Origin of the sequence: Bacillus cereus group sp. BfR-BA-01360 (genome assembly GCF_022663595.1) — a bacterium.
Classification (GTDB): domain Bacteria; phylum Bacillota; class Bacilli; order Bacillales; family Bacillaceae_G; genus Bacillus_A; species Bacillus_A cytotoxicus.
The window spans coordinates 115,343-173,013 of sequence record NZ_JAKUFV010000006.1 but is presented as its reverse complement, the minus strand read 5'-3'; the positions used below and the strand labels follow the sequence as shown (position 1 = coordinate 173,013).

Below are 57,671 nucleotides of genomic sequence, written 5' to 3'. Positions count from 1 at the left end.
ACAAGCGCTTGAAACAAAAGCAGAAACACAGTTTGTGAAACAAAGCTATCAGTTACAAGATAAAGATATTGAATCGCAAAAGATCATTGAAAAGCAAATGCACATTTTGATGAAACGCTTTGAAGTATTGCAATTACGTGTTGCAGAGCAAGATATTGCATTTTCTGTTATTCGTGAAGAACTTGAAGAGATTTATGAGCAATGTGAAACGTTAAAAGTCCTTCATGCAGAATATAAAGAGATGCTACAGGCAATGCGTAAGGAAGAATTTGAAGCACGTGAGAAATTACAAGAGATGCGCAATATGATTTTAGAGACAAAACGTCTTATGCAAAAGTCTAACTTGCCAGGTCTTCCAGAGAGTATTATGGAAGAGTTACAAAAGGGGCAAGAAGCAATGCAGGCTGTATATGGACACTTAGAATTAAAACCACTGAATATGCATGTAGTAAATAGCGAGTTAGAGGAAGCATATGCGATTGTAAATGATGTATCTGAACGAACACAAGATGTGATTGGTCAAGCATATTTAGTAGAAAAATTAATTCAATATGGTAATCGCTATCGTAGCCAAGATATGGATTTAGCCTATAGTTTAGACAACGCGGAGAGATTATTCCGTGAATATGAATATGATGCGGCTTTAGAACAAGCAGCTTCCGTTTTAGAACAACTGGAACCTGGTGTTGTTCAAAAAATTGCTGAGTTTGTAGATAATGAACAAACCTCTTGATGAAAAGAGGTTTGTTTTTTTATGTCTCAATGTGTAAATTAACAGATGATGTTGTTATAATGAATAGCGGAATAACACAAAGCTTTTCGTTTCAAGATACAAAGCAAACCTTTGTATATGTTTAGCGTAATTGCACAGATTTATGATATGATTATATGATGTGACAGCGCTGAAAGGGGAAGAACGATGATCTATTTTGACAATAGTGCGACGACAAAGCCATATCCAGAAGTCCTACAATCTTATGTAACAGTTGCAGGGAAATACTTTGGAAATCCTTCTTCTATTCATTCGCTTGGAGGAGAAGCTGAACATTTATTAACGCAATCAAGAACGCTTGTAGCACAGCTTCTGCATGTTAAGCCTTCAGAAATTATTTTCACATCGGGTGGAACGGAAGGAAATAACCTTGCGATTAAAGGAATAGCGATGAAGAATCGCTCTCGTGGCAAACATATTATTACAACAAATATTGAACACGCATCTGTGTTTGAAGCATATAAACAATTAGAGGAGCTTGGTTTTGAGGTAACATACTTACCTGTGAACGAGCATGGTGTTGTGTCTGTTCAAGATGTAAAACAAGCAATTCGTGATGAAACCATTTTAGTTTCTATGATTCACGTCAATAATGAAACGGGGGCAATTCAGCCGATTACTGAGGTCGGTGAATTGTTAACAAACTATCCGAAAATAAGATTTCATGTGGATCATGTACAAGGGATTGGAAAAGTACCGCTTGATTTTCATGCTTCTCATATTGATCTTTGTTCAATATCAGGACATAAATTTCATAGTGTAAAAGGAACAGGACTTTTATATGTACGTGATGGCGTTCGGTTAGACCCGCTTTTATCAGGTGGCCAGCAAGAGCTTCGCTATCGTTCAGGTACAGAGAACTTACCTGGTATTGTAGCTATGGTGAAGGCGCTGCGGATGACAATGGAACACATGAACGAAAAAATTACTCATTTACAAACGTTACAAGCAGAATTGATTCGTTTCTTTGAGAGCATGGAAGGTGTAACAATTAATACATCACTTCAGCATGCTGCCCCTCATATTTTAAATGTATCATTTGTTGGGTTAAAACCAGAGGTAGTTGTTCATGCTTTAGAGGAACATGAAGTATATGTATCAACGAAATCAGCTTGTTCTTCAAAAGCAAATGAGGTGAGCCGTGTATTAGTCTCAATGGGATTGCCATATGACGTAGCTGCGAGTGCGATCCGCATTAGTTTAGCACCGGAAAATACAATGGAAGAAGTAAAACAATTTGAAGACATTATAAAAGAGACATTGCCAAAATTATATGAAGTGATGAGGTAAAGAGAATATGATGAAATATGACCACATTTTAGTTCGTTATGGTGAAATGACGACAAAAGGAAAGAACCGTTCGAAGTTCGTTAGTACGTTAAAAGATAACGTGAAGTTTAAGTTGAAAAAATTCCCAAACATTAAAATTAATGCAACGCATGATCGCATGTATATTGAATTAAATGGTGAAGATCATGAGGCAATTGCAGAGAGCTTAAAAGATGTATTTGGCATCCATAAGTTTAATTTAGCAATGAAAGTACCATCAGAATTAGAAGAAATTAAAAAAGGTGCACTCGCTGCTTTCTTATTAATAAAAAAACCTGTAAAAACATTTAAAATTACAGTACATCGTTCGTATAAACATTTCCCAATGCAAACGATGGAATTACTGCCAGAAATCGGCGGATATGTTTTAGAAAATACGGAAGATATCATGGTGGATGTGCATAATCCAGATGTAAATATTCGTATAGAAATCCGTAGTGGCTATAGCTATATCATGTGTGATGAGCGTATGGGAGCAGGCGGTTTACCTGTTGGTGTTGGCGGCAAAGTGATGGTGCTTCTATCTGGCGGTATTGATAGCCCGGTGGCTGCTTACTTAACAATGAAACGCGGTGTATCTGTGGAGGCTGTGCATTTTCATAGTCCGCCGTTCACAAGTGAACGCGCAAAACAAAAAGTAATTGATTTGGCACAAGAGCTAACGAAATATTGTAAACGTGTAACGCTTCATCTTGTTCCATTTACAGAGGTGCAAAAGACTATTAATAAGGAAATTCCATCTAGTTATACGATGACAGTGATGCGCCGTATGATGATGCGTATTACGGAGCGCATTGCTGAAGAACGTAATGCGTTAGCAATTACAACTGGTGAAAGTCTTGGACAAGTAGCGAGTCAAACGTTAGATAGTATGCATACGATTAATGAAGTGACAAACTATCCAGTATTACGTCCTCTTATTACAATGGACAAATTAGAAATTATAAAAATTGCGAATGAAATTGGCACATATGATATTTCTATTCGTCCATATGAAGATTGCTGTACAGTATTTACACCAGCAAATCCAGCGACAAAACCAAAGCGTGAAAAGGCAAGTCGTTTTGAAGCAAAATATGATTTTACACCGTTACTTGAACAAGCTGTTGCAAATACAGAAACAATGGTGTTGCAAACAGTAGACAAGGCAGAAGAAGATCAATTTGAAGATCTTTTCTAAAACCATAAATTACCACCATTAGATGTGTATGAAGTCATATCGTTTATCACACTCTATACTCACAAGGAGGTGATACCATATGGCACGTAACACAAACAAACTAGCAGTTCCTGGTGCTGAATCAGCATTAGACCAAATGAAATATGAAATCGCTCAAGAGTTTGGTGTTCAACTTGGAGCAGATGCAACATCTCGCGCTAACGGTTCTGTTGGTGGCGAAATTACAAAACGTCTAGTTTCTTTAGCAGAACAACAATTAGGCGGTTTCCACAAATAATCTCATATATCATGGCTGAGAAGGAGCGGGTACATCCGCTCCTTCTTTTTTGATGGAAGAAAACAAAAGAATCCTTTCGACATCGATGAAAAATTTTTCAAAAGAAGAGGGTTCAAAATTTACAGAAAATTCTTTATTATAAAAGGGAGGCATAGTGACAAAGGAGGATATTGATGAAGAGAGAAGAATTATTAGCGCCACCGTCGTATAATTTAGTTACAGAGATAGAGAAATATATGAATGAAAAAGACAAGTTAGCATTAATTTGGCAGGATGAGAAGGGAGCAAGAAGAGAGGTTACATACTTTGAATTAATAAAAGGAGCAAATAAAATTGGAAACGCTTTTATAAAAAGTGGTTTGCAAAAAGGGGACAAGCTTCTTATTATGATGCCGCGTTTAATCGAAGCGTATATGACATATATAGGAGCAATTAAAGCAGGATTTGTTGTAATTCCAAGTTCTGAAATGCTTCGCAAAAAAGATATTGAATATCGTATTCAACATGGAGAAGTAAAAGCTATTATAAGTTATGAACCATATATTTCACAATTTGAAGGAATAGAGGGAATGGATTCTCTTCAAAAATTTGTGTTAAGTGAAAAAGAAGTAGATGGATGGGCGAATTTAAATACTGCATTAGAAACAGAAAGTGATGTATTAGATATTGTCAAGACGGATAAGGAAGATATGGTCTTTTTATCTTATACATCAGGAACGACAGGAAACCCAAAAGGTGTTGTTCATACACATGCTTGGGGGTATGCACATTTGCGGACGAGCGCTCCGAATTGGCTTGGAATTGAAGAGAATGATATTGTATGGGCAACGGCTAGTCCAGGATGGCAAAAGTGGATTTGGAGTCCGTTTTTAGCAACTCTCGGTTCAGGTGCAACTGGATTTGTATATCACGGTAAATTTGAGCCGAAAACATACTTACAGCTATTAGATGAGAACCAAGTAAATGTGCTTTGCTGTACGCCGACAGAATATCGTTTAATGGCCAAGGTGGAAAACTTGCAGCAATATAATTTAAAGGCATTGCACAGTGCTGTATCCGCAGGAGAGCCGTTAAATCGTGAGGTCATTGAAACGTTCCAAAAGCACTTTCAGGTTACTGTTAGAGATGGATATGGTCAAACAGAAAATACATTGCTCATTGGTGTTATGAAAGGGATGGAAATAAGACCGGGATCGATGGGAAAACCAACGCCGGGGAATCAAGTAGAAATTATCAATGAAGAAGGACACCCTGTATCTGTTGGAGAAGTGGGAGATATTGCTGTTCATATTGATACACCGGCACTCTTTAAACAATATTATAAAGATGATGAACGTACAGCAATGCAATTCCGTGGTGATTACTATATTACAGGGGATAAAGCGAAAAAAGATGAAGACGGCTATTTTTGGTTTGAAGGCCGCGGTGATGATATTATTATTAGTTCTGGCTACACAATTGGCCCATTTGAGGTGGAAGATGCACTTGTGAAGCATCCATATGTAAGAGAATGCGCAGTAGTAGCGAGCCCAGATGAGATTCGCGGAAGTGTCGTAAAGGCATTTATCGTATTAAGAGACAATGTACAGGAAAAAGAAGATACATTGATCCCTTTACTCCAAGAACATGTTAAAACATTAACAGCACCTTATAAATATCCTCGTAAGATTGAATTTGTAGACGAACTACCAAAAACGATTTCCGGAAAAATTAGACGTGTTGAACTTAGAAAACAGGAAATGGAATTGCGGTTAAAGTAAAAGATATATTGAATATAGAATGGTAAGTGTCAACAATCTTAGCGAATCAAAATGAATATTGGAACAGCACCATATGATGTGAAATGGTGCTTTTTTTCTACATTTTGATTTCGTATGCTAAAAGGATGAGGAGGTTAAAAGGATGGGGGAATTATGGTACGGCGGAAACATTTATACGATGGAAGAAGAGAATGAAAAAGTAGAAGCGGTTTATGTTGAAAACGGAAGGATTGTTGATATAGGAACAAAACAGGACTTAGAAATTCGTTATCCATTTGAACAGTTACACAATTTAGAAGGGCGAACAATGCTTCCAGGTCTTGTTGATAGTCACATGCATCTAATTGGACATGGTGAAAGACTCCTTCGATTAGATTTATCAAAGTGTACATCTTATGAGGAAGTATTGGCTCTTGTTACAGAAAGAGTAAAAGAGACACCAGTAGGTTCTTGGATTATTGGAGAAGGGTGGAATGAAAATAATTTTACAGATACAAAAAACGTTCATGCTCATGATTTAGATAGGATTTCAAAGGAGCATCCCACTTTGTTAAAACGCGTTTGTCGTCATGTTACTTGGATAAATTCATACATACTAAAAAAAGCCAATATAACGGCAGAAACAAAGGAGCCAAAAGGTGGGAAAATCGGTCGTGATTCTTCAGGTAGATTAACGGGGCTTTTATATGAACAAGCGCAAGAGTTGATCAAACATGTTCAGCCTGAAATAAATGAAACATACTTACAAAGGGCTTTGAAGGTGGCTATTCGTGATTGCTGGAAATATGGGCTAGTAGGGGGACATACGGAAGATTTAAATTATTATGGAGGCTTTAAAAAAACATATGACGCGTTTTCATATGTCATAAAAGAAATGCCTTTTAAAGCACATTTGCTCGTTCATCATGAAGTTGCCGATGAGCGAAAAGAATATGAGAATACGCACTACATTGAATTTGGTGCGATGAAAATCTTTTCTGATGGTTCTTTTGGCGGGAGAACGGCATTATTAAGCGAGCCGTATGAGGATGCAAAAGAGACCAATGGTGTCGCGATTTATTCGCGAAATGAGCTCGCCGATCTTGTGAAAAAAGCTCGCGACTTACAAATGCCAGTTGCGATTCATACTATTGGTGATTTGTCGCTAGAGTACGTCATTGAGGCACTAGAGTTATACCGTCCTGCAGAAGGATTACGTGATCGCATTATTCATTGTCAACTGGCAAGGGAGGATTTAATTGAACGGATGAAGAAGTTGCAGGTTATTATTGATATTCAGCCCGTGTTTGTTTCATCTGATTTTCCATCTGTTATTGAAAAATTGGGAGAGCGTCGTCTTCGCTATGCATATGCTTGGAAGACTTTACTTCATGCAGGCTTACATTGTAATGGAGGCTCAGATGCGCCAATAGAACAAGTAAATCCGTTTTTAGGTATATATAGTGCTGTAACGCGAAGAAGTTTTATTGATGGAGTATGCTATATGCCTAAAGAGAGATTAACGGTATTTGAAGCAGTGTCCTTATTTACAACGGGAAGTGCTTATGCAATTGGAAAAGAGAAAAGGTGCGGAAAAATTATGAGAGGATATGAAGCTGATTTTACGATTATAGACCGGGATATATTTCATATACCGGTAGAAGAACTAAAAGATATTCAAGCTATAACAGTTGTAATAGACGGGAAAATTGTGCATCAAAAATAAGATTAACACAAAAGAGTGCTAGAGCATTTGCTAGCACTCTTTTCATTACTTATAAAAACGTTCTCTGTACTTTTTCCCAGAAAGAGTTGTTTTTTAATTTCACTGTTTTAATCTGTTTATCGCTTAAACACACAACCGCTTTTTCGACTTGTTTAATACTCAGCGCTTCGTTATCCATTCCTATAACAGGATAATCGTTCCCCTCTGGTCGGAGCTTTAAAGTTAATGTACGTTCATGATTTAAAATAAATGGTGATCCGAGTGTACGATATGTGTTGTTATTTAAAGAGGCAAGTTCGCTTATTTGGAAACATGGGATAAGCGGATCAACAACAGCGCCCTGCAATGATTTATTATAAGCTGTGCTACCTGTCGGTGTAGAAATAACTAAGCCATCTCCCCGAAATGTTTCAAAATATAAGTCATCGACGTAGACATCGACGACGAATGTTTTAATAATGCTAGAGCGCAAAGAAAACTCATTTAAGCAATGAAAAGATGTATCTTGATCGACATCTATTTTAATTGTTGGATATTTACGTACTTCGATTTCATTTTTTGTAATCTCTTGAAGAGCTGATTCAACATGGTTAATATGGAAGTCGCAGTAGAAAGAAATTTCATCTTTCGCAGAAACACCTGCATATAGGCAATCTTCTCGAAAGCCAGTTTTACGAACAGCTTGTAAGAAGGTTCCATCATCTCCAACACTGACGATAGCATTTGCATTTTTTGGATGATCTAATATGGTAAAGCCGTTTTCCTCTAAAATATGATATATCGGCTTCATTTTTTCAATAAGAGCTGTTTTGTCATCACCATAAAAGAAAAATAAATTACGACGATCTGCCATTGCGTATCCCTCCATTGCAGTCTAATTATGTTTCGTGAGAAAAATCTTTCTGGACGATATGTTCAAATAGTATATTTCGATATAAAAAGCCAAAATCCCTTTTCGTTTTTAGAAAAATTTATATTTTCATTCTTCTTGAAAGCAGTTTAATGATGCATAAATTTGTCGATAATGGGTATGGAATGAAAGGATGGGTATAAATGAAGTGGCTTGCAATCGGGATTGGGATTTTTCTTATTTTTCTTTTCCTTTTATTATTGTCAAAGATATCTCTTAAAGTGACGTTTTTATATTCAGAGATGGAGAAGCAATGTTTATTTCAAGTGAAAATATGGAAGGTAAAATATACATTCGATGTATTAGAAAGAATAGAAAAGCAACAGAAAAAGACTGGTCAAAAAATTGAGAAGGCTGAAAGAGAAGGCGGTATAGAAAATAAAATTATGGCACAACTTGATAGCATCGGAGAACTGATAAAAAAGCTTCAACAAATCCATACTATCGTTAAAGATTTTTTAAAAAAGGTGAAAATCAATGGCTGGAAATGGCACTCTCAAATTGGAGCAGGCGATGCAGCTAGTACTGGAATTGTTACCGGTTATGCCTGGGGAACAAAAGGGATGATTGCCGGAGTCATTGGGCAATATATGCATATTGTCGATATACCAGACTTTGAAATTACACCTGTTTTTCAAGGGAAAGGATTTGCATCAAGGTGTGAACTGACAGCATCTTTTCATATGTATCGTGCTGTAATCACAGGAATAAAGTTGCTTATCTTTATGAGAAAGCAAAGATCTAGTGTGACAGAAAAATCTATTCAAGCATAGGGGGATATAGAATGGATCATCCAATTCAAAGTTTGATGACAACAGCAATGCAGCATTTAAAGCAAATGACAGATGTAAATACAATTATTGGTGACCCGATTAAAGCAGCGGACGGAAGTGTAATTCTTACCGTGTCGAAAGTAAGTTTTGGATTTGCTGCGGGTGGAAGTGAGTTTGGAAGGATTGAAAGTTCTGGCCGCCATCCATTTGGAGGAGGGAGCGGTGGAGGAGTCTCCATTAATCCTGTTGCCTTTCTTGTTATAAATGGAGGGGGCGTAAAAGTGTTACATTTAGATAAGCAAACGCATATTATTGACAAAGTAATTGAATTAGCGCCACAAGCTGTTGATAAAGTGAAGGAAATGATGGAGAAGCGAAAAGGCGATGAGCCAGAATTTGAAATTTAACAGTGAAAAAGAAGCTAGTCAATTGATTAGCTTCTTTATTTTTTTGTAAATGAAGCAATTTTGTTTGCATTCTGGCTAGGGACAAACTATCATTTACAGTGTACATATTTTATTTAAATAAAGGAGGAGTTTTAAGTGGCAAACGTAACTTTTAAAGGTAATCCAATGACTTTAGTTGGAACAGAAGTTAAAGTTGGCGATCAAGCACCAAACTTTCAACTATTAGCAAATGACTTATCTCCAGTAAGTTTAGAAACATATAAAGGTCAAGTGAAATTAATTAGCGTTGTCCCTTCAATTGACACAGGTGTATGCGATGCGCAAACACGCCGTTTTAATGAAGAGGCAGCTGATATTGAAAATACAAAAGTATTAACAATTAGCGTTGATTTACCATTCGCTCAAAAACGCTGGTGTGCAGCAAACGGTTTAGAAAACGTAGTAACACTTTCTGACCACCGTGACCTTTCATTTGGTGAAGCATATGGTGTTGTAATGAAAGAACTTCGTTTACTTGCTCGCGCGGTATTTGTAGTAGATAGCAACGACAAAGTTGTATACGTAGAATACGTAAGTGAAGGTACAAACCATCCAAACTATGAAGCGGCATTAGAAGCAGCAAAAGCAGCGAATTGATAAAAGGGAGGCGGCCTCTTTCTAAGAGGTCGTTTTTTCTCATATAGGATGAAATGGAAAAAGTATTCATATCGCTTTCAATTTGAAAAGGGAGCTCTAAAAAAGAGGTCGCTTTTTCTTTTTGCAAAAAATTAGATTGTGGTATGATATAAGTTATGTGTAATGGACTGAAGGAGGAATATATGTGAGTCAAACAGTAGAAACGTTATTTTCTATTTTCGATTCTTCTACCGTAATTTTACGTAAGGAATTGGATATGACATATTTAGAAGCGCTTGTAGAAACAGGGGATAACTTGTTTGAAGGAGCGATTTTGCAAGAAAATTTATCTGAATCAACAATGAAACGGTTAAATCGTGAATACAGTAAATTTAATGAAGAAACATATAAAAGTGAAGAAATTCGAAAAGCATTTCAGCTTGCGATCTTAAAAGGAATGAAAGAAGGTATACAAGCAAATCATGAGATGACGCCTGATGCAGTTGGAATATTTATGGGATACTTATTCCATAAATTTATGAAGGATCAGAAAGAAATAACTGTGCTAGATCCTGCAATTGGAACAGGAAATTTAATGACAACTATTTTTAATAGCGCTCAAGACGGAGTAGTAATGAGTGGATTTGGTGTAGAAGTAGACGATTTACTCATTAAGTTAGCCTTAGTAAATGCGAATTTGCAAAAAAAAGCAATTGAACTTTTCAATCAAGATGGACTTGCTTCACTTTATATTGATCCTGTTGATGCAGTTGTTTGTGATTTACCAGTAGGGTATTATCCGAACGAAGCTGGCTCAAGTGAATATAAGTTAAAAGCAGATGAAGGAATGTCTTATGCGCATCACTTATTTATTGAACAAAGTGTCAAGCATACGAAAGATGGAGGATACTTATTTTTCTTAGTGCCAAACTTTATTTTTGAAAGTGAGCAGGCGCCAAAGCTTCATGCGTTTATTAAAGAAACATGTTTTATTCAAGGGCTATTACAGCTACCTGTTTCCATGTTTAAAAACGAAAAAAATGCAAAAAGTATATTTGTTCTCCAAAAAAAAGGAGAAAAGATAGAAATGCCAAAACAGGCGCTATTAGTGGAATTACCTAAGTTTTCTAATGTGAAGGCGATGGAGGATATGATGAGCCAATTAAATAATTGGTTTGCAACTCATAAAGCATAAAACATGTAACAGATGTATTTATTTATGTAATACAGTTTTATAAGGTGGGTATGTAATTTAAATATACACAAGATTAAACTGAATTTTTTTGAAATCTGTAATATATATTTTTTCTTGGTGTTACAATTTTTTCACTTGAAATATATGGCGGACGATGTTTAAATTAAAATCGTGAGTATAAAATTCATCAAAATGAAACGTTTTCATTTTGATGAATTTAAAGAGATAAAATCGAGCGGTTTGTGGTTTTCCACATAACTACCAAGAGAAAAAGGGGCGAAAGATTAGATGTCAAAAATCATCGCGATTAATGCAGGAAGTTCTTCCTTGAAGTTTCAATTATTTGAAATGCCAAGTGAGAAAGTATTAACAAAAGGTTTAGTAGAACGTATTGGTTTAGAAGACAGTATTTTCACAATTACTGTAAATGGTGAGAAGCAAAAAGAAATTACAAATATTCCAGATCATGCAGTGGCAGTTAATATGCTTCTTAATAAATTAACTGAAAATGGAATCGTGAAATCTCTTGATGAGATTAGCGGTATCGGTCATCGTGTTGTACATGGCGGTGAAAAATTTGCTGACTCTGTATTAATTACAGATCAAGTATTAGCAGATATTGAAGACTTAAGCGAATTAGCACCACTTCATAATCCAGCAAACATTGTTGGTATTAAAGCGTTCCAAGAAGTACTTCCAAACGTACCAGCAGTAGCAGTATTCGATACAGCATTCCACCAAACAATGCCGGAATCTGCGTATCTTTACAGCTTACCATATGAGTACTATGAGAAATACGGTATCCGTAAATATGGTTTCCATGGAACTTCTCATAAATATGTAACAGAGCGTGCAGCTGAATTATTAGGCCGTCCACTTGAAAGCTTACGTCTTCTTTCTTGTCATTTAGGTAATGGTGCAAGTATCGCAGCTGTAGAAGGTGGAAAATCTATCGATACGTCAATGGGATTCACTCCACTTGCTGGTGTAACAATGGGGACGCGTTCTGGTAACATTGACCCTGCGCTAATTCCATACATCATGGAAAAAACGGGACAAAGTGTAGAAGAAGTAGTAAATGTATTAAACAAGAAAAGTGGTATGTTAGGTCTTACTGGATATTCTAGTGACTTACGTGACATTATTGCGAAAGAAGAAGAAGGCGACCACCGTGCAAAAGTAGCACTTGATGTGTTCGTAAGCCGTATTCACAAATACATTGGTTCTTACGCAGCTCGCATGAAAGGTGTTGACGCAATCATCTTCACAGCTGGTATAGGTGAAAATAGCGCCATCATTCGTGAGCGCGTATTAGAAGGTCTTGAGTACATGGGCGTATACTTTGATGCAAAACGCAACAACGTATTCGGTGAAGAAGCATTTATCAGCTTCCCACACTCTCCAGTAAAAATTATCGTAATTCCAACTGACGAAGAAGTTATGATCGCTCGTGACGTTGTTCGTCTTGGAAATGTTGGTTAATATATATCAGAAAGACGGAATCTTACATGATTCCGTCTTTTTTTGTGAGGAAATTGAAAATCTGTCTCTATGTATGAAATTCACATATGTGTACTTACCAAGTTTGCGAAGAAAAAGCAGAAATATGTTACAATAGAAAAAAATTGAGCGAGGTGATTGTTGCGATGCAATCGAAGCGAGAACAATCCATTTTACAAGAGATAAAAGAGTGGGAAAGACAATTGATAGAGCAAGAGGCGACTGATTTCCAAAAGATGTTTGATAAATGGATGTATGAAATAGTAGAAAAATTACCTAAAAAAAAGCGTGCAAACCTTTTTGCAAAAGTAGATGGCTGGCTATTTCATCTTCATGCATTTATTCAAAGCTCACAATCGCAATTAGATGCGCGCAATCGTATTTTAGGTACGGCTAGATTATTTGATGAATCCATTGAGAACTTAGATGACTTAAAAGTATTATCTATTGATCAATTAACATACATAGCAGAACAACAGACAGCGCGTCATCGACTATACTCTTTTGTACAAGGAGGAGCAACTGGTGTAGGTGGTTTATTCCTATTAACTGCGGATTTTCCTGTTATGATTGCGCTAAATGTAAAAGCTGTGCAGCTCATTGCAACTTCGTTTGGGCATGATGTGAATAAGCCGTATGAAATGATGCTTGCTTTAAAAGTATTTCACGCTGCATTATTGCCAACAAGATTACAGCAATATGCTTGGTCCAATTTACTGCAAGAATTAGAGCAAGAAGATTCTTACTTTTATGAAGGAGAAGAAGAGGTATTAAAACCAGCTTCAATAGAGGTTGTGCTTAAACAAATTTTGAAGACATTTTCAATTTATGCACTTCGTCGTAAATTATTTCAAGGTGTTCCTGTGCTAGGAATTGCAATTGGTTCCACTGTGAATTATCGTTTAACAAGAAATGTCACCGAATTTGCAAACAGATTTTATCAAGTGCGCTACTTATTAGAGAAAGAGAAACGTGTATGAAAAAAAAGCGAGAGGCCAAGGCCTTTCGCTTTTTAGTTTGTTGCATGTTTTTTGGACATAGGAATGGATACGGTTTTCTTTTCTGCTTTTGGATAGTAAATAAAGTCCAATGTTTTGGATTGAACAGCAATGGAAAGAATCGTAAATGCAATTTCCGTCCAGTTTAAATAATATAATGAAAGTGCAAGAACAATCGCGTCAAAGACGAAGAAAATTTGCCCAATTGTAAAGCGTGTTTTTTTGCTTAATACAATGGTTAAAATATCGTCTCCGCCGGTTGCACCGCCAAATCGTAATATAAAACCGAGACCAATACCAGCTAACGCACCACCAAGTACAGCGGCAATCCATAAATGATTTGATAAATCTACCGCAAATGGAGAGTAGTTCTCCATAAAAGAATAAAATACGCCGAATGAAATCGAACCCAGAAATGAATAGCCAACCATCTTTTTGCCTAAAAATGTAGCACATAATAAGATGACAGGAATATCCATTAATACAGTCGAAATCGACGGTGAAATATCAAAAAAGTTTTGGATAAATAATGCAATTCCAACAAATCCACCTTCTGTTAAGTGGTTTTGGAAATGAAAATGATATAGTGCTGCTGATAAAATAAATGAACCAATTAAAACCATAAAAATTTCTTTAATAATTTGTCGACTTTGGATGTTCCTCATCGTTATTCCTTCTTTCCGTAGTTAGTAGTCTTTTTTCGTTTTGTAAACTAACTACGAGCGCATAGTAGCTGTCAGTTAGTTTACATCAAACTAACTACGCTATATGTCGCTGAAGAAATAACGAATAATCCTCTCGTCCATCAATTCTCCCTACTTTCGTTTTAGTTTAAGCCTAAAAAACGACTAAACAAAACTTTGGTAGAATTTCCTATTTAGCAATCCTATTCTCTTTTTTGTTTTGTTTAGCAAGTAACAGTGTGACTTAAACAAAACGCTATGTGTAAGAAGAATCTTTTCTTTGCCAAATTATCCTTCGGGCAATCATAATTTCCCCACTCTCGTATTTTTTCGCTAGACTAAAGGATCTGAGCTGAAAAATACGCTACGTGTAAGATTCATCAATTCGATGCCACATGCTCCTTCGAGCGATCATGATATCAAAATCCTTTCTGTAAAGATTTTATACTATTATATCATACTTTCAAAAAATGTATGCGTAAGGAAACCGACAATAATTGGAGGGAATCTACAGATTTCATTGTTTTTTTGAGATGATGGTGTGACATTTCGATATTTTTGTAAGATAATGCAAGTTATTTCAACAAGGAGTTTCATAACTTATGAATCGGTTTATCATGTAGTATATGAAAAAAACGAGTGCATCGTGTGCTGCCTTTTGACAAAAAGAAAGGACATGTCCCAAATGTAAATCGGGACATGTCCTTTATGGATGAGTTTTTCCGTGAGATACATCTTGCGTAAGACGATACCAAAGCCATAAATCATTAATAATGGAAGCAAGGTCTGCAATTTCAGAATTAAGTCTACAGGAAATCTCGAAGTTTTCCTCGTTATTGAGACGATGTTGTTTTTGATTAATATGATATTCAAGTTCTTTTATGCGATCAGGTATTTTTCCGCGAATTTGTTCCCACTTTAATAGAATTGTGTGTTGCACCTTTTCTGGGATGTCTTCCCATTCCTCTTGTAAATGTGGTATTTCAATTCCTAGATGTTCATCATAAATAAAATATGGTTTCATATAGACACCCCACTTTCTGTTTCTATTGTATCGAAAAGGAGAAAGAAGTTCGATAGAATTGTGAGAATTTTTTTGAATATCTCTTGATTCATTTGAAAAAAGATGATAAAGTTTGGATTATTATAAGTAATAATGAATATTTATTCTTTTAGGGGGTATAAAATGGAGAAGAAAAAAGTTGTGTTAGCATATTCTGGAGGCCTTGATACTTCTGTTGCAATTAAATGGTTGCAAGAAAAAAATTATGATGTTATCGCTCTTTGTTTAGATTTAGGAGAAGGGAAAGATTTAGAGTTTGTAAAAGAAAAGGCACTTTCAGTAGGTGCGATTAAATCGTACATGATCGATGTGCAAGAAGAATTTATGAATGAATATGCATTGGTGGCTTTGCAAGGGCATACGTTATATGAAGGGAAATATCCTCTTGTTTCTGCATTATCTCGTCCGCTAATTGCGAAAAAACTAGTTGAGATTGCAGAACTAGAAGGTGCTAGTGCGGTTGCACACGGATGTACCGGTAAGGGGAATGACCAAGTTCGTTTTGAAGTATCGATTCAAGCATTAAACCCATATTTAGAAGTAATTGCGCCAGTGCGTGAATGGAAATGGTCACGTGAGGAAGAAATTGCGTATGCAAAAGAAAACGATGTACCCATTCCCATTAATTTAGATAGCCCATTTTCTATTGACCAAAACTTATGGGGACGCAGTAATGAGTGCGGAATTTTAGAAGATCCTTGGGCAGCGCCACCAGAAGATGCGTATGAAATGACTGTACCATTAGAAAATACACCAGATCAGCCAGAATTTGTAGAAATCGGATTTGAAGAAGGTGTACCAACAACATTAAATGGAACAACTTACTCACTTTCACAATTAATGAAAACGTTAAATTCACTTGCTGGAAAGCATGGAATTGGGCGTATCGATCATGTAGAAAACCGCCTTGTCGGTATTAAATCGCGTGAGGTGTATGAATGCCCAGCGGCGATGACATTACTTACAGCTCATAAAGAACTTGAAGATTTAACACTTGTAAAAGAAGTAGCTCACTTTAAACCGATGATGGAACAAAAACTAACAGAATTAATCTATAATGGCTTATGGTTCTCGCCTTTAAAACAAGCGCTTGTTGCTTTTTTACAAGAAACACAAAAAACAGTATCAGGTACAGTGCGTGTAAAATTATTTAAAGGGCACGCGATTGTAGAAGGACGTAAATCAGAATATTCCTTATATGATGAGAATTTAGCGACTTATACAGTGAATGATGAATTTAACCACGATGCAGCAGTTGGTTTTATTTCACTATTTGGTCTTCCAACAAAGGTATATAGTCAAGTAAATCAGAAGAAGGTGGAAGCGTGAGTAAGCTGTGGGGGGGACGCTTTACAGAAGAAGCAGAAGCATGGGTCGAGGAGTTTGGGGCATCCATCTCCTTTGACAAACAATTAGTGAAACAAGATATAGAAGGCAGTATTGCACATGTTATGATGCTTGCGAAACAAGGGATTGTAACAAACGATGAAGCAGAGAAAATAAAAGAGGGCCTTCAATATTTATTAGAAGAAGCGAAAGAGAACAAACTACACTTTTCGGTAGAAGCTGAAGATGTTCATTTGAATATTGAAAAGATGTTAATTGAACACATTGGCGAAGTAGGAGGAAAGCTTCATACAGGTCGCAGCCGTAATGATCAAGTCGCAACAGATATGCACTTGTATTTAAAAGAGAAAGTACAAGATATAATAAATGCTATAAAACAATTGCAGAAGGTTCTTGTCGATCAAGCAGAAGAGAATATTGAAACCATTATGCCAGGGTATACACATTTGCAGCGTGCACAACCGATTTCTTTTGCACACCATATACTCGCATACTTTTGGATGTTAGAACGTGATGTGAATCGCTATGAAGATTCTTTGAAACGTATAAATGTTTCCCCGCTTGGCGCAGGTGCTCTTGCAGGAACAACATTTCCAATTGATCGTGCATATAGCGCAAAGCTTCTCGATTTTGAAGGGATATATGAAAATAGTTTAGATGCGGTAAGTGATCGTGATTTTATACTAGAATTTTTGAGCAATTCATCTATGTTAATGATGCATATATCACGCTTTTGTGAAGAACTTATTTTATGGAGCAGTCAGGAGTTTCAATTTATTGAAATGAGCGATCGATATGCAACGGGAAGTAGCATTATGCCACAAAAGAAAAATCCGGATATGGCGGAACTGATCCGTGGTAAAACAGGAAGAGTGTATGGGAACTTATTCAGTTTATTAACAGTAATGAAAGGATTACCGCTAGCCTATAACAAAGATTTGCAAGAAGATAAAGAAGGAATGTTTGATACAGTTAAAACGGTAGAAGGCTGTCTTCATATTATGGCTGGTATGTTAGAAACGATGACTGTAAATAAAGAAAACATGGGGCAGGCTGTAACGCAGGATTTTTCTAATGCAACAGAAGTCGCTGATTACTTAGCAAACAAAGGACTCCCATTCCGCCAGGCGCATGAAATTGTTGGCAAGCTCGTTCTTCATTGCACGAAAAAAGGAATCTATTTATTAGATGTGCCGCTTGAAACATATAAAGAAATGAGCCCTTTATTTGAAGAAGATTTATATGAGGTTCTATCACCTTATGCAGCAGTAAAACGCCGTAATAGTGCAGGTGGGACAGGATTTGTTCAAATTGAACAGGCGTTGGAAAAAGCGAAGATATTAGTGGGAGAAGTTACTAGGAATTGAGTTGAAAGGTACACCAGTCTGTTAAAATCTGATGTGCTTTCTGTTTTGTTAGTATTTAAGTAAAATAACAATTTGGGGGAAGTTTATCCCGCTATTTTAGGGCAGCCCGATTGGTGAGGGCTCATAATCAGTGGGGGGGATGAAGAAAACCCTCACTGATTAAAGTTTCACTTAGTATGCATCGTTTTACTGTTAATTAACTTAATTGTAAATGTGGAAGTAACGTTTCTAATTCATTTACATTCATAGAGTAATAGACTTTTTTGAAGGGATTAAAATCCAAGGACCTTCATTCCTTTGCCGTGTTTTTCGTTGTATTCGGCATAAATGTCATGTATTTCAGTTGCAAATGGAGTATTTCTTCTGAGCTTGGCATAAGGAATAAGAGTGAAAGAGAATTGAATTGCTATTTTTAGCATTCTTGCAATTAAATATAAATGATAAAAATGCTCTCCAATAGACCATTTTTCATTCTGGGGGAGATACCATAGTTGTTCTTGAGATAGTGTGAATGGAGATAAGGAAGGAAGTGGTTTCTTTGGACATGTAATGTATGAAAATGTTTTGAGATGTTTTCCGATTGCATATTTTTATATCTTCCACAATTTTTTCCTCATTATAACATGTTTCGTGTGGATGTAAGTCAGCCTAGAGCAATCTGTTCTAGGCTGACAGTTTTATCAATTAATCGTACTTATGTCGATCTTCCGTAATTCGAATATACTCAATATCCATCAAATCTCGAAGTAATGCACCGTTACTTAGTTCCACACCATGTTTTTCTTTGAAATGTGTGCGAATCGTATCTAACATTTCGATTTCTTTCCCATTTACATCTAAAATAATACGTTCATAATCATCCATATTAGCCTCCTCCTTTCCTAAACACATATATTTTGTCCGCTTATTTCTAAAAAATGTATGTTAAAATAATGTTAGGAAATGAGAAAGGGATGGAAAATGAGTCGTATTTATTTGGTAGGGTTAATTTTATACACGCTAATTGTATTACACGTAGCATTCCCGAGTATATTTTCATTTGAGAATGTAGAAACAGTACACGTGGCGTTATTTACCTTTACTTTATTTTTGATAGATTGCTGTATTTCGATATGGCTTTTGAAAAGAAAACATGTACAAGATAAAAAAGAAATAGAACGGAAAAAGAGAAAACATTCATTTTGGATGACAACGTATTGTTTTTCTTTAGTAATTATTGCTGCTTTTTTTAGTGAGAATGTTCCGTTAGAAAGAGTAAATATCGGATTTGGAGCGATGATATTTGCATACTATTTTTTCATGCACTTCCTTCCTTATATGGAAGAAAAGCGAGGAGGAGAGGAAGATCCGCTTATAGAAGAAGCGAAAGAACAAGAGCATGAGAGAATAGAAGAAGATATGAAGAAACTTGGAGAACAAAAGTGGTATTTAAAATCTAAAATCATATATGTTCTTTGCTTTATTACGCCGCCAATCGGTTATTTGTATATGTTCTTCGTAAAAAATGACAGAAGATGCAAGGCGATCTTATTTAACGATAGCGACAATAATGATGGTGTTATGGTCTTTGAAATTCTTTCCCCCTTATGTACTTGCGGTTGTCATTGTTGTCGTGGTTTGTCTTGTATTTATAGTGAAATATGTGAAATAAGTTGTAGTTGTAGGTGTCTTCTCAGTAGGAGTTATAGATATAATTGATGCTGCCGATGGAATTACAGATGAGGTAGACAGTGATAGTGTAGCGCAAACATCAGCTCCAGAAGCAACGGATGTAGAGTATATAGCAGAGGGAAATCCGAATACTCATCATGTAACACCCCATGAAAGAGTTTTACCCGACAGGAGTACAACATGGGTAGATGGTGATGTAAATACACAAGATGGCTGGGAGCAGCATAATCCGGATTACAGAATTCCTAAAGTAGAAAAATAAATAGGGTAGATAAGAGGAAGCCTCTTATCTACCCTAATTTATTTTTATGAATTAAAGCTCACCTTGCTCTTCATCACCGCGAACAACCAGGACATCGCATTTTGCATAGCGAATAATATGTTCAGAGACGCTACCAATTAAGAAGCGCTCTACAGCATTTAAACCAGTGGCACCGCACATGATTAAGTCTACTTTATGTTTGGGAGCAATTTCTTTTGAAATTTTAGATTTTGGATTACCGAATTCTAGTACAGTTTCTACCTTTTCAAGACCTGCTTCTAGTGCCGTTTTTTTGTAGTCTTCTAATAAGTCTTCTGCAAAAAGATTAGCACGTTCAGCAATCGCACGGCTATATGCTTCCACTGCAGAGTAAGCTTTCACATCAACGATATGAGCAATTGTTAGTGTCGCATTGTTACGTTTCGCGACTTGAATTGCTTTTTTAAAAGCTTTTTCAGCCTCTTTAGAACCATCTACAGCAATTAAAATATTTGTATATGTATTAGTCATAGTAAATTCCTCCCAATTGATTTTATAACCCTTTACAACTTAATTATAAAACAAATTCTGGTAATATACGTAAAAAAACGTTACAGAATTTTGAAAAGTTTGTTTTGATTCTTTTTAGTTGTAATTGCAGCAAGAACTTGTTACATATGGAGTATAGTAATTTAAAAGGAGGCATGTTTGTGAGACACGCGCTCATTACAGCCGGTACAAAAGGTTTAGGAAAGCAAGTAACAGAGAAATTATTAGCGAATGGACATTCTGTAACAGTCACATACCATAGCGACAGAAGCGCTGTAGAGGAAATGAAAGAAAAGTATAATCATATAGAAGAACGTCTACAGTTTATACAAGCGGATGTCACGAAGAAAGAAGATTTACATAAAATAGTAGAAGAAGCGACAAAGCGTTTTGGTAAGATCGATTTTTTAATTAATAATGCGGGTCCTTATGTGTTTGAACGAAAAAAATTAGTGGATTATGAAGAACAGGAATGGAATGAGATGATTCAAGGAAATTTAACGGCGGTATTTCATCTGTTAAAACTCGTTGTTCCAATTATGAGAAGGAATCAATTTGGTCGCATTATTAATTATGGATTTCAAGGGGCCGATAGTGCACCGGGATGGATATATCGTTCAGCTTTTGCAGCAGCAAAAGTAGGGCTTGTTTCATTAACGAAGACAGTTGCTTATGAAGAAGCAGAATATGGTATTACAGCAAATATGGTTTGCCCAGGTGATATTATTGGTGAGATGAAAGAAGCAACAATTCAAGAAGCGCGCATATTGAAAGATAAGCGTACGCCAATTGGTAGATCAGGAACAGGTGAAGATATCGCACGTACCATCTCATTTTTATGCGAAGAAGATTCTGATATGATTACGGGTACAATTATTGAAATAACAGGGGCAGTTGATGTAATTCATCGATATCGACAAAAGTAAATAAAGTGAAACTTTAATCAGTGGAGGTTCTTCATCCCCACTGATTATGAGCTCTCACCAATCGGGCTGTTACGGGCAGCCCTACTCCCACCTATCTTCCTTGCTTCTTTCTGAATCTTGAGGTGGGAGTCTTACTGCCCTAAAATAGTGGGATAAAATCTATCGGAAAACTTGTGTTATTTTTTGTAAAATATTGAAGGATTATGTTAGAATATAGGGGCATAGAAAGCGTTTTAAAAAATGATTTAGGGGTCATTTCATAACTCAAGGGGGAATTAATAATGCGTATCGGTATTCCAACAGAAATTAAAAACAATGAAAACCGTGTGGCAATGACGCCAGCTGGTGCTGTACATCTTGTACAAAATGGTCATGAAGTTTTTGTTCAAAAAGGTGCAGGTTTAGGTTCTGGTTTTACAGATGAAGAATACGTACAAGCTGGAGCGAAACTTGTTGAAACTGCTGAAGAAGCATGGAATCAAGATATGGTTATGAAAGTTAAAGAACCGATTGAAAGCGAATATAAATATTTTAGAGAAGGTTTAATTTTATTCACATATTTACATCTAGCTCCAGAACCTGAGTTAACAAAGGCTTTAATTGATAATAAAGTGATATCAATTGCTTATGAAACAGTACAATTAGATAATCGTTCTTTACCATTACTTGCACCGATGAGTGAAGTAGCAGGTCGTATGGCTGCACAAATTGGAGCGCAGTTCCTTGAGAAAAATAAAGGCGGCAAAGGTATTTTACTTGCAGGCGTTCCAGGAGTAAAACGTGGGAAAGTAACAATTATCGGTGGCGGTCAAGCTGGTACAAACGCAGCGAAAATTGCGGTTGGACTAGGTGCGGATGTAACAATCATCGACTTAAGTGCAGAACGTCTTCGTCAATTAGATGACATTTTCGGAAATCAAGTAAAAACGTTAATGTCTAATCCTTACAATATTGCACAAGCTGTAAAAGAATCTGATCTTGTAATCGGTGCAGTATTAATTCCAGGTGCAAAAGCGCCAAAACTTGTAACAGAAGAAATGATTCAATCAATGGAACCAGGTTCTGTGGTTGTTGATATCGCGATTGACCAAGGTGGTATTTTCGAAACAACGGATCGCATTACAACTCATGATAACCCAACTTATGAAAAACATGGCGTTGTGCATTATGCAGTTGCAAACATGCCAGGTGCGGTTCCACGTACATCAACTCTTGCATTAACAAACGTAACAGTACCATATGCGGTACAAATTGCAAACAAAGGCTACAAACAAGCTTGCCTAAGCAATACTGCATTATTAAAAGGTATTAACACATTAGATGGCTATGTAACATTCGAAGCAGTTGCAGAAGCTCATGGCTTACAATACGCTGATGCGAAAGAGCTGCTTGAAAAAGCTCCTGCTTTATCATAATAAATATTGGGTGAGGCCCTTCTTGTGATAAGGAGGGCTTTTTGTTTAGAAATTCCTTGAAATGTTTTTTTCTTGCTAATACGATTCCTCTTATGATAGTTTGAAATGATGTATGTGAGCTAGTAAACTAGGTTTTCAGCATCCGATAGAATACGTTTGATATGTACGTAAGAAAACGGAGGAATAAAGATGAATGTCGAATGAACAAGATTCAAAGTGAAGCCAGGAAAAAGTCATCGTGTAGATGAATGGATGCAGCTTCTTAATGACAATATGAAAGAAGTGCTTTTGACACTAAACGACGAAAAAATGTATGTAGAGACAATTTTCCGGGAAATAAGAGATGGAGAAGAGTACTTATATTGGTATTCTGTACAAGGAGAAGGGGGGACTCTTGTCGAAAATTCTCATCATGAAATTGATAAAAAGCACTTAGCATTTTGGTATGCATGTATTGATGAAGAAGCACCAGCTGTCGATATGAAAACAGAAGTTATAATGATTCAAGATGTTGTCAAAGAAGCGATGAAAGAATAGAATGATAGTTTGTATATAAGCAGAAAAGCGCATCAACATAGATGGGCTTTTTTCGTTAAGATGCAATTGGTAAAAAAGATGAATGAAATAATTTACAAAAGATATACTAATATATAGGATATTGCAAGAGTCGTAATAGTTGAGAAATATTGATTACATTCCATTAATGTGAATAATCAGAAAATTTATGGTATAATATAGGAAAAGGGGGCTTATATGAGGCAAATACATGGAGCAATCTACATCTATATAACACTGTTTTTTATTGGAGTGTCTTATTACTTAGAGCATTCATACTCGCACCCAATTTTAACTTTTTTGAGCGGGACTTGTATGGTTATAGCGATTTTTGTACATCTTTTCTCAGTTTGGATTGTAAATTTTCAAGTGAATATTAGTAAGATGAAAGAAGGCACTTTTTGAGTGCCTTCTTTTTATCATTCTTAACTGCTGAATTTTGAGGTGAGGGTCTTATTGCCCGCAAATAGCGGGATAAAACTTTTAGGGGGGGGATGAAATGAGGGGAAAGAGCTCAATGGTTTGGGTATTTGTTTTTTTAAGTATTTTCCTTACAGTACTCACATCATGTGCATCTACATTTCCATCTAAACAAATCGCTACTGTAGAAGGGTATGTCATAGTGGGAAATGATAATGTATATTTCATCACGAATAAAAAATTTGAAACAAAAGCAGAGTTTCAAGAGTATATAGAAGAGCGACTACATGAGAAGTTTCCAACTGACACTGTTTTGAAATTTGTTGATAGCAGCACATATCAGCAGTTGAAATCAGGATATAAAATAAAAGTATGGTTTTCTCAAATACTTGAGAGCTATCCAGCCCAAATGATTGTTGAGAAGTTTGAGGTAGTAGATAAAAAGGTAGCATTCTCGCTACCTTTTTTTATTTCACAAACTGCAATTCTTTCGGGAATTTTGTTAAAATTTCTGTTCCGTCTTTTGTGATGTAAATATCATCTTCAATTCGAACTCCGCCTACATTTGGTACGTAAATTCCTGGTTCAATTGTGAAGACCATGCCTTCTTTTAATGGAGATTCGTTTCCTTCTTTTACATCTGGATATTCATGTACACTAATACCAAGGCCATGGCCGAGGCGATGCGGGAAGAAGTCTCCGTAGCCAGCGTCTGCAATAACAGAACGGGCAGCGCGGTCGATAGCACCGAGTGTAACGCCCGGTTTACATGCTTCAATTGCTTGTAGTTGTCCAGATAGTACGGTGTTATAAATACGCGTTTGTTCTTCAGAAATATCGCCGAATGCGACTGTGCGTGTAATATCAGAACAGTAACCATCAATAATTACACCTAGGTCGAATAGAACGAAGTCACCGCGCTTCATTTTGTTAGCGCCTGGTACACCGTGAGGTAGAGCTGAATTCGCTCCAGTTAAGACCATCGTGTCGAATGACATTTTATGTATACCTTTTTTCTTTAGTTCATGTTCGATAATGGCTAGTACTTCTAATTCACTACGATTTTCTTTAATGGCCTCTACACCAATACCGACAGCATAATCAGCCATATGAGCAGCTTCACGTAAAATAGAAAGTTCTTTTTCATCTTTAATTAAACGAAGCTCACGCACTTTTTCTTCTGCAGAGTGAAAAGTTGCATTTGGGAATAATTCTGTTAATGCTTCATAGCGTTCCACATTTAAGTGTTCTTTTTCAATTGCAACTGCATTTGCTTTGATACTGCGGTCTTTCAATATTTTTGCAATCATATCCCACGGTCTGTCAGTATCAGTAAATCCAATAATTTCGTGTGTCCATCCAGCGTTTCGTGCTTGATTTTCTTCCATTTTCGGACAAATTAAAATAGGTTCTTGTTCTTGGAATACAAATAGACCGAGTAGTCTTTCGTGCGGTTCGCAATGGAAGTTCGTCATGTAGAAAACGTTTGGTGTAGAAGTTAAGAAGGCTGCTTCTACGTCTTGTTCTTGTAGCCAGTGCATGAATTTTTCTAATCTAGTATTCATCGATCGACACCTCCGAGATTTCAGTTACATATATAACTTTACATCGGATGAAAGAGTTATGACAAGTAAATAGATGTTAGAAAAGACAGGAAATTGTGAAATCATGTAGAATAAAAGGTGTGAGTAAGGAGGAATGTAACAATGAAAATATCTTATCACGGGCATTCAGTTGTAAAGATTGAAACGAATGGAAAAGCGATTGTAATTGACCCATTTTTAACAGGAAATCCGAAAACAGATTTAAAAGCGGAAGATGTAAAGGTAGATGCGATTCTTTTATCGCACGGCCATGGAGATCATGTGGGTGATACAGTCGAAATTGCAAAGCGGAATGATGCGATTGTAGTAGCTCCTTTTGAACTAGCGACGTTTTTAGGATGGCAAGGTGTGAAGACGCATCCAATGCATATCGGTGGGGCGCATGAATTTGATTTTGGAAAAGTAAAGTTTACGCAAGCATTCCATGGTTCTAGCTACATCGATGAAGAGAATAAGACGATTACATATACAGGAATGCCAGCTGGGATTTTATTTACAGCAGAGGAGAAAACAATTTATCATGCAGGAGATACAGCATTATTTTCTGATATGAAATTAATTGGAGATCGTAATGATATTGAATTAGCATTTTTACCAATTGGTGATAACTTTACAATGGGACCAGAAGATGCCGCGTTAGCAGCGAAATGGATTGATGCGAAAACAGTTGTGCCGATGCATTATAATACGTTCCCGGTTATTGAACAAGACCCACATCGCTTTGTTGAAAAACTAACAAACTGTACAGGGAGAGTATTAGAAGTGGGAGAAAGTATTACACTATAGAAAAGAAACCCTTCATTTGATTGAACAAGTGAAGGGTTTCTTTATGTATGAAAAATAGGTGTAAGAATTCATTTGTTATATGGAAAATAGTACAGATATATAAAGAGAGTGTGTAACAGTTTTGAAAATATAGTATACTAAACATACAATACATGAAGAATTTAGGGAAAAGAAAGTATGGTGAAACCATTTGGCTACCAAACATAACCAAATTTTAGAGCATATTAATAACTTGCCAGTAGGGCATAAAATTTCTGTCCGTCAAATTGCGAAGGATTTAGGTGTCAGTGAAGGAACAGCATATCGCGCAATTAAAGATGCAGAAAATAAAGGGTATGTAAGTACGATTGAACGCGTGGGAACAATTCGAATTGAACAAAAGAAGAAAGAAAATATTGAAAAACTGACATATGCAGAAGTCGTTAACATTGTCGATGGCCAAGTGTTAGGTGGGAGAGAAGGATTACATAAGACATTAAATAAATTCGTAATTGGCGCAATGAAATTAGAAGCGATGATGCGCTATACAGAAGCTGGGAACTTATTGATTATTGGGAACCGTACAAATGCGCATCAGCTTGCACTAGAAAGAGGAGCTGCTGTATTAATTACAGGTGGGTTTGATACGGAAGATTATGTGAAGAAATTAGCAGATGAATTGAGGTTGCCGATTATTTCAAGTAGCTATGATACATTTACGGTGGCGACACTAATTAATCGCGCGATTTACGATCAGCTTATTAAAAAGGAAATCGTACTTGTTGAAGATATTTTAACACCAATTGAAGAAACGTTATATTTAAAGCCAGATGATAAAGTGGAGAGATGGCATGCTTATAATAAAGAAACGATGCATGGACGTTATCCAATCATCGATGACAATAAAAAAGTATTAGGAATCGTAACGTCAAAAGATATGATTGGGGTTGCAAAAGAAACACCGATTGAGAAGGTCATGACAAAGCAACCGATTACAGTGAATGGAAAAATGTCTGTTGCTGCGGCAGCACGTATGATGGTTTGGGAAGGAATTGAAATGCTTCCTGTGGTGGATGAAGGAAGCAAACTGCAGGGAATTATTAGTCGTCAAGATGTACTTCAGGCATTGCAAATGATTCAGCGTCAGCCACAAGTAGGAGACACAATTGATGATATCGTAACAAGTCAATTTGTAAATCAAAAAGAAACAAAACATGAACAAAATTATCAATTTTCAGTAACGCCACAAATGACGAATTCATTAGGAACGTTATCTTATGGTGTATTTACAACGATTGTAACAGAGGCGACCAATCGTGTGATTCGAGCGCAAAAGAAGAGTGATTTAATCGTTGAAAATTTAACGATTTACTTTGTAAAACCGGTCCAAATTGATCATATCGTATCAGTTCATCCAAAGGTATTAGAAATTGGTCGTAAATTTGGAAAAGTTGATGTCGAAGTACATCATGAAGGAAATGTTGTGGGGAAAGCACTGCTTATGGTGCAGTTAATTGATCGATAAATAGAATGAAAAAAGAAGCGTGCAGGACTTTCATAGCAAGAGTCGTATAAAAAATGTCGTTTGAAGCGGAATAATTGCACTTTCACATGCAAGGAAATCTATTGTATGTACATTCAGCTTTTGTTGTATAGATCGATTGTGAAATTGAAAAGAAATAAAAAAGCATCTGCTCAAATAGCCGATGCTTTTTTACATTACATTGTTTTATAGGCTTCTGCTTCTTTTACAGCTAGAGGTAAGAAATGCTTATATTGACGGAAGCCATTTAAAATACTTGCAATGCCAAATAAGAGAAATAATGCGCCGACAATGATTCGGGCAGTAGAAAGCTCTAGGAAAAATTGATTGAAACCAAATAAAGCAACAAATGAACCGAGTGCCATTGCCGACTTTCCGGAAAGCCAGCCTTTCTCCATTGGACGGTTTGTACGAAAATATTTTGTTTTATAGAAAAGATACAACATAAATGAGATGATAATACAAAAGACTAATACTGGCATAATACAATCCTCCATTATTTTGCATATTCTGTTTCTCCGCAGAATGACAAGTATAAGTGAAAAATCTAAACTTTCTGATTTATATTATAAAGGAATTGTTCGCATGTATGAAATATTTTCCGCTATAATGGAGAATAAAGTGAAAATAGGGTATATAAATATCGATTGATACAAAGGAGATTATACATATGCATGAACAAATTTTAGCGGCAATCCAAGAGTTTGATACAATTATTATTCATCGTCATGTGCGTCCAGATCCAGATGCACTAGGATCTCAATGTGGACTGGGCACAATGTTACAAGAATCGTTTCCAGAAAAAAATATTTATATGGTTGGTTACAATGAACCGTCTTTATCGTATTTACGAGTAATGGACGAGATTGAAGATAGTGTATATGAAAATGCACTTGTTATTGTTTGTGATACAGCCAATCAGGAACGTGTTTGTGATCAGCGCTATACAAAAGGGAAGATGTTAATTAAAATTGATCATCATCCAAATGAAGACCCGTACGGGGATATTACATGGGTGGATACAACAGCAAGCTCTACAAGTGAATTAATTTACGAGTTTTATTCTTATGGGAAAGAGAAAGGCTTAAAAATGACAGCGGAAGCAGCGCGTCTTATTTTCGCAGGAATTATTGGAGATACAGGACGTTTCTTATTTCCGAATACAACCGCAAAAACGTTCCGCTATGTCAGTGAACTTGTCGAAATGGGTGTTACATTTACTGAATTATATGATGAGATGTATAAAACGAAAGAGAAAATCGCTCGTTTAAACGGCTACATTTTACAAAATTTTACGATGACAGAAGAAGGTGCGGCCTACATTAAGTTAACGAAAGAAATATTACAACAATTTGATGTGCTTCCTTCAGAAGCATCTGGTGTTGTAGGAGCGCTTGGTAATATTGATGGATTGAAATCATGGGTTCTGTTTTTAGAAGAGGACGATGTTATTCGTGTTCGTCTTCGTTCAAAGGGACCTGTTATTAATACTTTAGCAATGCAATATAATGGTGGGGGACATCCGATGGCTTCTGGTGCGAAAGTATCTTCTTGGGAAGAAGCAGATCGTCTTTTTGAAGATTTACGTGTCATTTGCAAGTAAGTAGAGGGAATGCTATCGTTGTTGGAATTATTTCAATAGACTGAGGAGAAAAGTAGAGCGAAAAGGCTCTACTTTTCTTTTTCTATATGAACACTAATTTCAAGTACAGTATCAAAAGAAATCATGTCGACTTTAAAGCGATACATACGGTCATAATGTTTATAGGTTTTATTTTCAATTAATTTTTTGAGCAGTTCTTTATTTTTAGCGATACTTTGAATATTTTTCGTTAAAAGATGCTGGAGGTCGTTATGAATAGAAGTAGTCATGTTCTCAAGTGTAAGGTTGTCTAAGTCATATTTTTCCCCGTTGATAATTTTTATTTTAATTTCTTGAATTGTTAAGAGTCGTTTATTCTCCTTATTCAGTTTATCTTGATCTTCAAGAAGCACACGTAGTTTTTCTTCTTGTTTATTTATAATGTATTTTTGTTCTGCAATTTGACTAGCTTGTTCTTGCTGGAAGATGCCATATATGTAGAGGAAGATAAACCAGCTAATTACACCGCCAACAGCAGCACCAGCTAAAAATAAATACCATCGTTTGGCAGTAGAAGCGCTGGGAACTCTCATACATGCTCCTGTGTTAACCATTTAATAATAATAAGACCAGTTTGCATGCCACCTGTTGCAAAGAAGATAAGTAAAATTTGTTTCACAATATCTTTCATATCTCCCTCAAAAAAACTTCTCTCAAAGCTATAAAATGTATCAAAAGTACCACCAATTGCCGCTACCAGTGCCCAAATTCGTAAGTTTTGTGCGAATTGATTGATGTAGGTAAGGGCTGGTTTGCCAATAAGAAATGCTCCAATTCCTCCGATTAACGAGCCGCCGAGTAGGACCCCAAAGGCAATAAAGTAACTAATAATAAGAAGAGAGAAAAAAGTTTGTTCTCTTATGTCCATTGTCATTCCCCTTTCCTCATCATATATATGGACAAAGTGTGAGAAGTATGTTTTGATTTCCCCTTTCCTCATCACCTATAATGAAAGTAGTCAAATAGGTAAAGAGAGGGTACAACAGTGAAGTTTGTGCATTTACAATGTCAAACCGTTTATAGTTTGTTAAAAAGTGCTTGTAAAATTGATGAACTTGTGGCTAGAGCGAAAGAACTTGGGTTTTCAGCTCTTGCAATTACAGATGAAAACGTGATGTACGGAGTTATTCCATTTTATAAAGCATGTAAGAAGATGGGGATAAAGCCGATTATCGGATTAACAGCTTCCGTTTTTAATGAGGAAGAAGAACTCGCTTATCCACTTGTTTTATTGGCTGAAAATGAAGTAGGTTATCAAAATCTATTGAAAATTTCTAGCACCATTATGACAAAGTCTAAAGATGGAATTCCAAAAAAGTGGCTTGTCCATTATGCGAAAGGATTAACCGCAATTTCACCAGGGAAAGATGGAGAAATTGAACAATTATTATTGCAAGGAAAAGATGAGCGTGCAGAAGAAGTTGCCCGCACGTACCAAAATATGTTTGGCCATTTTTATATGAGTGTGCAGCATCATGCAATTCAAGATGAATTATTGTTGCAAGAAAAAATAGAAGAGTTTGTCAGAAATATGAACATTCCAATCGTGGCAACAAATGATGTTCATTATATTAATCAAAACGATGCACTTGTGCAAGAATGTTTATTATCTGTCCAGAGCGGTACAAAAATGACGGATCCGGATAGGCCAAGGTTGAAAACGGATCAGTACTATTTGAAATCATCCGCTGAAATGGAAGCCTTATTTTCTCATGTGGAAGAAGCACTTCGTAATACCATTCATATTGCAGAACGTTGCCATGTAGAAATTCCATTTCATGTGAATCAATTACCGAAATTTCCTGTTCCTACTAATGAAACGAGCGATGCTTATTTGCGCCGAATGTGCGAAGAGGGGCTATATAAACGCTATGGAACGCCAAAAGAGGTACATGTGAACCGTTTATATCATGAACTTGAAGTTATCTCTCGCATGGGGTTCAGTGATTATTTCCTCATCGTATGGGACTTTATGAAATATGCACACGAGAATAGGATTTTAACAGGGCCAGGACGTGGATCGGCAGCGGGTTCACTTGTCGCATATGTACTAGAGATTACAGATATTGACCCAATTGCATACAATTTATTATTTGAAAGATTTTTAAATCCAGAACGTGTTACACTTCCGGATATTGATATTGATTTTCCTGATGTAAGACGCGATGAAATGATTCGTTATGTAAAGGATAAATACGGCCAGCTTCGTGTTGCTCAAATTGTTACGTTCGGAACACTGGCTGCAAAAGCAGCAATCCGTGATATTGCTCGTGTAATGGGATTGCCGCCTCGAGATATTGATTTGTTCTCTAAACTGATTCCATCGAAACTTGGGATTACATTGAAAGAAGCTTATGAGGAGTCAGAAGCACTTCGTGATTTTATTCAAGGAAATCTTTTGCATGAACGTGTGTTTGAAATTGCAAAACGTGTGGAAGGATTACCGCGTCATACGTCTATCCATGCAGCTGGCGTTATTATGAGTCAAGAGCCCCTAACAAAAAGTATTGCGATTCAAGAGGGGCATAATGACGTATATGTAACGCAATATCCAGCGGATGTTTTAGAAGAACTTGGACTCCTAAAGATGGACTTTTTAGGGTTGCGCAATTTAACATTGCTTGAAAATATTCTTACTTTTATTACAACAACGACTGGAAAACAAATTGATATAAGGAATGTATCGCTCCAAGATGAAAAGACATTTCAATTGCTCGGAAGAGGAGATACAACAGGGGTATTTCAGCTTGAATCAGGTGGAATGCGAAATGTACTTCGCGGGTTAAAGCCAAATGAATTTGAAGATATCGTTGTCGTCAACTCTTTATATCGCCCAGGACCGATGGAACAAATTCCAGTCTTTATTGAATCTAAACATGGAAGACGAAACATTCAATATTTACATCCAGATTTGAAACCGATTTTAGAGAGTACATATGGTGTAATTGTTTATCAAGAACAAATTATGCAAATTGCTTCTAAATTAGCTGGATTTTCACTTGGAGAAGCGGATTTACTTCGCCGTGCAGTCAGTAAAAAAAGTCGAGATATTTTAGAGGAAGAGCGAAAGCATTTTGTGCAAGGTTGTTTACAAAATGGATATGATCAAACATCTGCAGAGCAAATTTACGATTTAATTGTTAGATTTGCAAATTACGGTTTTAACCGAAGCCATGCGGTGGCCTACAGTATGATTGGGTATCAACTTGCATATTTAAAAGCGAATTATCCACTTCAGTTTATGACCGCTCTATTATCCAGTGCAATTGGAAATGAAGATAAGATTACGCAATATATACGCGAAACAAAACGCAAAGGTTTCTGTGTTTTGCCGCCATCACTTCATAGAAGTGGCTATCATTTTCAAATTGAAGGGAATGCGATTCGTTATAGCCTTCTTTCCATTCGAAATATTGGGATGGCAACAGTGACTGCTTTGATTGAAGAAAGAGAGAAAGCGCCGTTTCAAGATTTATTTGAGTTTTGTCTTCGAATGCCAGTGAAATTTGTAACAGAGCGCAATTTAGAGGCGTTTGTTTGGTCTGGTTGTTTCGATGATTTTCAAGTTTCACGAACAACTTTGTTTAACAGCATAAAGGGTGCTCTAGAATACGCAAGTCTTGCGCGTGAATTAGGAGAAGAAAGTGTACCAAAATCAGTTTACGTGCAAGGGAAAGAGTTGTCTTTTATCGAACAATTGAATAAGGAAAAAGAAACGCTTGGTTTTTATTTATCAAGTTATCCGACAGCTCAGTATGCAAGTTTAGTAAAAGAATTAGAAATCCCTTCTCTTGCGCAAGCAATGAGACAAAAAGGAAAAGTACAACGCGCGATTGTTTACATTACAAGAGTGAAAATAATTCGCACAAAAAAAATGCAAAAAATGGCATTTGTTACGTTTTGTGATCAGAATGATGAAATGGAAGCGGTTGTTTTTCCAGAGACATACATTCATTTTTCAGAAAGGTTACAAGAAGGAGAAATTGTTCTTGTTGAGGGAACGGTAGAATCTAGAAATAATAAATTACAGTGGATTATAAATGGGCTGTATTCATTAGAACAAATGGATGTATATAACGAAATGAAAGAAGCATCCATTTATGTCAAATTACCTTCGCAGTACGATAAGAAGTTATTCAATCAAGTTACAAAAATATTATTTCACTATTCAGGTTTTGCGAAAGTACTAATTTATTATGAAAAGGAACATAAAGTGGTACAATTATCTCGTAGTTTGTCAATCCATCCGAGCGAGGAATGTTTAAGAACACTTCGTGAAATTGTCGGCAAAGAAAATGTGGTCGTAAAAATATAATGGACAACGCCCCTATAGTTCGATTATTATAGTAGTAGTGTTCGTGGTCAGACCACTCGGAAAAATTGATAGCAGCAAGAATAATTTGAGGAGAGTGGATAGTTTGTCAACACTTCGTGAAGAAGCACTTCACATGCATAAAGTGCATCAAGGAAAATTAGAAACTGTATCAAAAGTGAAAGTAGAAAATGCAAAAGACTTAAGTCTTGCATATTCTCCAGGGGTTGCAGAACCTTGTAAAGAAATTTATGACGATAAAAGTAAGGTATATGAATATACAATGAAGGGAAACATGGTAGCTGTTGTAACAGATGGGACAGCAGTACTTGGTCTTGGGAATATTGGACCAGAAGCATCTCTACCTGTAATGGAAGGTAAAGCGGTATTATTTAAGAGCTTTGCTGGCGTAGATGCATTCCCGATTGCTTTAAATACAAACGATGTAGAAAAAATTATTGAAACTGTAAAATTAATGGAGCCAAACTTTGGCGGTGTAAACTTAGAAGATATTGCAGCTCCAAACTGTTTTATTATTGAAGAACGCTTGAAAAAAGAAACGAATATTCCTGTATTCCATGATGATCAACACGGAACAGCTATCGTAACAGTGGCAGGTCTTGTAAATGCTCTGAAGTTAGTTGGAAAGAAAATGTCTGATATTAAAGTCGTGGCAAATGGTGCAGGTGCAGCGGGTATTGCGATTATTAAACTTTTATACCGCTACGGTGTGCGCGACATTATTATGTGTGACCGTAAAGGAGCGATTTACGACGGCCGCCCTGTTGGTATGAATCCAGTGAAAGAAGAAGTTGCAAAATATACAAATAAAGACCGTGTAGAAGGTTCTTTAACGGATGTTATAAAAGGTGCGGATGTATTCATCGGTGTATCTGTAGAAGGTGCATTAACGGAAGAAATGGTTCGTACGATGAATAACGATGCGATTATCTTTGCAATGGCAAATCCGGTTCCAGAAATCATGCCAGAAGCAGCAAAAGCAGCGGGTGCAGCGGTTGTTGGAACGGGTCGTTCTGACTTCCCGAACCAAGTAAATAATGTGTTAGCATTCCCTGGCATTTTCCGTGGTGCACTTGATGTACATGCTACCCAAATTAATGAAGAAATGAAAATGGCAGCTGTAGCGGCTATAGCAGAGCTTGTAACAGCTGATGAATTAAATGAAGACTATATCATTCCGGCGCCATTTGACGCGCGTGTAGCGCCTCAGGTAGCGGCTTATGTAGCGAAAGCTGCAATGGAGACAGGGGTAGCTCGTCGCCAAGTAGATCCAAATGAAGTTGCTGAGAAAACAAAACGATTAGCGTTGATTGGTAACGAATAAGCGAGGAGTTTTAATTGACATCATCAAATACAAAAGTATACCTCGAAATTGTAAAGAAAATTCGCTCCATTATGGAGGAGGATGGTTTAGTTGCAGGTGACCGTTTGCCGTCAGAGCGTGAGTTAAGTGCACGTTTGAATGTTGGGCGTTCGTCTGTACGAGAAGCATTGCGTGCTTTAGAACTGGTAGGATTAATTGAAACAAGGCGCGGTGAAGGGACGTTTATTCGTAACTTCTATGAAAATGGTCTCGTTCAATTGATTGCACCATTTTTATTGCAAGATGAAAAAACTAGACAGGATTTATTACAAACGAAACGATTAATTGAAAAAGATATGATTCGGATTGTCTGTAATTTAGCAGATGATACATTCTCTACGGTGTTAAGTAATTTAAAACAGGCGCTTGAGAGACAGGAAAGTTCAATTCAAGCGTTTCATCAAACGTTTTTCAAAACACTTATTGAACAAGTGGATAACTATTTACTATATCGCATTTGGATGATTGTAAATGATTATGTGGCAACCCTTTCTTGTAAAGTGTTAATAGACTCTATAGAGGTATATAGAAAACTTTACAAAGCTTTGGAAGCAAAACAGGAAGAAGAGACACTGAACATTTATGATGAATTGATAGAGAAAATACAGTTTCACTCGTAATGTATAAAATTTGTCGAAATGACCATGACACGTTATGACAAACAATCTACTGCATAGCGGTTAAAGTTAAACGTAAAGAGAGAGGTTATTAGACAGATTAAGAAAAGAAGGCTAACATCAATCTTTGGTGTTAGCCCCATTTTCTTCCTAACCTTAGCTCTCAACAAAGGGGGTCAAATTGTGCTAAGAGATTTATTCGTGAAAAAGAAAAAGTACGCTGCAATTCCTTCAGAACAAGTACGAAAAGATGTACCGGACGGTGTTATGACCAAATGTCCAAAATGTAAAAAAATTATGTATACAAAAGAGCTTCTGAAAAATTTAAAAGTATGTGTGAACTGTGGATATCATCATCCGATGAATGCATGGGAACGTCTCGATAGTATATTGGATGAAGGATCATTTCGTGAATATGATAAAGAAATGGTTTCTGTAAATCCACTTCAGTTTCCAAACTATGAAGAGAAATTAGAGAACGATCGAAAGAAAACAGAATTAAATGAAGCGGTTGTGACAGGTGAGGGAACAATTGATGAAATGCTTGTTGTTGTGGCTGTAATGGATTCTCGTTTTCGAATGGGCAGCATGGGCTCTGTAGTAGGCGAAAAAATTGCGCGTGCAGTCGAAAAGGCATATGAATTACAAGTGCCGTTTATCATTTTCACTGCTTCGGGTGGCGCTCGTATGCAAGAAGGTATATTAAGTCTAATGCAAATGGCAAAGACAAGTGTAGCTTTAAAGAAATATAGTAATGCTGGAGGATTATTTATTTCTGTTATGACGCATCCGACAACGGGCGGAGTTTCAGCGAGTTTCGCTTCACTCGGTGACTATAATCTTGCGGAACCAGGTGCACTGATTGGTTTTGCAGGTAGACGTGTTATTGAACAGACGGTGCGCGAGAAACTCCCAGAAGATTTCCAAACCGCAGAATTTTTGTTAGAACATGGCCAGTTGGATGCCGTTGTGCATCGCAATGAGATGAGAGAGTCACTCCGCAAGATTTTAGAAGTTCATCAAGGGGAGGGAATGGCTGTATGGCAGAACTAGAATTTGAGAAACCGGTTGTTGAGCTAAGAAATAAAATTCGTGAACTAAAAGAATATACGAAACACAGCCAGATGGATTTCAGTGAGGAGATTCGTATTTTGGAAGATAAGCTAGAAAATTTAGAGGAAGAAATATACGGCAATATGAAGGTTTGGGATCGCGTTCAAATTGCTCGGCATGCGGAAAGACCAACGACGCTTGATTATATTGAGCACTTATTTACTGATTTTTTCGAATGTCACGGAGATCGATTCTTTGGTGATGATGCAGCGATTGTTGGCGGTATTGCGAAGTATAATGGCATGCCTGTAACTGTAATTGGGCATCAGCGCGGGAAAGATACAAAAGAAAATATTCGCCGTAATTTTGGAATGCCTCATCCAGAAGGCTATCGTAAAGCGCTGCGTTTAATGAAACAAGCGGAAAAGTTTAATCGTCCGATTATTTGTTTTATTGATACAAAAGGTGCTTATCCAGGGAAAGCGGCTGAAGAACGTGGCCAAAGTGAAGCAATCGCTCGCAATTTATTTGAAATGGCGGGACTTACTGTTCCTGTTATTTGTATTGTTATTGGTGAAGGTGGTAGCGGTGGTGCCTTAGGTCTTGGAGTAGGGGATTACATTTATATGCTAGAAAATTCTACTTATTCTGTAATTAGTCCAGAAGGTGCGGCGACTATTCTTTGGAAAGATGCGACAAAAGCGAGAGATGCTGCGGAAGCACTGAAAATTACAGCAGCTGATTTGAAAGAATTAGGTGTAATTGACGAAATTATTCCAGAATCAAGAGGTGGAGCACACCGTAATATTTTAAAACAATCAGAAAATATCAATGTTGTGTTGCAGAAAACGTTTGAACAATTAAGTGGTATTTCGAAAGACGAATTAATTGAAAAACGTTATGAAAAATATATGAAAATTGGGCAAGTTTCGTTTTCAAACGCTTCCATTTGGGTAAAATAATAAAGGCGTGCGTTCCCTTTCGCGAATGCACGTTTTTATTGTGAAAAGACACATCTTCTCCATTGTATTTTTATATTTCTTCATGTTATTTTATTATAAGGCAAATAATCTTTATGAGGTGAGTACAAATGAAACGTATTGGTGTATTAACGAGTGGTGGAGATTCACCTGGTATGAACGCTGCTATTCGTGCAGTTGTTCGTAAAGCGATTTACCATGATATTGAAGTATATGGTATCTACCATGGATATGCTGGACTAATTTCTGGTCACATTGAAAAATTAGAACTTGGTTCTGTTGGCGATATTATCCACCGTGGTGGTACAAAATTATATACAGCAAGATGCCCTGAGTTTAAAGATCCAGCTGTTCGTGAAAAAGGAATCGAACAATTAAAGAAACATGGCATTGAAGGACTTGTTGTTATTGGTGGAGACGGTTCTTACCAAGGAGCTAAAAAACTAACAGAGCAAGGATTCCCTTGTGTAGGTGTACCAGGTACAATCGACAATGATATTCCTGGAACAGACTTTACAATTGGATTCGATACTGCTTTAAATACTGTTATTGATGCAATTGATAAAATTCGTGATACAGCTACATCTCATGAACGTACATACGTTATTGAAGTAATGGGGCGTCACGCTGGCGACATCGCATTATGGGCTGGTTTAGCTGATGGTGCAGAGACAATCTTGATTCCAGAAGCAGAATATGATATGGATGATGTAATTGCTCGTTTAAAACGCGGTAGCGAACGTGGTAAAAAACATAGTATCATCGTTGTAGCTGAAGGTGTTGGAAGTGCGATTGATATCGGTAAGAAAATTGAGGAAGCGACAAACTTTGATACTCGTGTAACAGTATTAGGTCATGTACAACGTGGTGGATCACCAAGTGCACAAGACCGTGTGTTAGCGAGTCGCCTTGGCGCAAGAGCAGTTGAATTATTAATGGAAGGTAAGGGCGGACGTTGTGTTGGTATCCAAAACAACAAACTCGTTGATCATGATATTATCGAAGCGTTAGCTCAAAAACATGTAATTGATATAGATATGTATCAATTATCTAAAGAATTATCCATCTAATCGACGTAATGTCGGATATTTGGGAACGGTTTCAGAAATTTCGGAGGTGCAATATGCGCAAAACAAAAATTGTATGTACTATAGGTCCTGCTAGTGAAAGTATTGAAAAATTAGAACAGTTAATTGAGGCTGGTATGAACGTTGCTCGTTTAAACTTCTCTCATGGTAGCCATGAAGAGCACGGAGCACGTATTAAAAACATTCGTGAAGCGTCTAAAAAGACTGGTAAAACAGTTGCCATCTTGCTTGATACAAAAGGTCCAGAAATTCGTACACATGACTTCGTAGACGGACAAGCTGAGCTAACAACTGGTTCAGAAGTAGTTATTTCTACTGAGCAAGTATTAGGAACTGCAGAAAAGTTCTCAGTAACTTATGCTGGTTTATATGACGATGTAAATCCAGGTTCTCGCATTCTAATCGATGATGGTTTAATCGAGCTAGAAGTAATCGAGAAAGTTGATGGAAATATTCGTACAAAAGTACTAAACAGTGGTATTGTAAAAAATAAAAAAGGTGTAAACGTACCAAACGTAAGCATTAAGCTTCCTGGTATTACTGAAAAAGACGTAAAAGATATCATCTTCGGTATCGAGCAAAACGTTGACTTCATCGCAGCATCTTTCGTTCGTAAAGCGGCTGACGTGTTAGAAATTCGTGAATTATTAGAAGAACATAATGCACAGCATATCCAAATCGTACCAAAAATTGAAAACCAAGAGGGTATCGATAATATCGATTCAATCTTAGAAGTTTCTGATGGCTTAATGGTAGCTCGTGGTGACATGGGTGTAGAAATTCCACCAGAAGAAGTGCCATTAGTACAAAAACGTCTAATCAAAAAATGTAACGTATTAGGCAAACCAGTTATTACTGCAACACAAATGTTAGATTCTATGCAACGTAACCCACGTCCGACTCGTGCGGAAGCAAGTGACGTAGCAAATGCAATCTTTGACGGTACAGATGCAATCATGCTTTCAGGTGAAACTGCAGCAGGGCAATATCCAGTAGAAGCAGTAACAATGATGGCGAATATTGCAACACGCGTTGAGAAGTCATTACAATATAAAGATATATTTAAGAAACGTATTAAAGAGCTTACACCAACAATTACAGATGCGATTAGTCAATCTGTTGCACATACAGCAATCGCTCTTGATGTAGCTGCAATCATTGCTCCAACTGAAAGTGGCTATACTGCAAAAATGATCTCGAAATACCGTCCAAAATCTCCAATCGTAGCTGTAACATCTGATGAGCAAGTATGTCGTCGTCTTGCACTTGTTTGGGGTGTACAAGCGTTTATGGCTAGTAAACGTGCGGCGTCTACTGATGAAATGTTAGATACTGCTATTCAAACAGGTATGGATGCTGGTCTAATTGGACTTGGTGATACTGTAGTTATTACAGCTGGTGTTCCAGTTGCTGAAACGGGTACAACAAACTTAATGAAAATTCATGTTGTTGGCGAAGAAATCGCGAAAGGACAAGGAATTGGTCGTAAAGCGGCAAAAGGTAAAGTGGTTGTAGCGAAAACAGCAACTGAAGCTGTTGCGAACGTAAAAGAAGGAGATATTCTAGTTACAACAAGTACTGATAAAGATATGATTCCTGCAATTGAAAAAGCGGCAGCTTTAGTTGTAGAAGAAGGCGGTTTAACAAGCCATGCAGCTGTCGTAGGTGTTTCAATTGGTATTCCAGTTATCGTTGGTGTAAATGGTGTAACAGAAACTTTAAAAAATGGCCAAGAAGTAACAGTTGATGCAGCTCGCGGAATTGTTTATAATGGACATGCGGAAGTGCTATAACAAGTAATATGGAGAGAAGGATGAGGATCCTTCTCTTTTTTTTACAACTTAAAAGGAAATTAGTAAAACTTCGATTGATGAGGGGTGTTACAAAGAAAAGGGATTAGGGATATGGGGACTGGTTCTTCTGGAAGATTGTGCAGCTTGCTAGAGGCAGGTGAAAGGAGTGATAGACAAGTGAAATGGCTTCTTGTTTTATTTATTTTAATACCAGCTCTTGAAGTGACGGTTTTGATTGCTTCAAGTCATTTGATTGGTGTATGGCCAACGTTTGTTATGATTATTGTTACAGCTGCTTTAGGTGCTTATTTAGCGAAACAACAGGGCTTTAAGGTACTTAGGGAAATTAGGATTAGAGTGAACCGAGGAGAGATGCCGGGAGATGCTGTATTAGATGGGATTTTTATTCTGGCAGGTGGAGTGCTTTTGTTAGTGCCTGGATATGTAACAGATGTAATTGGTCTTGTTTTCATCATGCCAGTGACGCGAAAGGTATGGAAGCAGATAGTAATGAGATGGCTAGAGTGGAAATTGAGAAGAAATACAACAATTATTGTACAAAAATAACTCATAGAACGAGGGGGTTCTGTGAGTTATTTTTTTGTCGAATTATAAGATGTATATTTATTCATTTGTAGAAAAAGGAAGAAAAGGTGATGATAAAAATACTGAAAATAGAATTAAAATACAAAATCATCCTCAATTCATGATATTTTATGCAAAAAAATAAGGGGTTAGCCATGATAGATGACTAAGTCCCTGATTTTTTTGTTTCTAATAAAAGTGTTACATAAGAAAGGTATTATTTTAAGGGAGTTCCCTTAATAAATCTCCATAAATCATGGAAGACATGTGCTTTATGCAATGTATTTAAGAGTACTAATGTGACTGGACCGACAATTAACCCTAAAAAACCATAGAGTTTAAATCCAACGAATAAAGCAACAAGTGTTGGAAGAGGATCAAGTCCAATATTTGATGATAGGACTTTTGGCTCCATAATTTGTCTTTGGACAATTACGATGATATATAAAATGAGCAGGCCGATTGCAAAGGCTGTATCTCCTGTAAAAAAGACATATATAACCCAAGGAACAAAGACAGCTCCTGTTCCTAAATAAGGAAGTAAGTCTACAATACCAGTTATTAATGCGATTGTGATTGCGTACGGTACTCGTAAAATTAATAAACCAACCAATACAATAATCGTTGTCATCGATACAAGGGTAAGTTGTGCTTTCACAAATCCAAATGACGCTTTTCTTAAATCTACAAAAATGGTCTTTCCATATCCGTGTACTCGGTTTGGAAGAAAATGTCTTGTTTTGTGAGCAAGTCTATGCCAATCAAAGCTAATAAAGAAAGTTGCTAAGAGAATAAAAACAAGCACAGTTAACGTAGTTGGAAGTGCGCTAATAAAGTTTGTTAACCCACTAATAATAGCGGTTAATAAATCTTTCATTTGCTTTGTAGCTTCCGTGCCCAGATTTTGAATGTTTTGTGTAATGGTATGTTGTTGAGATTCTCCAAGATGATTAAATTTAGAAATTAAATCGTCATAGAGAGGCATAATATTGTTAAGTGCAAATTGTTGTGCATATTGAACGATAGTCGGAAACTTGTCGGTAACAATTTGCAATAAGTAAGTTGTGGCAGAAATAACTTCTGTCACAAGGTATGTGACGAGCCCAACGATAGCGCCGAAAACGAGAATTAAACTGACGAGTACCGATAATGCACGAGGAAAGTGTAGGTTTCGGTTCAGAAAATTTACGACTGGATTAATCAAATAAGCAAATGCTAGAGCGATAATAAATGGATAGATGAGTCCTGCAATATAGATGAGAACATAAAACCCGATTATTGTTATCATAATGACTAAGATCAATCGTAATAAGATATATAGTGAGTTACGATTCAAAGATGCTTACCTCCCATTCCAAATTGTATTGTGTTATAGTGGAATGATGGATTTATCCTGCTATTTGCGAGTGTTAGGATACAACGAAAACGGCAAACCACCCTCTCGTAAAAGCTTGATGATAAGAATTAACCAAACAGAAAAGTTATTTTCACATGGTAAGAACCTCACTTTATTTTCTTTTTATTTTACCTGTTTCTTTTCAGAAAAGAAAGAAAAGGAATCTGGTTTATCCCGTTATTTTAGGGCAGTAAGACTCCCCCTCAAGGTTCAAAGAGTAGCAAGGAAGATAGGTGGGAGTAGGGCTGCCCGTAACAGCCCGATTGGTGAGGGCTCATAATCAGTGGGGATGAAGAAACTCCTACTGATTAAAGTTTCACTTTATGGCTGTATACTTATTATTCATTCTGGCTTAAGTTTTCAAAACGTAAAAGTTGTATGCAACATTTGTATCGTCCATAAAGTACTTAGGATAAAGACTTTATATCTGGTATAACGATGTGTTTAACAGTATTTTTGTTTGGAAACAGGTTCATTATTTTCAGAAAGGAAGTATAATCATGATTAGTCAATCAACGTTATTTTTATTCATACTGCTTATTATTGGGTTAATTGCTAAAAATCAATCATTAATTGTAGCCATTTGTGTGCTATTTGTATTAAAGTGGACATTTTTGGGAGATAAAATTCTACCCTATTTACAAACGAAAGGGATTAATCTCGGAGTAACAGTCATTACAATAGCGGTTCTTGTTCCAATTGCGACAGGTGAAATTGGTTTTAAGCAACTGGGTGAAGCGACGAAATCTTATTATGCATGGATTGCTTTAGCTTCAGGAATAGCGGTTGCGCTATTGGCAAAGGGTGGTTTGCAGTTGCTAACGAACGATCCACATATTACAACTGCACTTGTATTTGGAACTATTATTGCAGTTGCTCTATTTAATGGGGTAGCTGTAGGACCGTTAATCGGAGCTGGAATTGCCTATGCAGTCATGAACATTATACAGATGTTTAAGTGAAAAATTTTATAGTAATATAAATTTTTTGAATTCTTTCCATTCACAAAAGTCAGATAATTGTTTATAATAAGGATAGAAACTAAAAAAGGTTACATAACAACAAAGACTTACACCAGATAAAATAAAAACAACATAAAACAATTTTTAGTGATATTGTTTTATGTTGTTTTTATCATAAACTCTTCGAAACTAGTTTTCCTCACCATCTGTAGTTCTAAGTGTGAGGAGTCGGGGAGAAACTCACGCTCATGCTTTAGACAAATAAAGCAATAGAACTTACATGATGGGGATATCACAACAAGTTGCATGATCGTGCATTTTGCTTGTCTAAAGAGTGAACGGGCGTTCATAATTTAGAAGGAGCGCAAGTGGATACAAGGTTGGGAGAATTTTCAGGAAAAGGAGAGAGTGTCATGACTGTTATTCGAGGTTTAGAAGGGGTAGTAGCAACAACATCATCTGTGAGCTCAATTATTGATGATACATTAACGTATGTTGGGTATAATATTGATGATTTAGCAGAAAACGCTACATTTGAAGAAGTCGTATACTTATTATGGAATCGCAGATTGCCTAATGAAGCTGAATTAGTGGAATTCAAGGAAACTTTATCCAATTATTTGGAAGTTCCAAATGAGATTTTCACATATTTAAAGCAAGTAGACTTAAAGATTGCGCATCCGATGTCAGTTTTACGAACAGCGATTTCCATGCTAGCATTATATGATGAGAGCGCTGAAATCATGGATGAACAGTCCAATCGTTTGAAAGCGGTTAAATTACAAGCTCAAGTCGGAACAATTGTTGCAGCATACGCAAGAATTCGTAAAGGTTTAGAGGTTGTTGAACCAAGAAAAGATTTATCATTAGCAGCAAACTTCTTATACATGCTAAATAATCGTGAACCGAATGAAGTTGAAATTGAGGCTTTTGATAAGGCGCTTGTCCTTCATGCAGACCATGAATTAAACGCTTCTACATTTACAGCGCGCGTTTGTGTTGCTACACTTTCAGATGTATATTCTGGTATCACAGCAGCGATTGGCGCGCTAAAAGGGCCTCTTCATGGCGGGGCAAATGAAAATGTAATGAAGATGCTAAAAGAAATTGGTGAAGAAGAAAATGTAGAATCCTATATTCATAATGCGCTTCAAAATAAAGTGAAGATTATGGGATTTGGTCATCGTGTATATGAACATGGTGATCCACGTGCAAAACATTTACGTGAAATGTCTAAGAGATTATGCGTGCTTTTAGGAGAAGAGAAATGGTATAATATGTCTGTGAAAATAGAAGAGATTGTAACAAGAGAAAAAGCTCTTCCGCCAAATGTCGATTTCTACTCTGCTTCTGTATACCATTGTTTAGGAATTGACCATGATTTATTTACACCAATTTTTGCGATTAGCCGCATGTCAGGCTGGTTAGCTCATATTTTAGAACAATATGAAAATAACCGTTTAATTCGCCCGCGTGCTGAATATAGTGGACCGACGCATCAAAGATACGTTCCGCTAGCACAACGCTAAGTAAAAAGCACTATTTCGATAGTAGAAATAAACCTTTAAAAGTCTGACTGTTTAGGAAAGAAGTAATGATTGGAATATTTTAATTTGACTAACGGTTTGAACTGAGGGTTATTCCCTCAGTCTCATACATATGAAATTTCAAACATGGGGGTTATCACAGTGACGACAGGAGAAAAAATTACTGTAACAAATGGTGTTATGAATGTACCGAACAATCCAATTATTCCTTTCATCGAAGGGGACGGAATTGGACCGGATATTTGGGCAGCTGCATCTCGTGTATTAGAAGCGGCTGTAGAGAAAGCTTATAATGGTGAGAAGAAAATTATTTGGAAAGAAGTGCTTGCAGGGGAAAAAGCATTCAACCAAACGGGTGAATGGTTACCAGAGGAAACTTTAAATGCAATTCGTGAGTATTTAATTGCGATTAAAGGTCCGCTTACAACTCCTGTTGGTGGTGGAATTCGTTCTTTAAACGTAGCGCTTCGCCAAGAGTTAGATTTATATGTATGTTTACGTCCGGTTCGTTATTTTGAAGGTGTTCCTTCACCTGTAAAACGTCCGGAAGATACCGATATGGTTATTTTCCGTGAAAATACAGAAGACATTTATGCTGGTATTGAATATGCAAAAGGATCTCCAGAAGCAGAAAAAGTTCTTGCTTTCTTAAAAGATACAATGGGTGTAAATAAAATCCGCTTCCCAGAAACATCAGGAATTGGTATCAAACCAATTTCAGAAGAAGGGACAAAGCGTCTTGTTCGTGCTGCAATTCAATACGCAATTAACGAAAAACGTTCCTCTGTTACATTAGTTCATAAAGGAAATATTATGAAATTCACAGAAGGTGCTTTCAAAAATTGGGGTTATGAAGTTGCTGAACAAGAGTTTGGTGATAAAGTATTTACATGGGCAGAATATGATCGTATTGTTGAAAAAGATGGCAAAGATGCAGCAAATAAAGCGATGGCAGAAGCTGAAGCAGCTGGTAAAATCATCGTAAAAGATTCTATTGCAGATATTTTCTTACAACAAATTTTAACACGTCCACGTGAATTTGATGTTGTGGCAACAATGAACTTAAATGGTGACTATATCTCTGATGCACTTGCAGCTCAAGTAGGTGGCATTGGTATTGCTCCAGGTGCAAATATTAACTACGTGACTGGTCATGCAATTTTTGAAGCTACTCATGGTACGGCTCCGAAATATGCAGGCTTAGATAAAGTAAACCCATCTTCTGTTCTTCTTTCAGGAGTATTATTGTTAGAACATTTAGGGTGGAATGAAGCAGCAAAATTAGTAACTGGGGCAGTGGAAAAAACAATTGCTTCAAAAGTGGTAACATATGACTTCGCACGTCTAATGGATGGTGCAACTGAAGTGAAATGTTCTGAATTTGCTGATGCTCTTATTAACAATATGGACGTAGCAGTAATTAAAAACGCATAATAAAAGCGGGGGTGAACGTATGACAATCAAACGCAAAAAAGTATCAGTCATCGGTGCGGGATTTACAGGAGCAACAACGGCGTTCTTATTAGCTCAAAAAGAGCTTGCAGATGTTGTACTAGTGGATATTCCACAGCTTGAAAATCCAACAAAAGGGAAAGCGTTAGATATGTTAGAGGCAAGCCCTGTCCAAGGTTTTGATGCTAACATTATCGGTACATCTGATTACGCAGATACTGCTGATTCTGACGTTGTAATTATTACAGCAGGAATCGCGCGTAAACCGGGTATGAGCCGCGATGATTTAGTAGCGACGAATTCTAAAATTATGAAAAGTGTTACAAAAGAAATTGCAAAACACTCACCAGATACAATTATTATTGTGTTAACAAATCCAGTTGATGCAATGACATATTCTGTATTTAAAGAAGCAGGATTTCCAAAAGAACGCGTTATTGGTCAATCTGGTGTATTAGATACAGCTCGTTTCCGTACATTTATCGCACAAGAATTGAACCTTTCTGTTAAAGATATTACTGGATTTGTTCTTGGGGGTCACGGTGATGATATGGTACCGCTTGTTCGCTATTCGTATGCAGGTGGTATACCGCTAGAAACACTCATTTCGAAAGAACGTTTAGATGCAATTGTGGAGCGTACACGTAAAGGTGGCGGTGAAATTGTAAATCTATTAGGAAATGGTAGTGCATATTATGCACCGGCTGCTTCTCTCGTTGAGATGACGGAAGCAATCCTAAAAGACCAGCGCCGTGTGTTACCAGCTATTGCATATCTTGAAGGGGAATATGGTTATCGTGATCTTTACCTAGGTGTACCAGTAATTTTAGGTGGTAACGGTATTGAAAAAGTGATTGAGTTAGAGCTTCGCGAAGAAGAAAAAATGGCGTTAGATCGTTCAGTTGAATCTGTGCGTAACGTTATGGAAATTCTTTCTTAAGTTAAATATGTGCTAGGAAAAAGATTCGGGTTCCGAATCTTTTTCCGCTATTTAGTAGATTGTTTTTTTGAGATAATTTGAAAACGTTATCAATCTTCATGTCCTATAGTAGAACGATAGAATTGTAACAGACATTGCCTTCGTTATTGCAACGCTTCGGATAAAAATCGCTTTTAGTGGGATAATAAGGTGGAAATCGGAGGGGAATGTGACATGTTAAAGAAAAAAGTTCAAATCGGTCGTCGAATGGATGAAATTACAGTAGGAGAGAAGTTATCCATTACTGAGAAAATAGAAGATAAAGATTTATTATTGTATTTAGGTTTAACAAATGACGCGAATCCTTTATATATTCAGCATGATTATGCATCCCAAACTCCATATGAAAAGCCGATTGTACCGAGCATGATGTTAACAGGAATGATTACAACAGCAGTTACAAAATATTTACCAGGTCCAGGAAGTCATGTTGTTAGGAAGGATCTTATGTTTGTCAAACCAGTTCATCATTATGAAACATTAGAAATTCATTTTGAAGTGATAGAGGTTTCCCAAGAAGAACATACAATTGATATGCGTGTATTTGCTTATGACGAAAGTAAAGAAGTGGTTGTGAAAGGAAGATTAACAGTAACGCCTCCTTACCAATCGGTGTCCATGTTAGAAAAAACATTAGATAACTTCTAATCTACAAGCCAAATTAGTTTGACAGAAAAAAGTAGTGCTGCCTCACTGGACGAGTACTACTTTTTTCGTATGCTCATATAGCAGTCATTTAGTTAAAAAATCCTGCTACAAATCCTTCTCCAAAATCAGATAAGAAGGAGTGTAATGTCTCCCAGTTAGAAAATCCGATAACAAATGTAGCAACAAATAAGAAGGCTATACTGGATAATATCAATCTTTTTTGATTCATTACAAAGGCACCTCATAAAACGTTATATCAATATATAGTTATATTTTATGGAATTCATTTTAAGATAGGTAAGTTACATAGTCAAGTCTCTTTCATTATGAGCCCTCACCAACCGTGATTTTCTAATGGATCGCTTATCCTCATAATAAATATACCTTCATCATTTGCATGTACACGTTCAAAACTTGAACATAATTCATAGTACGGTATAAGCATAACATGGTGTCTCCAAGTAGAATGGCCTTCTCCTAACCATTTTGAAATGAGAGAACCACGCCAATTTCAAAAAGAATGAAAATGCCATATGCCTGTTCCTCCATTCGATAGGAACGGTGTCGTGCTGTTTTTAAGTTTATCGATTCAACTTTGTAACGATAAGGTTTTCCGAATGGACAATTCTATTGAGAGGGGCTTTGTTTTCTAGTATGATGAGAATAACGGGGAAAATACTAGGATGAAGAAGGTTTCAAGTCTATTACTTGGAGGAAGAGAATGAGCAATCGAATTTTAGTTGTTGATGATGAAGAGTTTATCCTAACTTTAATTGAGTTTAATTTACAGCAGGCTGGTTTTGAAGTGATCACAGCAATGGATGGTGAAGTTGCGTTTCAAAAGGCGACAACAGAGCGTCCAGATTTGATTATATTAGATTTAATGCTTCCAAAGATGGATGGAATGGAAGTATGTAAGGAGTTACGTTTGCAGCGCGTTATGACACCTATTCTTATGCTAACTGCAAAAGATGATGAATTTGATAAAGTACTAGGGCTTGAGCTTGGAGCAGATGATTATATGACGAAGCCGTTTAGCCCGAGGGAAGTTGTTGCACGAGTGAAGGCAATTTTACGTCGAACAAAGTTGCAGGAAGAACAAATTCCGGAAGTGCCAGATGAAAATAGCATTATGATTTCTGAACTAAAGATTTTACCAGAATTTTATGAGGCATATTTCAGAGGAGAAAAATTAGAACTTACTCCGAAAGAGTTTGAATTACTTGTTTATCTTGCGAGGAATAAAGGGCGAGTATTAACGCGCGATCAATTATTAAGCGCGGTATGGAATTATGATTTCGCTGGTGATACGAGAATTGTTGATGTTCATATTAGTCATCTGCGCGATAAAATAGAGCACAATACAAAAAAACCAGCGTATATTAAGACAATTCGAGGATTAGGTTATAAATTAGAGGAGCCAAAAGGAGATGAATAAATTTCGCTCCAGGCTTCTTTTTACATTTGTTTCGCTTATTATTTTTATTTTAGTGGGACTTGGTGTACTGTTAGAGACGTTGTTTGAGAATTATTATATCGAGCATACGAAAGAGAGGACGATAAAGGAAACAAGGTATGTTGCTTTATTAGTAGAAGAGTTAGGTATTGATAAGGTCTTACATGCACAGAATGTTTTTACCGAATTAGAAGAACAAATACCGATTTCGATCCTCTTTGTTGATGAAGCGAAAAAGGTTCAATATAGTAAGAGTGATAAGCCGGTGTTTGATCAAAAAATGATTGAGGAGCTTACTTCTGAAACAGCCGGTCAAAAAAGTAAGGTCATTACAAAAGAATCAAAGCAGAGCAATGTATTTTACCATGCTGTATTTGTACAAGATGCGCAAGGAAAGCAAGGATATATTCTCGTGAAAAGTATAATTGAACCTTTAAAAGATGTTCATCAAAAAACATGGGGACTATTAATTGTTGGATTTGTAATTGCTTGTCTTGTAGTTATTTTTCTTGGAATGAAAATTACTGGACAGTATATTCGCCCGATAGAATCTGTTACAAAAGTAGCTATTGAGTTGGCTAAGGGAAATTATAAGGCAAGAGCGTATGAGAGTCATTCTGATGAAACAGGAATGTTAAGCAAAGCAATTAATATTTTAGCCCGTAATTTACAAGAGATGACGTTGGAGCAAGAAATGCAGCAAGATCGCTTACATACGCTGATTGAAAATATGGGAAGCGGTATGATTTTAATTGACAGCCGAGGATATATTAGTCTTGTAAACCGTTCGTATAAAGAGATTTTTCATGTTACAGATGAAGAGTATTTGGATCGTTTATATTATGAATCGTTTCATCACACTGAGATTATTGAACTGGTAGAAGAGATCTTTATGACAGAAGTGAAAGTACGCAAACAAGTGCTGTTGCCGCTTGATATTGAACGAAAGCATTTTGAAGTATATGGCGCACCTATTATTGGGACGAATCATGAGTGGAAAGGGATTGTACTTGTATTTCATGATATAACCGAATTAAAGAAACTTGAGCAAATGAGAAAAGACTTTTTAGCGAATGTTTCTCATGAATTGAAAACACCAATTACTTCTATTAAAGGATTTTCAGAAACATTGCTTGACGGAGCAATGAAGAATCAAAAATTTTGTGAGCATTTCTTACACATTATTTTAAAAGAAAGTGAGCGTATGCAAGACTTGATTGAAGATTTGTTAGATTTGTCGAAAATCGAGCAACAAGGCTTTAAATTAAATATGGGAAATGTGGATATAAAGGACTTGCTGGAAGATATTAAAATGGTGTTAGATAAAAAGGCACAAGATAAAGAGATTGTGTTACAGATGGATGCTATGCAGCATGTATCTGTTATTGGAGATTCCAGCCGCTTGAAGCAAATCTTTATTAATTTAGTTCATAATGCAATTATATATACGCCTGTTGGTGGAACCGTTTCTGTTTCATTATTTGAGGACGAACAGAATGCCTACGTGCAAGTAGCTGATACAGGAATTGGGATTAGTAAAGAAGAAATCCCACGAATCTTTGAGCGTTTTTATCGTGTAGATAAGGCGCGAAGCCGAAATACAGGTGGAACAGGGCTTGGGCTATCTATTGTTAAACATTTAGTGGAAGCTCATCACGGAATGATTACTGTAGAAAGTAAAGTAGGGGAAGGGACAATGTTTACGGTCGCTTTACCAAAAGTAAATCTTTAGATTTTGGTTGAGGGATATTTACATTATATTAACAATAGCTTCATTAAAGATTAACAAAGACCTGTTAATATAATACATGAAAACCCCTTCATCCAAGGAGTAGTAAATTGGGACGAGAATAGATGCTCTGTTCTCGTCACTTCCCTTTTCTGTGAAATATTATATTTTTATGTAATAAGGAAAACCGTTATTTTTCTTCTCTCTCTTAGTCGTGTTAATATAGAGAGAAGGAAAGAACGGTTTTTTTATATGGGAAAGAACAGTTCAATTTTGTATGGGGAGGTTTCAAATTTGGAAAAAAAAGTTGTATTAGTTGATGGAAATAATATCGCATATCGTGCTTTTTTCGCACTACCGCTTTTAAATAACGATAAGGGGATACATACGAACGCAATTTATGGTTTTACAATGATGCTTATGAGGATATTGGAAGAAGAAAAGCCTACGCATATGCTTGTGGCATTTGATGCTGGGAAGACAACATTCCGCCATAAGACATTTAGTGATTATAAGGGGGGACGTCAAAAAACGCCACCTGAACTTTCAGAGCAATTCCCCTTCATTCGCGAATTGTTAGATGCTTTTCGTGTACCTCGTTATGAATTAGAAGACTACGAGGCTGATGATATTATGGGGACGTTAGCGAAAGAAGCAAGTGAACAAGGGGCACAGGTAAAAGTAATTTCCGGAGATAAAGATTTACTTCAACTCGTTTCTGATCATACACGTGTATGTATTCCGCGTAAAGGAATTACAGAAGTGGACGAGTATACAAAAGAGGCACTCTTTGAAAAGTATAACTTATCACCAAAACAAATTATTGATATGAAAGGGCTAATGGGGGACCAATCGGATAACATTCCTGGCGTTCCAGGTGTTGGAGAGAAAACGGCGATTAAACTGTTAACGCAATTTGGGACAGTGGAAGCTGTATATGAAAATCTAGATCAAGTGAGCGGTAAGAAGTTAAAAGAAAAATTAGAGACACATAAAGAGCAAGCATTTATGAGTAAAGAACTTGCGACAATTATTACGGATGCACCTATTACTGTGCATATAGATGATATTGAATATAAAGGATATGAGGCAGGCGACATTATTCCTCTTTTTGAAAATCTAGGTTTTACGTCTTTATTAAATAAGCTTGGGGCTCCTTCTGAAGAAGCTGTTTCAGCTGAATTAGATGATATTTCATTTGAAATTGCTGAAGAAGTAACAGAAGAGATGCTGCAGCAAGATAGTGCAATCATTGTAGAAGTGCAAGAAGAGAATTATCATAAAGCAGACATTCAAGGATTTGGTATTCAAAATGACAATGGCTGTTATTTCATCCCAACGGATATAGCTCTTGCGTCTGAGGCGTTCATAAAATGGCTGAAGGATGAAGAAATGAGAAAGTATACATTTGATGCTAAACGTGCCATTGTAGCACTTAAATGGAAAGGCGTAGAAATTAGAGGGGTTGATTTTGATTTATTAATCGCTGCGTATTTACTTGACCCAGCTGATACAGACAAAGATTTCCGTACGGTAGCAAAAATGAAAGAAACACATGCGGTGAAATCGGATGAAGAAGTGTATGGTAAGGGAGCAAAACGTGCTGTTCCGGCGCAGGAAATTGTTGCGGAACACGTAGCGCGCAAAGTACATGTCTTATATGATGTAAAACAAACATTTATAGATGAATTAGAGAAAAATAAACAATATGAACTGTTCATAAACCTTGAAATGCCGCTAGCGTGCGTCTTAGCTGACATGGAAGTAAAAGGTGTGAAAGTTGATACAGAGCGCTTGCGTAATATGGGAGATGAACTTGCTGGTAGACTAAAGGAAATGGAGCAAGAAATTTATGAGCTTGCTGGTACAGAATTTAATATTAATTCGCCAAAGCAGCTCGGTGTTGTTCTATTTGAGAAGCTGAATTTACCAGTGATTAAAAAGACGAAGACAGGATATTCTACATCAGCTGATGTACTAGATAAGTTGATGGATCATCATGAAATTATTCCAAAGATTTTACATTATCGTCAACTTGGCAAATTGAACTCAACGTATATTGAAGGTCTACTAAAAGTTGTTCATGATGAGTCATCTAAAATTCATACTCGTTTTAATCAAGTATTAACACAAACGGGGCGCTTAAGTTCTACAGAACCGAATTTACAAAATATCCCGATTCGTTTAGAGGAGGGAAGAAAGATTCGCCAGGCTTTTATTCCTTCACAAGAAGGATGGGTTATGTATGCGGCTGATTATTCACAAATCGAATTACGTGTACTGGCACATATTGCAAAAGATAAAGGATTAATAGAAGCATTTCAGCATGATATGGATATTCATACAAAGACAGCAATGGATGTCTTTGGTGTTGAAAAAGATGAAGTAACAGCAAATATGAGACGACAAGCAAAAGCAGTAAACTTTGGGATTGTGTACGGCATTAGCGATTACGGACTTTCACAAAACTTAGGAATTACACGAAAAGCAGCAGGAGAATTTATCGAGAAGTATTTTGCTAGCTTCCCTGGTGTAAAAGAGTATATGGATGAAATTGTCCAAGAAGCGAAACAAAAGGGATATGTTTCTACTTTATTAAATCGCCGTCGTTATATTCCAGAAATTACAAGTCGGAATTTTAATGTGCGTAGTTTTGCTGAGCGTACAGCAATGAATACACCAATTCAAGGCAGTGCCGCTGATATTATTAAAAAAGCAATGATCGTTATGGCAGATCGTTTAGAAGAAGAAGGACTACAAGCGCGTCTTCTTTTACAAGTACACGATGAATTAATCTTTGAAGTGCCAAAAGAGGAAATAGAAAAACTTGAAAAGCTTGTCCCAGAAGTAATGGAACATGCGATTGAACTTGCTGTTCCGCTAAAGGTTGATTATTCATACGGGCCAACTTGGTATGATGCAAAATAAGGAAGTGATAAAATGCCCGAATTACCAGAAGTTGAAAATGTAAGAAGAACACTTGAAAATCTTGTAACAGGAAAAACAATGAAAGATGTAATTGTAACATATCCTAAATTAGTGAAACGACCAGATGATGCAGAGCTTTTTAAAGAACTGTTGCGGGGGGAAACGATTGAACGAATTGAACGAAGAGGAAAATTTCTTCTTTTGTATGTAACAAATTATGTAATTGTTTCACATTTGCGCATGGAAGGGAAATATTTCCTTTGTAAAAGTGATGACCCAGTTGATAAGCATACACATGTACGCTTTCAATTTACGGATGGTACAGAGCTCCATTATAAAGATGTAAGAAAGTTTGGAACGATGCATCTTTTTACAAAGGGAGAGGAATACAAAGAGATGCCGCTTGCTGATTTAGGACCAGAACCATTTGACCCTGAGCTAACAGTGGAGTATTTGCAAAAGAAATTACAAAAGACAAACCGCAAAATAAAAGTTGCATTATTAGATCAGCGACTTTTAGTGGGGCTTGGAAATATATATGTAGATGAAGTGTTGTTCCGTTCCGGTATTTATCCAGAACGAGAAGCTTCATCTCTTGCAAAAAATGAAATCGAAAAGATTCATGCTGCAACAGTAGCAACATTAACAGAAGCAGTGAAGCGGGGTGGCAGCACAATTCGATCGTATATCAATTCACAAGGAGAAATTGGTTCTTTCCAAAATCTGTTGAATGTATACGGAAAAAAAGGTGAACCATGTGTAACATGTGGGACAGCCATTGAAAAAATAGTAGTTGGTGGACGCGGTACGCATTATTGCCCGCATTGTCAGCCGAGAAACTAAGAAAGTGAACATCGGATAGGCATCTATCATATACATACAGCAGAGTTGTGTATAGGAAGGAGCTTGCCGATGTCTCTTTACTTTTCTCTTATTTTATTAGCTTTTACATTAAGTTTGGATAGTTGTAGTGTAGGGCTTACGTATGGGCTGAGGAACGTGCGGATTCCACTGCGCTCCATTATAATCATTGGGATATGCTCAGCAGCAGTAATGCTTGTTTCTATGGGAATCGGAAATATGATTGCGAAAGTATTTTCGCCCATGATTGCAACACGCATCGGCGGGTTTGTTCTTGTCGGAATTGGTGCGTGGGTGTTATATCAGTTTTTTCGAGGCGATAAAAAAGAGGAAATAAAGCAAGAAGAAAAAGTTTGGAAATTAGAAATTGCTTCTCTTGGATTAGTTATTCAAATTTTACGAAAACCAACTGTTGCTGATTTTGACAGGTCAGGGACAATTTCTGCTGGAGAGGCTTTATTACTTGGTATTGCACTTTCAGTAGATTCATTTGGGGCTGGAATAGGCGCATCTTTATTAGGCTATGCACCAGTGATGATGGCGATGCTAGTCGCAGTGATGAGTTCGTTATTTTTATTTATTGGCATGCAAATGGGCACAATGTTATCAAATATGCGGTGGTTACAAAGATTTACTTTCCTGCCTGGAGTGTTACTGATTATTATTGGACTTTGGAAAATATAGAGGCGTGGAACATGAGTTTCACGCCTTATTGTTAAGGAGGAAAACGAATGACAGTTGTAATTGGACTAACAGGAGGTATTGCAAGCGGAAAAAGCACCGTTTCGCAAATGTTACGTGAATGTAACATTCCTGTTATTGATGCGGATATTGTTGCAAGAGAGGTTGTAGAACAAGGGAAACCAGCATATAACAAAATTGTAGAGGTTTTTGGAAAAGAAATATTACAGGAGGATGGAGAATTAAATCGTCAAAAGCTTGGGAGTATTGTGTTTCATAATGAAGAAAAACGAATGCAATTAAATGGAATTGTGCATCCTGCTGTACGCAAAGAGATGAATGAACAAAAGGATCGGTACATAAAAGAAGGAGTACAAGCGGTTGTGTTAGATATTCCTCTTTTGTTTGAAGGGAATTTAACAAATCTTGTAGATTATGTTTTAGTTGTAGCAGTTTCACCGAGTATACAGTTAGAACGTTTAATGAAGCGAAATGGTTTTTCAGAAGAAGAAGCGAAAGTGAGGATTCATTCACAAATGCCGCTAGCAGAAAAGATAACATTAGGAGATAAAGTGATCTATAATGATGGCACAATTGCTGAGACAAAAGAACAATTGCAGCGGATTTTAAAGGAATGGAGCATGATTAACTAAAAAATTTTGAAATTAATGAAAATGTTTAGTGACATATTCCCTTTTTATGTTATACTATTATTGGGATTGGAGATAAATAGTATAACGCATTCAAGGGGGATAACATATTATGATTCGTGTGGCAATTAATGGTTTTGGACGTATTGGAAGAATGGTATTTCGTCAGGCAATAAAAGAAAGCGCATTCGAAATTGTGGCGATTAATGCAAGCTATCCAGCGGAAACATTAGCACATTTGATTAAGTATGATACAATTCATGGAAAGTTTGATGGAACAATTGAAGCATTTGAAGATCATTTACTAGTGGATGGAAAAATGATTCGCCTTCTAAACAATCGCGATCCAAAAGAATTGCCTTGGAAAGAGCTAGGTGTAGAAGTTGTAATTGAAGCAACTGGTAAATTTAATGCAAAAGAAAAAGCGATGCTTCATGTAGAAGCTGGTGCGAAAAAAGTTATTTTAACAGCGCCTGGTAAAAATGAAGATGTAACAGTTGTAGTTGGTGTAAATGAAGAACAATTAGATGTAACAAAACATACAGTTATTTCAAATGCATCTTGTACAACAAACTGTTTAGCACCTGTTGTGAAGGTGTTAGATGAACAGTTCGGAATTGAAAACGGTTTAATGACAACTGTTCACGCTTATACAAATGACCAAAAAAATATTGATAATCCACATAAAGATTTACGAAGAGCACGCGCTTGTGGGCAGTCTATCATCCCTACAACAACAGGAGCTGCAAAAGCATTAGCGAAAGTTCTTCCGCATTTAAATGGAAAACTTCACGGTATGGCGCTTCGCGTGCCAACACCAAACGTGTCACTTGTTGACTTAGTAGTTGATTTAAAACGTGATGTAACAGTTGAGGACATTAATGAAGCGTTTAAAACAGTTGCAAATGGTACAATGAAAGGAATTATTGAGTTCAGTGAAGAGCCTTTAGTTTCTATTGATTTCAATACGAATACACACTCAGCGATTATTGATGGTTTATCCACAATGGTAATGGCTGAACGTAAAGTGAAAGTTCTTGCTTGGTACGATAATGAGTGGGGCTACTCTCGCCGTGTTGTCGATCTTGTGAAATTAGTTACTGCAGAACTAGCAAAACAAGAAAATGTTCAACATATTTAAGTGAAAAAATGAGAAGGCAAGCAATTGCTTGCCTTCTTTTTCCTTTTCAAAAAAATGAAAAAGTTATATGGATATATTATTAAGTAAGATACATACTGAAAAACATTGTGATTACTGTATTTGTGAATCGTTTATTTCATTTTGGGAAAAGTAAAGAAGAGAATTTGACAAAAAATCAAAAAAACTGTTGTTGCAAAATGAAAATAAACAAAGTATA

53 protein-coding genes and 2 pseudogenes (1 of these 55 cut by a window edge) are annotated in these 57,671 nt (G+C 36.7%); 43 read left to right on the top strand and 12 right to left on the bottom strand.

Features of this window, described 5'->3' with window-relative positions:
* From ezrA to MR056_RS08375, 6 genes are all read left to right on the top strand, one after another.
* Positions 1-733: the end of a septation ring formation regulator EzrA gene (gene ezrA / locus MR056_RS08400; protein ID WP_012095779.1), read on the top strand. The gene continues 977 nt to the left of window position 1, outside the view; only the last 733 of its 1,710 coding nucleotides appear in the window; its start codon lies off the left edge, out of view; its stop codon occupies positions 731-733.
* 186 nt (positions 734-919) lie between these two features.
* Positions 920-2,062, top strand: a complete 1,143-nt coding sequence (locus tag MR056_RS08395) for a cysteine desulfurase family protein (protein WP_012095778.1) — start codon at positions 920-922, stop codon at positions 2,060-2,062.
* Between the two features lie 7 nt (positions 2,063-2,069).
* Positions 2,070-3,281, top strand: coding sequence for a tRNA uracil 4-sulfurtransferase ThiI (gene thiI, locus MR056_RS08390; protein ID WP_012095777.1), 1,212 nt, complete (start codon positions 2,070-2,072; stop codon positions 3,279-3,281).
* Between the two features lie 79 nt (positions 3,282-3,360).
* A complete protein-coding gene (locus tag MR056_RS08385) occupies positions 3,361-3,558 on the top strand; it encodes an alpha/beta-type small acid-soluble spore protein (protein WP_012095776.1) in 198 nt (65 codons plus the stop codon).
* Positions 3,559-3,731: 173 nt separating this feature from the next.
* On the top strand, positions 3,732-5,318 hold the full coding sequence (gene mbcS, locus MR056_RS08380) for an acyl-CoA synthetase MbcS (RefSeq protein ID WP_012095775.1): 1,587 nt from the start codon (positions 3,732-3,734) through the stop codon (positions 5,316-5,318).
* 142 nt (positions 5,319-5,460) lie between these two features.
* Positions 5,461-7,023 (top strand): amidohydrolase, encoded by a 1,563-nt coding sequence (locus MR056_RS08375; RefSeq protein WP_012095774.1) that lies wholly within the window; start codon positions 5,461-5,463, stop codon positions 7,021-7,023.
* A gap of 49 nt (positions 7,024-7,072) precedes the next feature.
* Here MR056_RS08375 and MR056_RS08370 read toward each other — a convergent pair whose 3' ends face one another.
* A complete protein-coding gene (locus MR056_RS08370) occupies positions 7,073-7,876 on the bottom strand; it encodes an NAD kinase (RefSeq protein WP_012095773.1) in 804 nt (267 codons plus the stop codon).
* A 200-nt stretch (positions 7,877-8,076) separates the two neighbouring features.
* Between MR056_RS08370 and MR056_RS08365 the strand changes: the two genes are divergently transcribed.
* The 6 genes from MR056_RS08365 to MR056_RS08340 all read left to right on the top strand — a co-directional run bounded on the left by MR056_RS08365 (position 8,077) and on the right by MR056_RS08340 (position 13,403).
* Positions 8,077-8,706: a DUF2953 domain-containing protein gene (locus MR056_RS08365; protein WP_087099288.1), complete on the top strand. Its 630-nt coding sequence runs from the start codon at positions 8,077-8,079 to the stop codon at positions 8,704-8,706.
* 11 nt (positions 8,707-8,717) lie between these two features.
* Positions 8,718-9,113: a GerW family sporulation protein gene (gene ytfJ, locus MR056_RS08360; RefSeq protein ID WP_012095771.1), complete on the top strand. Its 396-nt coding sequence runs from the start codon at positions 8,718-8,720 to the stop codon at positions 9,111-9,113.
* Positions 9,114-9,248: 135 nt separating this feature from the next.
* Positions 9,249-9,749, top strand: a complete 501-nt coding sequence (gene tpx / locus MR056_RS08355; RefSeq protein ID WP_087099286.1) for a thiol peroxidase — start codon at positions 9,249-9,251, stop codon at positions 9,747-9,749.
* A 184-nt stretch (positions 9,750-9,933) separates the two neighbouring features.
* Positions 9,934-10,923, top strand: a complete 990-nt coding sequence (locus MR056_RS08350) for a class I SAM-dependent methyltransferase (protein ID WP_012095769.1) — start codon at positions 9,934-9,936, stop codon at positions 10,921-10,923.
* Between the two features lie 288 nt (positions 10,924-11,211).
* Positions 11,212-12,405, top strand: coding sequence for an acetate kinase (ackA, locus tag MR056_RS08345; RefSeq protein WP_012095768.1), 1,194 nt, complete (start codon positions 11,212-11,214; stop codon positions 12,403-12,405).
* A 164-nt stretch (positions 12,406-12,569) separates the two neighbouring features.
* Positions 12,570-13,403, top strand: coding sequence for an EcsC family protein (locus MR056_RS08340; protein WP_012095767.1), 834 nt, complete (start codon positions 12,570-12,572; stop codon positions 13,401-13,403).
* 32 nt (positions 13,404-13,435) lie between these two features.
* Here MR056_RS08340 and MR056_RS08335 read toward each other — a convergent pair whose 3' ends face one another.
* A complete protein-coding gene (locus tag MR056_RS08335) occupies positions 13,436-14,086 on the bottom strand; it encodes a YitT family protein (protein ID WP_087095417.1) in 651 nt (216 codons plus the stop codon).
* 724 nt (positions 14,087-14,810) lie between these two features.
* Positions 14,811-15,128 carry a hypothetical protein gene (locus tag MR056_RS08330; protein WP_012095765.1) on the bottom strand — a complete coding sequence of 106 codons (318 nt, stop codon included), beginning with the start codon at positions 15,126-15,128 and terminating at the stop codon, positions 14,811-14,813.
* A gap of 162 nt (positions 15,129-15,290) precedes the next feature.
* On the opposite strand from MR056_RS08330, the gene MR056_RS08325 reads away from it, so the two are divergent.
* Both MR056_RS08325 and argH read left to right on the top strand, forming a co-directional pair.
* On the top strand, positions 15,291-16,496 hold the full coding sequence (locus MR056_RS08325; RefSeq protein ID WP_087095416.1) for an argininosuccinate synthase: 1,206 nt from the start codon (positions 15,291-15,293) through the stop codon (positions 16,494-16,496).
* Complete coding sequence (gene argH / locus MR056_RS08320; protein ID WP_087099284.1) at positions 16,493-17,881, top strand: argininosuccinate lyase; 1,389 nt, start codon at positions 16,493-16,495, stop codon at positions 17,879-17,881. The genes MR056_RS08325 and argH overlap by 4 nt, the downstream gene beginning before the upstream one ends.
* A gap of 217 nt (positions 17,882-18,098) precedes the next feature.
* Here argH and MR056_RS08315 read toward each other — a convergent pair.
* Positions 18,099-18,467: pseudogene (locus MR056_RS08315) on the bottom strand (DinB family protein); the annotation flags it as partial.
* 98 nt (positions 18,468-18,565) lie between these two features.
* The gene (locus MR056_RS08310; protein ID WP_012095762.1) at positions 18,566-18,745 is read right to left on the bottom strand and encodes a hypothetical protein; all 180 of its coding nucleotides are present in this window, start codon (positions 18,743-18,745) and stop codon (positions 18,566-18,568) included.
* 96 nt (positions 18,746-18,841) lie between these two features.
* Between MR056_RS08310 and MR056_RS08305 the strand changes: the two are divergent.
* Positions 18,842-19,532 (top strand): annotated as a pseudogene (locus MR056_RS08305) (hypothetical protein).
* Positions 19,533-19,865: 333 nt separating this feature from the next.
* On the opposite strand, the gene MR056_RS08300 reads toward MR056_RS08305, so the two are convergent.
* Entirely contained in the window at positions 19,866-20,324 is a 459-nt protein-coding gene (locus MR056_RS08300) for a universal stress protein (RefSeq protein WP_012095760.1), read from the bottom strand.
* 146 nt (positions 20,325-20,470) lie between these two features.
* Between MR056_RS08300 and MR056_RS08295 the strand changes: the two genes are divergently transcribed.
* The 5 genes from MR056_RS08295 to MR056_RS08275 all read left to right on the top strand — a co-directional run bounded on the left by MR056_RS08295 (position 20,471) and on the right by MR056_RS08275 (position 24,187).
* On the top strand, positions 20,471-21,268 hold the full coding sequence (locus MR056_RS08295; RefSeq protein WP_012095759.1) for an SDR family oxidoreductase: 798 nt from the start codon (positions 20,471-20,473) through the stop codon (positions 21,266-21,268).
* Positions 21,269-21,549: 281 nt separating this feature from the next.
* The gene (gene ald, locus MR056_RS08290; protein ID WP_012095758.1) at positions 21,550-22,683 is read left to right on the top strand and encodes an alanine dehydrogenase; all 1,134 of its coding nucleotides are present in this window, start codon (positions 21,550-21,552) and stop codon (positions 22,681-22,683) included.
* Between the two features lie 216 nt (positions 22,684-22,899).
* Entirely contained in the window at positions 22,900-23,220 is a 321-nt protein-coding gene (locus MR056_RS08285) for a DUF6176 family protein (protein WP_012095757.1), read from the top strand.
* A gap of 216 nt (positions 23,221-23,436) precedes the next feature.
* On the top strand, positions 23,437-23,643 hold the full coding sequence (locus MR056_RS08280; protein WP_041810068.1) for a hypothetical protein: 207 nt from the start codon (positions 23,437-23,439) through the stop codon (positions 23,641-23,643).
* A gap of 94 nt (positions 23,644-23,737) precedes the next feature.
* The gene (locus tag MR056_RS08275) at positions 23,738-24,187 is read left to right on the top strand and encodes a DUF3221 domain-containing protein (RefSeq protein ID WP_012095756.1); all 450 of its coding nucleotides are present in this window, start codon (positions 23,738-23,740) and stop codon (positions 24,185-24,187) included.
* Here MR056_RS08275 and pepQ read toward each other — a convergent pair.
* Positions 24,126-25,223: a Xaa-Pro dipeptidase gene (gene pepQ / locus MR056_RS08270; RefSeq protein ID WP_087099282.1), complete on the bottom strand. Its 1,098-nt coding sequence runs from the start codon at positions 25,221-25,223 to the stop codon at positions 24,126-24,128. The genes MR056_RS08275 and pepQ overlap by 62 nt on opposite strands.
* A gap of 141 nt (positions 25,224-25,364) precedes the next feature.
* Here pepQ and MR056_RS08265 point away from each other — a divergent pair, with 141 nt between their 5' ends.
* Together MR056_RS08265 and MR056_RS08260 are read left to right on the top strand one after the other, a co-directional pair.
* On the top strand, positions 25,365-26,048 hold the full coding sequence (locus MR056_RS08265) for a metal-dependent hydrolase (protein WP_087099280.1): 684 nt from the start codon (positions 25,365-25,367) through the stop codon (positions 26,046-26,048).
* Positions 26,049-26,238: 190 nt separating this feature from the next.
* On the top strand, positions 26,239-27,552 hold the full coding sequence (locus MR056_RS08260; protein ID WP_012095753.1) for a CBS domain-containing protein: 1,314 nt from the start codon (positions 26,239-26,241) through the stop codon (positions 27,550-27,552).
* Between the two features lie 194 nt (positions 27,553-27,746).
* Here the strand turns inward: MR056_RS08260 and MR056_RS08255 are convergent, their stop codons facing one another.
* On the bottom strand, positions 27,747-28,052 hold the full coding sequence (locus MR056_RS08255; RefSeq protein WP_012095752.1) for a YtpI family protein: 306 nt from the start codon (positions 28,050-28,052) through the stop codon (positions 27,747-27,749).
* A 188-nt stretch (positions 28,053-28,240) separates the two neighbouring features.
* Between MR056_RS08255 and MR056_RS08250 the strand changes: the two genes are divergently transcribed.
* Positions 28,241-29,173 (top strand): DHH family phosphoesterase, encoded by a 933-nt coding sequence (locus MR056_RS08250; protein ID WP_012095751.1) that lies wholly within the window; start codon positions 28,241-28,243, stop codon positions 29,171-29,173.
* Positions 29,174-29,241: 68 nt separating this feature from the next.
* Here the strand turns inward: MR056_RS08250 and ytrI are convergent, their stop codons facing one another.
* Complete coding sequence (ytrI, locus tag MR056_RS08245) at positions 29,242-29,745, bottom strand: sporulation membrane protein YtrI (RefSeq protein WP_012095750.1); 504 nt, start codon at positions 29,743-29,745, stop codon at positions 29,242-29,244.
* Positions 29,742-30,080 carry a sporulation membrane protein YtrH gene (gene ytrH / locus MR056_RS08240; RefSeq protein WP_012095749.1) on the bottom strand — a complete coding sequence of 113 codons (339 nt, stop codon included), beginning with the start codon at positions 30,078-30,080 and terminating at the stop codon, positions 29,742-29,744. Before ytrH ends, ytrI begins: the two co-directional genes overlap by 4 nt.
* Positions 30,081-30,197: 117 nt before the next feature.
* On the opposite strand from ytrH, the gene dnaE reads away from it, so the two are divergent.
* From dnaE to MR056_RS08200, 8 genes are all read left to right on the top strand, one after another.
* Complete coding sequence (dnaE, locus tag MR056_RS08235; protein ID WP_087099278.1) at positions 30,198-33,527, top strand: DNA polymerase III subunit alpha; 3,330 nt, start codon at positions 30,198-30,200, stop codon at positions 33,525-33,527.
* A 133-nt stretch (positions 33,528-33,660) separates the two neighbouring features.
* On the top strand, positions 33,661-34,869 hold the full coding sequence (ystJ, locus tag MR056_RS08230; protein WP_162208216.1) for an NADP-dependent malic enzyme: 1,209 nt from the start codon (positions 33,661-33,663) through the stop codon (positions 34,867-34,869).
* 14 nt (positions 34,870-34,883) lie between these two features.
* Positions 34,884-35,528, top strand: a complete 645-nt coding sequence (locus tag MR056_RS08225) for a FadR/GntR family transcriptional regulator (RefSeq protein WP_048724065.1) — start codon at positions 34,884-34,886, stop codon at positions 35,526-35,528.
* A gap of 180 nt (positions 35,529-35,708) precedes the next feature.
* Complete coding sequence (gene accD / locus MR056_RS08220; RefSeq protein WP_012095745.1) at positions 35,709-36,578, top strand: acetyl-CoA carboxylase, carboxyltransferase subunit beta; 870 nt, start codon at positions 35,709-35,711, stop codon at positions 36,576-36,578.
* A complete protein-coding gene (gene accA / locus MR056_RS08215; RefSeq protein WP_012095744.1) occupies positions 36,566-37,540 on the top strand; it encodes an acetyl-CoA carboxylase carboxyl transferase subunit alpha in 975 nt (324 codons plus the stop codon). Before accD ends, accA begins: the two co-directional genes overlap by 13 nt.
* A gap of 128 nt (positions 37,541-37,668) precedes the next feature.
* Positions 37,669-38,628 carry a 6-phosphofructokinase gene (gene pfkA, locus MR056_RS08210; RefSeq protein ID WP_012095743.1) on the top strand — a complete coding sequence of 320 codons (960 nt, stop codon included), beginning with the start codon at positions 37,669-37,671 and terminating at the stop codon, positions 38,626-38,628.
* 53 nt (positions 38,629-38,681) lie between these two features.
* Positions 38,682-40,439 carry a pyruvate kinase gene (gene pyk / locus MR056_RS08205; protein ID WP_012095742.1) on the top strand — a complete coding sequence of 586 codons (1,758 nt, stop codon included), beginning with the start codon at positions 38,682-38,684 and terminating at the stop codon, positions 40,437-40,439.
* A 177-nt stretch (positions 40,440-40,616) separates the two neighbouring features.
* Positions 40,617-41,006: an FxsA family protein gene (locus MR056_RS08200; RefSeq protein ID WP_041810576.1), complete on the top strand. Its 390-nt coding sequence runs from the start codon at positions 40,617-40,619 to the stop codon at positions 41,004-41,006.
* A 235-nt stretch (positions 41,007-41,241) separates the two neighbouring features.
* Here the strand turns inward: MR056_RS08200 and ytvI are convergent, their stop codons facing one another.
* On the bottom strand, positions 41,242-42,360 hold the full coding sequence (gene ytvI, locus MR056_RS08195) for a sporulation integral membrane protein YtvI (RefSeq protein WP_087099276.1): 1,119 nt from the start codon (positions 42,358-42,360) through the stop codon (positions 41,242-41,244).
* A 560-nt stretch (positions 42,361-42,920) separates the two neighbouring features.
* Between ytvI and MR056_RS08190 the strand changes: the two genes are divergently transcribed.
* From MR056_RS08190 to MR056_RS08170, 5 genes are all read left to right on the top strand, one after another.
* Positions 42,921-43,382: a DUF441 domain-containing protein gene (locus tag MR056_RS08190; protein WP_012095739.1), complete on the top strand. Its 462-nt coding sequence runs from the start codon at positions 42,921-42,923 to the stop codon at positions 43,380-43,382.
* A gap of 380 nt (positions 43,383-43,762) precedes the next feature.
* Complete coding sequence (citZ, locus tag MR056_RS08185; RefSeq protein WP_176371957.1) at positions 43,763-44,911, top strand: citrate synthase; 1,149 nt, start codon at positions 43,763-43,765, stop codon at positions 44,909-44,911.
* 159 nt (positions 44,912-45,070) lie between these two features.
* Positions 45,071-46,363 carry an NADP-dependent isocitrate dehydrogenase gene (gene icd / locus MR056_RS08180; protein ID WP_012095737.1) on the top strand — a complete coding sequence of 431 codons (1,293 nt, stop codon included), beginning with the start codon at positions 45,071-45,073 and terminating at the stop codon, positions 46,361-46,363.
* A 19-nt stretch (positions 46,364-46,382) separates the two neighbouring features.
* A complete protein-coding gene (gene mdh / locus MR056_RS08175) occupies positions 46,383-47,321 on the top strand; it encodes a malate dehydrogenase (protein WP_012095736.1) in 939 nt (312 codons plus the stop codon).
* Between the two features lie 213 nt (positions 47,322-47,534).
* Positions 47,535-48,008, top strand: a complete 474-nt coding sequence (locus MR056_RS08170) for a MaoC/PaaZ C-terminal domain-containing protein (RefSeq protein WP_041810066.1) — start codon at positions 47,535-47,537, stop codon at positions 48,006-48,008.
* An 88-nt stretch (positions 48,009-48,096) separates the two neighbouring features.
* On the opposite strand, the gene MR056_RS08165 is transcribed toward MR056_RS08170, so the two are convergent.
* The gene (locus tag MR056_RS08165; protein ID WP_167527346.1) at positions 48,097-48,237 is read right to left on the bottom strand and encodes a hypothetical protein; all 141 of its coding nucleotides are present in this window, start codon (positions 48,235-48,237) and stop codon (positions 48,097-48,099) included.
* 492 nt (positions 48,238-48,729) lie between these two features.
* On the opposite strand from MR056_RS08165, the gene MR056_RS08160 reads away from it, so the two are divergent.
* The 7 genes from MR056_RS08160 to MR056_RS08130 all read left to right on the top strand — a co-directional run bounded on the left by MR056_RS08160 (position 48,730) and on the right by MR056_RS08130 (position 57,454).
* Entirely contained in the window at positions 48,730-49,446 is a 717-nt protein-coding gene (locus MR056_RS08160) for a response regulator transcription factor (protein ID WP_012095734.1), read from the top strand.
* Positions 49,439-51,196 (top strand): two-component system histidine kinase PnpS, encoded by a 1,758-nt coding sequence (pnpS, locus tag MR056_RS08155; RefSeq protein ID WP_087099275.1) that lies wholly within the window; start codon positions 49,439-49,441, stop codon positions 51,194-51,196. Before MR056_RS08160 ends, pnpS begins: the two co-directional genes overlap by 8 nt.
* Positions 51,197-51,487: 291 nt before the next feature.
* A complete protein-coding gene (gene polA, locus MR056_RS08150) occupies positions 51,488-54,121 on the top strand; it encodes a DNA polymerase I (RefSeq protein WP_140388440.1) in 2,634 nt (877 codons plus the stop codon).
* 12 nt (positions 54,122-54,133) lie between these two features.
* Positions 54,134-54,964, top strand: a complete 831-nt coding sequence (gene mutM, locus MR056_RS08145; RefSeq protein WP_012095731.1) for a DNA-formamidopyrimidine glycosylase — start codon at positions 54,134-54,136, stop codon at positions 54,962-54,964.
* A gap of 69 nt (positions 54,965-55,033) precedes the next feature.
* Positions 55,034-55,666 (top strand): sporulation membrane protein YtaF, encoded by a 633-nt coding sequence (gene ytaF / locus MR056_RS08140; protein ID WP_012095730.1) that lies wholly within the window; start codon positions 55,034-55,036, stop codon positions 55,664-55,666.
* Between the two features lie 47 nt (positions 55,667-55,713).
* Positions 55,714-56,316 (top strand): dephospho-CoA kinase, encoded by a 603-nt coding sequence (coaE, locus tag MR056_RS08135; protein WP_012095728.1) that lies wholly within the window; start codon positions 55,714-55,716, stop codon positions 56,314-56,316.
* Between the two features lie 109 nt (positions 56,317-56,425).
* A complete protein-coding gene (locus MR056_RS08130; protein ID WP_012095727.1) occupies positions 56,426-57,454 on the top strand; it encodes a glyceraldehyde-3-phosphate dehydrogenase in 1,029 nt (342 codons plus the stop codon).
* Positions 57,455-57,671: the final 217 nt, after the last annotated feature.

What these genes read in the sequence shown, in the direction of transcription:
- MR056_RS08395 (WP_012095778.1), top strand. Translation starts at nt 920, where the DNA reads ATGATCTATTTTGACAATAGTGCGACGACAAAGCCATATCCAGAAGTC.
- thiI (WP_012095777.1), top strand. Translation starts at nt 2,070, where the DNA reads ATGATGAAATATGACCACATTTTAGTTCGTTATGGTGAAATGACGACA.
- MR056_RS08385 (WP_012095776.1), top strand. Translation starts at nt 3,361, where the DNA reads ATGGCACGTAACACAAACAAACTAGCAGTTCCTGGTGCTGAATCAGCA.
- mbcS (WP_012095775.1), top strand. Translation starts at nt 3,732, where the DNA reads ATGAAGAGAGAAGAATTATTAGCGCCACCGTCGTATAATTTAGTTACA.
- MR056_RS08375 (WP_012095774.1), top strand. Translation starts at nt 5,461, where the DNA reads ATGGGGGAATTATGGTACGGCGGAAACATTTATACGATGGAAGAAGAG.
- MR056_RS08370 (WP_012095773.1), bottom strand. Translation starts at nt 7,876, where the DNA reads ATGGCAGATCGTCGTAATTTATTTTTCTTTTATGGTGATGACAAAACA.
- MR056_RS08365 (WP_087099288.1), top strand. Translation starts at nt 8,077, where the DNA reads ATGAAGTGGCTTGCAATCGGGATTGGGATTTTTCTTATTTTTCTTTTC.
- ytfJ (WP_012095771.1), top strand. Translation starts at nt 8,718, where the DNA reads ATGGATCATCCAATTCAAAGTTTGATGACAACAGCAATGCAGCATTTA.
- ackA (WP_012095768.1), top strand. Translation starts at nt 11,212, where the DNA reads ATGTCAAAAATCATCGCGATTAATGCAGGAAGTTCTTCCTTGAAGTTT.
- MR056_RS08340 (WP_012095767.1), top strand. Translation starts at nt 12,570, where the DNA reads ATGCAATCGAAGCGAGAACAATCCATTTTACAAGAGATAAAAGAGTGG.
- MR056_RS08335 (WP_087095417.1), bottom strand. Translation starts at nt 14,086, where the DNA reads ATGAGGAACATCCAAAGTCGACAAATTATTAAAGAAATTTTTATGGTT.
- MR056_RS08330 (WP_012095765.1), bottom strand. Translation starts at nt 15,128, where the DNA reads ATGAAACCATATTTTATTTATGATGAACATCTAGGAATTGAAATACCA.
- MR056_RS08325 (WP_087095416.1), top strand. Translation starts at nt 15,291, where the DNA reads ATGGAGAAGAAAAAAGTTGTGTTAGCATATTCTGGAGGCCTTGATACT.
- MR056_RS08310 (WP_012095762.1), bottom strand. Translation starts at nt 18,745, where the DNA reads ATGGATGATTATGAACGTATTATTTTAGATGTAAATGGGAAAGAAATC.
- MR056_RS08300 (WP_012095760.1), bottom strand. Translation starts at nt 20,324, where the DNA reads ATGACTAATACATATACAAATATTTTAATTGCTGTAGATGGTTCTAAA.
- MR056_RS08295 (WP_012095759.1), top strand. Translation starts at nt 20,471, where the DNA reads ATGGAGTATAGTAATTTAAAAGGAGGCATGTTTGTGAGACACGCGCTC.
- ald (WP_012095758.1), top strand. Translation starts at nt 21,550, where the DNA reads ATGCGTATCGGTATTCCAACAGAAATTAAAAACAATGAAAACCGTGTG.
- MR056_RS08280 (WP_041810068.1), top strand. Translation starts at nt 23,437, where the DNA reads ATGAGGCAAATACATGGAGCAATCTACATCTATATAACACTGTTTTTT.
- MR056_RS08275 (WP_012095756.1), top strand. Translation starts at nt 23,738, where the DNA reads ATGAGGGGAAAGAGCTCAATGGTTTGGGTATTTGTTTTTTTAAGTATT.
- pepQ (WP_087099282.1), bottom strand. Translation starts at nt 25,223, where the DNA reads ATGAATACTAGATTAGAAAAATTCATGCACTGGCTACAAGAACAAGAC.
- MR056_RS08265 (WP_087099280.1), top strand. Translation starts at nt 25,365, where the DNA reads ATGAAAATATCTTATCACGGGCATTCAGTTGTAAAGATTGAAACGAAT.
- MR056_RS08255 (WP_012095752.1), bottom strand. Translation starts at nt 28,052, where the DNA reads ATGCCAGTATTAGTCTTTTGTATTATCATCTCATTTATGTTGTATCTT.
- MR056_RS08250 (WP_012095751.1), top strand. Translation starts at nt 28,241, where the DNA reads ATGCATGAACAAATTTTAGCGGCAATCCAAGAGTTTGATACAATTATT.
- ytrI (WP_012095750.1), bottom strand. Translation starts at nt 29,745, where the DNA reads ATGAGAGTTCCCAGCGCTTCTACTGCCAAACGATGGTATTTATTTTTA.
- ytrH (WP_012095749.1), bottom strand. Translation starts at nt 30,080, where the DNA reads ATGGACATAAGAGAACAAACTTTTTTCTCTCTTCTTATTATTAGTTAC.
- ystJ (WP_162208216.1), top strand. Translation starts at nt 33,661, where the DNA reads ATGCATAAAGTGCATCAAGGAAAATTAGAAACTGTATCAAAAGTGAAA.
- accA (WP_012095744.1), top strand. Translation starts at nt 36,566, where the DNA reads ATGGCAGAACTAGAATTTGAGAAACCGGTTGTTGAGCTAAGAAATAAA.
- pfkA (WP_012095743.1), top strand. Translation starts at nt 37,669, where the DNA reads ATGAAACGTATTGGTGTATTAACGAGTGGTGGAGATTCACCTGGTATG.
- pyk (WP_012095742.1), top strand. Translation starts at nt 38,682, where the DNA reads ATGCGCAAAACAAAAATTGTATGTACTATAGGTCCTGCTAGTGAAAGT.
- MR056_RS08190 (WP_012095739.1), top strand. Translation starts at nt 42,921, where the DNA reads ATGATTAGTCAATCAACGTTATTTTTATTCATACTGCTTATTATTGGG.
- mdh (WP_012095736.1), top strand. Translation starts at nt 46,383, where the DNA reads ATGACAATCAAACGCAAAAAAGTATCAGTCATCGGTGCGGGATTTACA.
- MR056_RS08170 (WP_041810066.1), top strand. Translation starts at nt 47,535, where the DNA reads ATGTTAAAGAAAAAAGTTCAAATCGGTCGTCGAATGGATGAAATTACA.
- MR056_RS08165 (WP_167527346.1), bottom strand. Translation starts at nt 48,237, where the DNA reads ATGAATCAAAAAAGATTGATATTATCCAGTATAGCCTTCTTATTTGTT.
- MR056_RS08160 (WP_012095734.1), top strand. Translation starts at nt 48,730, where the DNA reads ATGAGCAATCGAATTTTAGTTGTTGATGATGAAGAGTTTATCCTAACT.
- pnpS (WP_087099275.1), top strand. Translation starts at nt 49,439, where the DNA reads ATGAATAAATTTCGCTCCAGGCTTCTTTTTACATTTGTTTCGCTTATT.
- mutM (WP_012095731.1), top strand. Translation starts at nt 54,134, where the DNA reads ATGCCCGAATTACCAGAAGTTGAAAATGTAAGAAGAACACTTGAAAAT.
- ytaF (WP_012095730.1), top strand. Translation starts at nt 55,034, where the DNA reads ATGTCTCTTTACTTTTCTCTTATTTTATTAGCTTTTACATTAAGTTTG.
- coaE (WP_012095728.1), top strand. Translation starts at nt 55,714, where the DNA reads ATGACAGTTGTAATTGGACTAACAGGAGGTATTGCAAGCGGAAAAAGC.
- MR056_RS08130 (WP_012095727.1), top strand. Translation starts at nt 56,426, where the DNA reads ATGATTCGTGTGGCAATTAATGGTTTTGGACGTATTGGAAGAATGGTA.